At 69.7% G+C, this 56,519-nt stretch carries 49 protein-coding genes and 1 pseudogene (2 of these 50 running past the window's edge); 28 read left to right on the plus strand and 22 right to left on the minus strand.

The features are described from left to right. A protein-coding gene (locus tag AC1PK7_RS15195; RefSeq protein WP_481098677.1) for an SAM-dependent methyltransferase crosses the window boundary here: on the plus strand, nt 1-1,038 show its 3' portion. Its footprint begins 39 nt before the window's first position; 1,038 of the gene's 1,077 nt are visible here — the last part of the coding sequence; its start codon lies off the left edge, out of view; the stop codon is at nt 1,036-1,038. An 88-nt stretch (nt 1,039-1,126) separates the two neighbouring features. On the opposite strand, the pseudogene AC1PK7_RS15200 reads toward AC1PK7_RS15195, so the two are convergent. The 3 genes and pseudogenes from AC1PK7_RS15200 to AC1PK7_RS15210 form a co-directional block, all read right to left on the minus strand. After that, a pseudogene (locus AC1PK7_RS15200) lies at nt 1,127-1,800 on the minus strand (transposase). A 384-nt stretch (nt 1,801-2,184) separates the two neighbouring features. After that, complete coding sequence (locus tag AC1PK7_RS15205) at nt 2,185-2,529, minus strand: RidA family protein (RefSeq protein WP_010342343.1); 345 nt, start codon at nt 2,527-2,529, stop codon at nt 2,185-2,187. Next, nucleotides 2,526-3,218 carry a DUF998 domain-containing protein gene (locus AC1PK7_RS15210; protein WP_481100904.1) on the minus strand — a complete coding sequence of 231 codons (693 nt, stop codon included), beginning with the start codon at nt 3,216-3,218 and terminating at the stop codon, nt 2,526-2,528. Before AC1PK7_RS15210 ends, AC1PK7_RS15205 begins: the two co-directional genes overlap by 4 nt. A gap of 479 nt (nt 3,219-3,697) precedes the next feature. Between AC1PK7_RS15210 and mprF the strand changes: the two genes are divergently transcribed. Next, nucleotides 3,698-6,262, plus strand: a complete 2,565-nt coding sequence (gene mprF, locus AC1PK7_RS15215) for a bifunctional lysylphosphatidylglycerol flippase/synthetase MprF (protein WP_481098678.1) — start codon at nt 3,698-3,700, stop codon at nt 6,260-6,262. A 339-nt stretch (nt 6,263-6,601) separates the two neighbouring features. Here mprF and AC1PK7_RS15220 read toward each other — a convergent pair whose 3' ends face one another. The 5 genes from AC1PK7_RS15220 to AC1PK7_RS15240 form a co-directional block, all read right to left on the minus strand. After that, on the minus strand, nt 6,602-8,023 hold the full coding sequence (locus AC1PK7_RS15220; protein ID WP_481100905.1) for a virulence factor family protein: 1,422 nt from the start codon (nt 8,021-8,023) through the stop codon (nt 6,602-6,604). A 125-nt stretch (nt 8,024-8,148) separates the two neighbouring features. Further along, entirely contained in the window at nt 8,149-8,334 is a 186-nt protein-coding gene (locus AC1PK7_RS15225; RefSeq protein ID WP_010342339.1) for an oxidoreductase-like domain-containing protein, read from the minus strand. Nucleotides 8,335-8,410: 76 nt separating this feature from the next. Next, nucleotides 8,411-9,010 (minus strand): HD domain-containing protein, encoded by a 600-nt coding sequence (locus AC1PK7_RS15230; RefSeq protein ID WP_481098679.1) that lies wholly within the window; start codon nt 9,008-9,010, stop codon nt 8,411-8,413. Beyond that, a complete protein-coding gene (gene thpR, locus AC1PK7_RS15235) occupies nt 9,007-9,651 on the minus strand; it encodes an RNA 2',3'-cyclic phosphodiesterase (RefSeq protein WP_481098680.1) in 645 nt (214 codons plus the stop codon). The genes AC1PK7_RS15230 and thpR overlap by 4 nt, the downstream gene beginning before the upstream one ends. A gap of 116 nt (nt 9,652-9,767) precedes the next feature. Beyond that, complete coding sequence (locus AC1PK7_RS15240) at nt 9,768-10,223, minus strand: PA2169 family four-helix-bundle protein (protein WP_041500455.1); 456 nt, start codon at nt 10,221-10,223, stop codon at nt 9,768-9,770. A 573-nt stretch (nt 10,224-10,796) separates the two neighbouring features. On the opposite strand from AC1PK7_RS15240, the gene AC1PK7_RS15245 reads away from it, so the two are divergent. Then, entirely contained in the window at nt 10,797-11,813 is a 1,017-nt protein-coding gene (locus AC1PK7_RS15245; protein ID WP_481098681.1) for a tetratricopeptide repeat protein, read from the plus strand. Between the two features lie 6 nt (nt 11,814-11,819). On the opposite strand, the gene AC1PK7_RS15250 is transcribed toward AC1PK7_RS15245, so the two are convergent. Continuing rightward, entirely contained in the window at nt 11,820-13,022 is a 1,203-nt protein-coding gene (locus AC1PK7_RS15250) for an MFS transporter (RefSeq protein ID WP_481098682.1), read from the minus strand. A gap of 258 nt (nt 13,023-13,280) precedes the next feature. Here AC1PK7_RS15250 and AC1PK7_RS15255 point away from each other — a divergent pair, with 258 nt between their 5' ends. Continuing rightward, the gene (locus tag AC1PK7_RS15255; protein WP_481098683.1) at nt 13,281-14,369 is read left to right on the plus strand and encodes an alkene reductase; all 1,089 of its coding nucleotides are present in this window, start codon (nt 13,281-13,283) and stop codon (nt 14,367-14,369) included. Between the two features lie 41 nt (nt 14,370-14,410). On the opposite strand, the gene AC1PK7_RS15260 is transcribed toward AC1PK7_RS15255, so the two are convergent. Together AC1PK7_RS15260 and AC1PK7_RS15265 are read right to left on the minus strand one after the other, a co-directional pair. Continuing rightward, nucleotides 14,411-16,939, minus strand: a complete 2,529-nt coding sequence (locus AC1PK7_RS15260) for an alpha/beta hydrolase family protein (RefSeq protein ID WP_481098684.1) — start codon at nt 16,937-16,939, stop codon at nt 14,411-14,413. A gap of 336 nt (nt 16,940-17,275) precedes the next feature. After that, nucleotides 17,276-17,617 (minus strand): zinc ribbon domain-containing protein YjdM, encoded by a 342-nt coding sequence (locus AC1PK7_RS15265; protein ID WP_017908239.1) that lies wholly within the window; start codon nt 17,615-17,617, stop codon nt 17,276-17,278. A gap of 81 nt (nt 17,618-17,698) precedes the next feature. On the opposite strand from AC1PK7_RS15265, the gene AC1PK7_RS15270 reads away from it, so the two are divergent. The 8 genes from AC1PK7_RS15270 (at nt 17,699) to AC1PK7_RS15305 (ending at nt 23,485) form a co-directional block, all read left to right on the plus strand. Continuing rightward, complete coding sequence (locus AC1PK7_RS15270) at nt 17,699-18,655, plus strand: cation diffusion facilitator family transporter (protein ID WP_150411097.1); 957 nt, start codon at nt 17,699-17,701, stop codon at nt 18,653-18,655. 125 nt (nt 18,656-18,780) lie between these two features. Continuing rightward, nucleotides 18,781-19,251: an FKBP-type peptidyl-prolyl cis-trans isomerase gene (locus AC1PK7_RS15275; protein ID WP_371180820.1), complete on the plus strand. Its 471-nt coding sequence runs from the start codon at nt 18,781-18,783 to the stop codon at nt 19,249-19,251. A gap of 122 nt (nt 19,252-19,373) precedes the next feature. After that, nucleotides 19,374-20,732, plus strand: coding sequence for an Hsp70 family protein (locus AC1PK7_RS15280; protein ID WP_481098685.1), 1,359 nt, complete (start codon nt 19,374-19,376; stop codon nt 20,730-20,732). Between the two features lie 316 nt (nt 20,733-21,048). Next, nucleotides 21,049-21,375, plus strand: a complete 327-nt coding sequence (locus tag AC1PK7_RS15285) for a YkgJ family cysteine cluster protein (protein ID WP_420007522.1) — start codon at nt 21,049-21,051, stop codon at nt 21,373-21,375. 16 nt (nt 21,376-21,391) lie between these two features. Then, nucleotides 21,392-21,592 carry a hypothetical protein gene (locus tag AC1PK7_RS15290; RefSeq protein ID WP_481098686.1) on the plus strand — a complete coding sequence of 67 codons (201 nt, stop codon included), beginning with the start codon at nt 21,392-21,394 and terminating at the stop codon, nt 21,590-21,592. An 84-nt stretch (nt 21,593-21,676) separates the two neighbouring features. Further along, complete coding sequence (locus tag AC1PK7_RS15295) at nt 21,677-22,471, plus strand: EAL domain-containing protein (protein WP_481098687.1); 795 nt, start codon at nt 21,677-21,679, stop codon at nt 22,469-22,471. Nucleotides 22,472-22,559: 88 nt separating this feature from the next. Further along, nucleotides 22,560-23,138 (plus strand): mechanosensitive ion channel family protein, encoded by a 579-nt coding sequence (locus tag AC1PK7_RS15300; protein ID WP_010342321.1) that lies wholly within the window; start codon nt 22,560-22,562, stop codon nt 23,136-23,138. A 101-nt stretch (nt 23,139-23,239) separates the two neighbouring features. Further along, nucleotides 23,240-23,485, plus strand: coding sequence for a DUF2789 domain-containing protein (locus AC1PK7_RS15305; protein WP_481098688.1), 246 nt, complete (start codon nt 23,240-23,242; stop codon nt 23,483-23,485). Nucleotides 23,486-23,507: 22 nt separating this feature from the next. Here the strand turns inward: AC1PK7_RS15305 and AC1PK7_RS15310 are convergent, their stop codons facing one another. Next, complete coding sequence (locus AC1PK7_RS15310; protein WP_010342319.1) at nt 23,508-23,774, minus strand: DksA/TraR family C4-type zinc finger protein; 267 nt, start codon at nt 23,772-23,774, stop codon at nt 23,508-23,510. Between the two features lie 107 nt (nt 23,775-23,881). Further along, nucleotides 23,882-24,415: a DUF2058 domain-containing protein gene (locus AC1PK7_RS15315; RefSeq protein ID WP_481098689.1), complete on the minus strand. Its 534-nt coding sequence runs from the start codon at nt 24,413-24,415 to the stop codon at nt 23,882-23,884. Between the two features lie 116 nt (nt 24,416-24,531). On the opposite strand from AC1PK7_RS15315, the gene AC1PK7_RS15320 reads away from it, so the two are divergent. Both AC1PK7_RS15320 and AC1PK7_RS15325 read left to right on the plus strand, forming a co-directional pair. After that, complete coding sequence (locus AC1PK7_RS15320) at nt 24,532-25,029, plus strand: YgjP-like metallopeptidase domain-containing protein (protein ID WP_481098690.1); 498 nt, start codon at nt 24,532-24,534, stop codon at nt 25,027-25,029. Between the two features lie 68 nt (nt 25,030-25,097). Next, nucleotides 25,098-25,808: an rRNA pseudouridine synthase gene (locus AC1PK7_RS15325; RefSeq protein WP_481098691.1), complete on the plus strand. Its 711-nt coding sequence runs from the start codon at nt 25,098-25,100 to the stop codon at nt 25,806-25,808. A 98-nt stretch (nt 25,809-25,906) separates the two neighbouring features. Here AC1PK7_RS15325 and AC1PK7_RS15330 read toward each other — a convergent pair whose 3' ends face one another. After that, nucleotides 25,907-26,713, minus strand: coding sequence for an SGNH/GDSL hydrolase family protein (locus tag AC1PK7_RS15330; protein WP_481098692.1), 807 nt, complete (start codon nt 26,711-26,713; stop codon nt 25,907-25,909). Between the two features lie 506 nt (nt 26,714-27,219). Here AC1PK7_RS15330 and AC1PK7_RS15335 point away from each other — a divergent pair. Beyond that, nucleotides 27,220-28,818: an outer membrane protein assembly factor BamB family protein gene (locus AC1PK7_RS15335; protein WP_481100906.1), complete on the plus strand. Its 1,599-nt coding sequence runs from the start codon at nt 27,220-27,222 to the stop codon at nt 28,816-28,818. Between the two features lie 154 nt (nt 28,819-28,972). Here the strand turns inward: AC1PK7_RS15335 and AC1PK7_RS15340 are convergent, their stop codons facing one another. Further along, nucleotides 28,973-31,885, minus strand: a complete 2,913-nt coding sequence (locus tag AC1PK7_RS15340) for a TonB-dependent receptor domain-containing protein (protein WP_481098693.1) — start codon at nt 31,883-31,885, stop codon at nt 28,973-28,975. Nucleotides 31,886-32,616: 731 nt separating this feature from the next. Here AC1PK7_RS15340 and AC1PK7_RS15345 point away from each other — a divergent pair. Both AC1PK7_RS15345 and AC1PK7_RS15350 read left to right on the plus strand, forming a co-directional pair. Continuing rightward, on the plus strand, nt 32,617-34,017 hold the full coding sequence (locus AC1PK7_RS15345) for a trypsin-like serine peptidase (protein WP_481098694.1): 1,401 nt from the start codon (nt 32,617-32,619) through the stop codon (nt 34,015-34,017). A gap of 133 nt (nt 34,018-34,150) precedes the next feature. Next, a complete protein-coding gene (locus tag AC1PK7_RS15350; RefSeq protein WP_481098695.1) occupies nt 34,151-34,318 on the plus strand; it encodes a hypothetical protein in 168 nt (55 codons plus the stop codon). 100 nt (nt 34,319-34,418) lie between these two features. Here the strand turns inward: AC1PK7_RS15350 and AC1PK7_RS15355 are convergent, their stop codons facing one another. Next, nucleotides 34,419-34,592 (minus strand): DUF1328 family protein, encoded by a 174-nt coding sequence (locus AC1PK7_RS15355; protein WP_010342309.1) that lies wholly within the window; start codon nt 34,590-34,592, stop codon nt 34,419-34,421. A gap of 321 nt (nt 34,593-34,913) precedes the next feature. Between AC1PK7_RS15355 and AC1PK7_RS15360 the strand changes: the two genes are divergently transcribed. Continuing rightward, the gene (locus AC1PK7_RS15360) at nt 34,914-35,402 is read left to right on the plus strand and encodes a pyridoxamine 5'-phosphate oxidase family protein (protein WP_010342308.1); all 489 of its coding nucleotides are present in this window, start codon (nt 34,914-34,916) and stop codon (nt 35,400-35,402) included. Between the two features lie 54 nt (nt 35,403-35,456). Here AC1PK7_RS15360 and AC1PK7_RS15365 read toward each other — a convergent pair whose 3' ends face one another. The 4 genes from AC1PK7_RS15365 to AC1PK7_RS15380 form a co-directional block, all read right to left on the minus strand. Further along, nucleotides 35,457-36,530 (minus strand): zinc metalloprotease, encoded by a 1,074-nt coding sequence (locus AC1PK7_RS15365; protein ID WP_481098696.1) that lies wholly within the window; start codon nt 36,528-36,530, stop codon nt 35,457-35,459. Nucleotides 36,531-36,758: 228 nt separating this feature from the next. Further along, nucleotides 36,759-37,817 (minus strand): HDOD domain-containing protein, encoded by a 1,059-nt coding sequence (locus AC1PK7_RS15370; protein ID WP_481098697.1) that lies wholly within the window; start codon nt 37,815-37,817, stop codon nt 36,759-36,761. 317 nt (nt 37,818-38,134) lie between these two features. Further along, nucleotides 38,135-38,617 (minus strand): nuclear transport factor 2 family protein, encoded by a 483-nt coding sequence (locus tag AC1PK7_RS15375; RefSeq protein ID WP_481098698.1) that lies wholly within the window; start codon nt 38,615-38,617, stop codon nt 38,135-38,137. A 170-nt stretch (nt 38,618-38,787) separates the two neighbouring features. Beyond that, nucleotides 38,788-42,351 (minus strand): methylmalonyl-CoA mutase family protein, encoded by a 3,564-nt coding sequence (locus AC1PK7_RS15380; protein ID WP_481098699.1) that lies wholly within the window; start codon nt 42,349-42,351, stop codon nt 38,788-38,790. Between the two features lie 218 nt (nt 42,352-42,569). On the opposite strand from AC1PK7_RS15380, the gene AC1PK7_RS15385 reads away from it, so the two are divergent. Continuing rightward, nucleotides 42,570-42,887, plus strand: a complete 318-nt coding sequence (locus AC1PK7_RS15385) for a YXWGXW repeat-containing protein (protein WP_041500459.1) — start codon at nt 42,570-42,572, stop codon at nt 42,885-42,887. Between the two features lie 465 nt (nt 42,888-43,352). Further along, a complete protein-coding gene (locus tag AC1PK7_RS15390; RefSeq protein WP_010342303.1) occupies nt 43,353-44,453 on the plus strand; it encodes a Glu/Leu/Phe/Val dehydrogenase dimerization domain-containing protein in 1,101 nt (366 codons plus the stop codon). Nucleotides 44,454-44,577: 124 nt separating this feature from the next. Here the strand turns inward: AC1PK7_RS15390 and AC1PK7_RS15395 are convergent, their stop codons facing one another. Continuing rightward, entirely contained in the window at nt 44,578-47,400 is a 2,823-nt protein-coding gene (locus AC1PK7_RS15395) for a S8 family serine peptidase (protein ID WP_481098700.1), read from the minus strand. Between the two features lie 201 nt (nt 47,401-47,601). On the opposite strand from AC1PK7_RS15395, the gene AC1PK7_RS15400 reads away from it, so the two are divergent. The 6 genes from AC1PK7_RS15400 to AC1PK7_RS15425 all read left to right on the plus strand — a co-directional run bounded on the left by AC1PK7_RS15400 (nt 47,602) and on the right by AC1PK7_RS15425 (nt 53,048). After that, on the plus strand, nt 47,602-48,777 hold the full coding sequence (locus AC1PK7_RS15400; RefSeq protein WP_010342299.1) for a thiolase family protein: 1,176 nt from the start codon (nt 47,602-47,604) through the stop codon (nt 48,775-48,777). A gap of 122 nt (nt 48,778-48,899) precedes the next feature. Continuing rightward, the gene (locus tag AC1PK7_RS15405; RefSeq protein WP_010342298.1) at nt 48,900-49,241 is read left to right on the plus strand and encodes a hypothetical protein; all 342 of its coding nucleotides are present in this window, start codon (nt 48,900-48,902) and stop codon (nt 49,239-49,241) included. A 603-nt stretch (nt 49,242-49,844) separates the two neighbouring features. Continuing rightward, complete coding sequence (locus AC1PK7_RS15410) at nt 49,845-50,198, plus strand: hypothetical protein (RefSeq protein ID WP_481098701.1); 354 nt, start codon at nt 49,845-49,847, stop codon at nt 50,196-50,198. A gap of 131 nt (nt 50,199-50,329) precedes the next feature. Then, complete coding sequence (locus tag AC1PK7_RS15415; RefSeq protein WP_481098702.1) at nt 50,330-52,039, plus strand: sensor domain-containing diguanylate cyclase; 1,710 nt, start codon at nt 50,330-50,332, stop codon at nt 52,037-52,039. Between the two features lie 104 nt (nt 52,040-52,143). Further along, complete coding sequence (locus tag AC1PK7_RS15420) at nt 52,144-52,689, plus strand: bactofilin family protein (RefSeq protein ID WP_481098703.1); 546 nt, start codon at nt 52,144-52,146, stop codon at nt 52,687-52,689. After that, the gene (locus AC1PK7_RS15425; RefSeq protein ID WP_481098704.1) at nt 52,686-53,048 is read left to right on the plus strand and encodes a hypothetical protein; all 363 of its coding nucleotides are present in this window, start codon (nt 52,686-52,688) and stop codon (nt 53,046-53,048) included. The genes AC1PK7_RS15420 and AC1PK7_RS15425 overlap by 4 nt, the downstream gene beginning before the upstream one ends. Nucleotides 53,049-53,732: 684 nt before the next feature. On the opposite strand, the gene AC1PK7_RS15430 is transcribed toward AC1PK7_RS15425, so the two are convergent. Continuing rightward, the gene (locus AC1PK7_RS15430; RefSeq protein WP_481100907.1) at nt 53,733-55,388 is read right to left on the minus strand and encodes an acyl-CoA dehydrogenase family protein; all 1,656 of its coding nucleotides are present in this window, start codon (nt 55,386-55,388) and stop codon (nt 53,733-53,735) included. 94 nt (nt 55,389-55,482) lie between these two features. On the opposite strand from AC1PK7_RS15430, the gene AC1PK7_RS15435 reads away from it, so the two are divergent. Then, complete coding sequence (locus AC1PK7_RS15435; protein ID WP_481098705.1) at nt 55,483-56,487, plus strand: ligase-associated DNA damage response exonuclease; 1,005 nt, start codon at nt 55,483-55,485, stop codon at nt 56,485-56,487. Then, nucleotides 56,484-56,519, plus strand: partial view of an ATP-dependent DNA ligase gene (locus AC1PK7_RS15440; protein ID WP_481098706.1) — the start only. It continues 1,557 nt past the right edge of the window; the window shows 36 of its 1,593 coding nt (coding positions 1-36); it begins with the start codon at nt 56,484-56,486; its stop codon lies off the right edge, out of view. The genes AC1PK7_RS15435 and AC1PK7_RS15440 overlap by 4 nt, the downstream gene beginning before the upstream one ends.

Below are 56,519 nucleotides of genomic sequence, written 5' to 3' on the forward strand. Positions count from 1 at the left end.
CCGGCCGAACCGCTGGCCACGCGCCTGGCCGAATCCGGCCTGCTGCCCGACGCCATGCTGCGCGCGGCGATGCGCCGGCTGTGCGCGCAGCGCCTGCGCGAGGAGCGCGCCGGCGGCGCCGACGCGGCCTGGGAACGCCAGCGCCTGCTGATCGAATCGCTGCGCGAGAGCGCCATCGCCATCGAGACCGACGCGGCCAATCGCCAGCACTACGAAGTGCCGCCGCGTTTCTTCGAGCTGTGCCTGGGCAAGCGCCTGAAATACAGCAGCTGCTACTGGGATGCGACCACGCCCGACCTCGATGCGGCCGAGGAACACATGCTGCAGCTGTACGGCGAACGCGCGCAGTTGCGCGATGGCCAGCGCATCCTCGAACTGGGCTGCGGCTGGGGCTCGCTGACCTTGTGGATGGCCGAGCAGTTCCCCGGCGCGCGCATCACCGCCGTGTCCAACTCGCGGCCGCAGCGCGAGCACATCGAAGCGCAGTGCCGCGCGCGCGGGCTGGGCAACGTCAAGGTAATCACCCACGACGCCAACACCCTGACCCTGCCGACCGAGAGCTACGACCGCGTGGTCTCGATCGAGATGTTCGAGCACATGCGCAACTACCGCGAACTGCTCAAGCGCGTCAGCCATTGGCTGGTGCCGGGCGGGCGGCTGTTCGTGCACATCTTCTGCCATCGCGACCTGGCCTACCCGTTCGAGGTGCAGGGCGAGGACAACTGGATGGGCCGGCACTTCTTCACCGGCGGGCTGATGCCGGCGGCCGACACCCTGCTGCAGTTCCAGGACGACCTGGCGATCGAACGCCGCTGGCTGCTGTCCGGCCAGCACTACGAGAAGACCGCCAACGCCTGGCTGCACAACCAGGACCGCCACCGCGACACGCTGATGCCGGTGCTGCAGGCCACCTACGGCGCCGACGCCAAGATCTGGTGGCAACGCTGGCGCATGTTCTGGATGGCCTGCGCGGAACTGTTCGGCTACGAACAGGGCCAGCAGTGGGGCGTGGCGCATTACCGGTTTGTCAGGCGCTGAAGTGCCGGGATTGGGGAGTCGGGATTGGGGATTGGCAAAGGCGGCGCGCTGCCGCCTGATCGTCTACGCGTAGATACCGTCTTACCCCCTAGCAGGCAAGGCCCCTTTTCGGATCGAACGCCGTGCCCGATTTGAGAACCCCGTAGGCCAGGTGCAGGAGCTTGCGCATGGCGGCGCACACGATCTGCTTGCCGGCTTTGCCGCGTTCGCTCAGCCGCTGTTTCAGCGTGCGGATGATCGGGTTGTGGGTCATGGCCACCAGGGCCGGCATGAACAGGCCGGCGCGCAGGCGGGGCGAGCCGGTGCGCGAGATGCAGACGTGGCCTTTGCGCTCGCCCGACTCCTGCAGGCACGGATTCAGGCCCGCGAAGGCGGTCACCGCCGAGGCATCGGCGAAGCGCCTCACATCGCCAAGCTCGGCCAGCATCAAGGCCGCGCTGGTGTCGGCAATCCCCTGGATGCTCACCAGCAGCTCGCGCTGCCCACGCAAGGTCGGATCCTGGTCGATATGGTCATCGATGGCACGCACACCCGATAGCCGCGTGCGTGGAGGAACTCGGCCAGCGCCTGGTGGTAGGTGCCGGTGGCCTCCATGGCGATCCAGCTATCGGGCTGCGCATGCGTCTGCAGCCATGCCTGCAGGGCCTGGAAGCCCTTGGCATCGTTGGACAACTTGGCCTTGGTACGGTGCTTGCCATTGGTCAGATCGATGGCCACATCGAAACTGCGTTTGGCGACGTCGATGCCGATGACGGGAGACATACGCGATTCCTCCATCGTGTCAGGGTCATGATCGGCGCTGGGCCCGGTCCTGCCTTGTCGATGCGAGTTCACGCCCGGGGGCGGACTCTGGATACCGTTCGGACACACAAAGGCCAGCATGTGGAGGGCGGAGCCGATCTACGATGCAAGCTCGAAGCTTTAGGAGCGACTGGACCTCCTACACCTCCTCCGATGATCAGTCGGAAGACATGACGCCTGTTTAGGGGCGACATGTCCAGATACAAGGAGCGGCTTCAGCCGCGAGGGGCGTTACCGCTAATGCCTGTCGCGGCTGAAGCCGCTCCTACGCGGATCAGGGGATACGCACGCGACGTCATGGCGGGCAAGACGAATCCCCAATCCCCAATCACGAATCCCGGCCGCTCAAGCGGCGGCCGTAATGACGATCTCGATCTTCCAGGCCGGGTCGGCCAGCTTGGCCTGCACGGTGGCGCGGGCCGGGGTGTTGCCGGGGCTGACCCATTCTTCCCAGACCTTGTTCATCTCGGCGAACTCGGCCAGGTCGGTCATGTAGATCTCCGCGCGCAGGATCCGGCTCTTGTCGGTGGCGGCAAGCGCCAGCAGCCGGTCGATCGCGGCAAGCACTTCGCGGGTCTGGCCGGCGATGTCGGCGCTGGTGTCCTCGGCGATCTGGCCGGCCAGGTAGGCCACGCCGTTGTGCACGGTCATTTCCGACATGCGCGGGCCGGTATCGAAACGCTGGATCATGATGCGCTGTCCTGTAGTGGGAAGACCGCGCCATTGTCGCGCGATTGCGCCGCGGCTGCAGGCGCCGGCCGCCACACGCGGTACGCCACCGGCAACAGCCAGGCCAGGATCAGCACGATCGCCAGCTTCTGGGTCAGGCCGCGCGGCGGCGCGCGCCACAGCACATGCAGCCACAAGGCCGCGAACGCCAGCACCGCCAGCAGCAGCAACGGCCCGGCGCGGCCCTTCCATGCCGCCTGCCCGCGCAGCCATGCGCTTTGCAGCAGCATCGCGGTAGTCGCGCACAGGAACGCGGTCTGCGCGGAGAGCCCGTGCACCAGCGGCGCCAGCAGCGGTGCGCGCTGCGGCAGATAGCTGTCGCCGATCGCCACCCCGCACAACCCCAGCGCCGCGCCACCGAACAGCAGCACCGGGGCGCCGCTGCGCGCGCGTGGCGGCGACTGCGCATACAGGCCGGCCGCCAAAGCCATCACAGCCGCTGCCAGCAGGACGTAGACAGTGCGCAGTAGCAGGCCGCCGGGTCCATGCAGGTATTGGCTGAGCGTGGCCTGCTGCCACTGCAGATCGGCGCGCAGGACCTGCAGCGCCACCGCCACACCGAGGAACAGCAGCGCCAGCAGCAGCGCGACGGCACCGGCCAGGCGCGTCCAGCGCGGCGGCGCGGAGAGGGGAAACGCGGACAGCGGCATCGGCATCGACAGGCTCCGGAACCGACAGGGACCGTCGCCACACGCGTCGGCCGCACCCCGCCGCGGTCCCCGACGCCGTGGCGACGTACGATTCCACTATCATGCGCGTCGCCGGCGCGGCCGGTATAGCCTAGGGCGTGCGATGTGCGGTGGAAGAACGGCAGTGATGAGGGAGGATGCAGTGCGCACGCGACGCGGTGCCGCCGCGGATGGCACCACGCCGTCCGTGCGGGATCGTCTGGCGCCGCTGATCGCCGCCCTGCCTGGATGTGGTGCGCGGCGCGTCGGGGCAACCGGCCTCGCCACAGCGCCCTACCTACCGCGTCCTGGCCTCCGCTTCGCAGCCCCTCCATGTTCGTGACACGCTTTCATTCAACCGGTATCGCGATGGCCCGTCTCCGTTTCGCCCGCAGTTCCGCTCCGGCCCCGTCGTGCACCGTGCGCCACGCGCCGTGGCGCCTTGCCGCCGCCCGCCCGCAATGACCGACGCCACCCCCTCCGCTCCCGCGTCCACGCCCGGCTGGCGCCGTGCGCTGCCGGTGCTGGCCAGCCTGGCGATCCTGGCCCTGGCGCTGCATGCGCTGGCCACGGAGTTCAGCACCCATGGCTACAGTGCGATCCGTCACGCCTTCAACCAGCTGAGCCTCACGCAGATCGTGCTGACGCTGCTGCTGGGCCTGAGCAGCTACGCCTGCCTGATCGGCTTCGATGCCGTCGGCCTGCGCCGCAGCGGACGCAAGCTGCACCCGATGCGGATCAGCATCACCGCGTTCCTGGCGCATGCGGTGGGCCAGACCCTGGGCTTCGCCGCGCTGACCGGCGGCGCGGTGCGCCTGCGCGGCTACGGCCGGGTCGGGCTGAGTCTGGCCGAGATCGGCCAGGTGGTGCTGATGAGCACGCTCGGCTTCGTGTTCGGCGCCTGGCTGCTGCTGGCGCTGGCCCTGACCCTGGAACCGGCCGCCGCGGCGCTGGCGCTGCCGGTTGGCGCGACCGCGGTGCGCGCGATCGGCATCGCGTTGCTGGTCGGCTTCGCCACCATGCTGCTGCTGGCCGGTCGCGACGGCCGCACCCTGCGCTGGCGCAGTCACGAACTGTGGCTGCCGGACCGGCGCACCACCCTGGGTGTGACCGCGCTGAGCGTGGTCGAGCTGGGCCTGGCCAGCGCCGCGTTCTACGTGCTGCTGCCCAACGAATCGGGGATCGAATACATCGGCTTCGTCGGCCTGTACCTGGTCGCGGTGGTGGCGGGCCTGGTCTCGACCGTGCCGGCCGGCCTGGGCGTGTTCGAGTGGAGCCTGCTCAAGCTGCTGCCCGGCGTGGCGCCGGCGGCGGTGCTGGCGGCGGCGCTGATCTACCGCATCACCTACTACGTGGTGCCGCTGCTGCTGTCGGTGCTGATGGCGTCGCTGTCCGGCCTGCGCCGGCCGCTGGCCGCCAGTGCCGGCGGGGTGCGCGTGGCCTGGCGCACGCTGCGCCCGTGGCTGCCGCAGATCATCGCCCTGGCGGTATTCGCGGTCGGCGCGGCGCTGGTCATCGACGGCACCCTGCCCACGCCCAAGCGCCGCCAGGACATGGCGCCGCTGTCGATCATGGAGACCTCGCACCTGCTGGCCAGCCTTGGCGGCGTGGTGCTGCTGCTGATCGGCCAGGGCCTGCAGCGGCGCAGCCATGCCGCCTGGGTGCTGGCGATCGGCATCTGCGTGCTGCTGCCGCTGCCGGCCTGGCTGCGCGGCGGCCACGTCTCGGTGGCGCTGTCCTCGCTGGTGGTGGCGGTCGGCCTGTGGGGCGCGCGCCGCGAGTTCTACCGCGAGGGCGCGCTGCTCGACGAGGCCTGGTCGTGGCCGTGGCTGCGCAACCTCGGCCTGGTGCTGATCGCCACGATCTGGCTGCTGTTCTTCGTCTACAGCCACGTCGAATACCAGAACGAGCTGTGGTGGGAGTTCGCCACCTCGGCCAACGCGCCGCGTGCACTGCGCGCGGTGCTGCTGGTCAGCGTGGCGGTGGTGGTGTTCGGGCTGGCGCGGCTGCTGCACAGCACCCGCTCGCCGTTGCCGCCGGCCGATGGTGCGCAACTGGACGCGCTGGCGCCGGTGCTGGCCGAGGCCACCGATACCCAGGCCTGCCTGGTGCTGACCGGCGACAAGGCGTTGCTGCAGGCCGAGGACGGCCCCGGCTTCGTGATGATGCAGCGCTACGGCGGCTCGCTGGTGGCAATGGGCGACCCGGTCGGCACCCCGGAAGTGGCCCGCGCGCTGATCTGGCGCTTCCGCGAGGAAGCCGACCGCATGGGCCTGCGCCCGGTGTTCTACCAGGTCGGCGAGCAGCACTGGCAGACCTATCTGGACCTGGGTCTGACCCTGGTGAAGCTTGGCGAGGAAGCGATGGTGTCGCTGGAGGGCTTCCACCTGGAGGGCCGCGACCGCGCCGACCTGCGCCAGGCCTGGAACCGTGGCAAGCGCAGCGGGCTGAGCTTCCGCATCGTGGAAGCCGACGCGGTGGATGCGCTGATGCCAGTGCTGGCCGAGGTCTCGCAGCAATGGCTGGAAGACAAGGCCGGCGCCGAGAAGGGCTTCTCGCTGGGCAGCTTCGATCCCGCCTACCTGCGCCGCTTCCCGATCGCGGTGGTGGAGTTCGAAGGCAAGGTCGTGGCCTTCGCCAACCTGTGGCAGGCGCCGGCCGGCCACGAGTTGTCGGTGGACCTGATGCGGCACATCGCCGACGCGCCGAAGGGCACGATGGATTTCCTGTTCATCGAGCTGTTCCTGTGGGGCCGCGACCAAGGCTACAAGCGCTTCTCGCTGGGCATGGCGCCGCTGTCGGGCCTGGCCCAGCACCGCCTGGCCGGGCGCTGGAACCGCTTCGGCAACCTGATCGTGCGCCACGGCGAACGCTTCTACGGCTTCACCGGCCTGCGCCGCTTCAAGTCCAAGTTCGCCCCCGCCTGGCGCACCCGCTACCTCGCCGCCCCCGGCGGCATGCACCTGCCGGCCGCCCTGCTGGACGTGACCCGACTGATCTCGCTGGATCCGCGTAAGCCGGAGTGAGGCCGGGATTGGGGGGTTGGGATTGGGGATTGGCCCCGGCTACCCCGTTTGCCGGAGCATTGCGAGGCTTCGCGCCGTACCCTCATCCGCCCCTTCGGGGCACCTTCTCCCAAAGGGAGAAGGAACAGCAAAGCCCCTCTCCCCCCGGGAGAGGGGTTGGGGTGAGGGTACGGCGGCCATGAAGCGCCCGGCGGCGACCAACCACGCTCACCGCCTTGCAGGACCAACGTTTCAGCGGTCCGGTCGCGGCTGAAGCCGCTCCTACGGCGAAGCGAGCAGGCAAGCCCGCACGCGCTGCCCGACCACCAATTCCCAATCCCGACTCCCCAATCCCCGCCCCTACTGAATCCGCTGCAGGATCTGCTTGGCCAGCGTGGCGTAGTCGCCCTGGAAGTGATGGTCGCCCGGCAGCTTGACCAGTTGCGCCCCGCCCTTGGGCAGGTCAGGGCACAACGCGTCGTCGTCGTCCTGCCCGTAGATGCACAGGGTCTGCGCCGGCGGCATCTTCGCCACTTCCGGGGCGATCGGCAGGCCGTCGTCGCCGGAACTGATCCAGTTGGACACGTGGAACTCGTAGTCGGCGGTCTTGCCCACCGACAGCAAGGCGGTGAGCTGCACCTGGTCGCGCATCGCCTCCGGCAACTGGTTGTAGGCCGCCGGCAGCACGTCGGCGCCCTGCGAGAAGCCGATCAGCACCACCCGCCCGCGCTGCCACAGGTGGCTGTAGTGGCGGTAGATGCGGTCCAGGTCGGTGGCGAAGCCCTGCGGCGTGCGCTCGCTCCAGAAGTAGCGCAGCGAATCCACGCCCACCACCGGGATGCCGGCCTTGGCCAGGGCGCCGGCCACCTGCTGGTCGAGCCCGGCCCAGCCGCCGTCGCCGGAGACGAAGATCGCGAACACGTTGCCGTTGTCGGCATCGGACGCCGCCGCGGCGGCCGGCACTTCGACCACCGGCAGCCCGGCCAGGTCGGCCGGAGTCGGCGGCAGACTGACGCCTGGCCGGTCGCCCAGCGAACGCACCGCCGCGCGCAGCCCCGGCAGCGCGTCGCCGCTGGCGCTGCGGCGGAACTGCCGCGCCTGCGCCACCTTCTGCAGGAACGCATCGCTCTGCTGGGTGCAGCGGTCGCGCCGGCTCTTGGCGTCCAGCGCCGCCAGCCACGGCACCGGCAGCGCCGTCGGCTGCAGCGCACGCGCCGGCGCGGTGATGCCAGCGCCGCAGATCTGGTCGTCGAGCACCTGCACCGGGCAGAAATCCTCGGTCAGCAGGCCCGCCAGCAGATGCTTGGGCGCCTGCGCGGCGACCGCGTAGGCCAGCGCGGCGCCGTCGCCGTCGCCGACCAGTAGCGGCAGGTGGTAGGTCGGCACATGGAAATAGGCCTGCACGTAGCGCGAGAAGTTCTCCACGTCGCCGGCAGAGAAGCCGCAGGTGCCGTCGATCTTGGCCAGCACCGCCTGCAGGTGCGCGCTGTCGATCACCGCCACCATCGCGCCGTCGTCACGCAGCGCCTCGATCTGACGCATGCGCTCGGCATCGGCGTGCTTGCCGCCGGCGAACCACAGCACCACGCGCTTCGCATTGCCCTTGGGCAACAGCACCGGCACCTGCTCGAAGCGCCCATGGCTGAGCTTTTCCGGCGATGTCGCCGGCGCATCGGCACTCGGCGCGGAGGCGGTCGCAGCGCCCGGCGCCGCACCGGCGATGCCGGCCACAAGCAGTCCACCCAGTGCACATCCCCACACCCAACCGCCACGCTTCTGCATCATCCAGCCATCCTGAAAAGGCGCGTTAAAGATAATCCCGAACGGCGGCGGCGCGAAGCGCGGCGCGCGCTTCGGTTCATGCCAGGTACGCCAGACCCGGGCCATCGCCTGCACCGGCAGCCCTGTCAGCCATCCGCGTCGGCGCCAGGGTGGCGCAGTTGCCAGGCCGCCAGCGCCTGCCGGTAGCGCTCCAGTTCCTCGTGGTAGAGGTCGTAGACGCACAGCGGACAGCCGCTGTCGCAGCAGTCGCTGGGGGCTGGCGGCAGCGGCGCCTGCGGGCGGGGATCGGCGTTGGCGGCAGGGTCGGACATGGGGCTTGATGGTGGCGGCCGGACGACCGGCGCGGCAGTGTAGAAGAAGGCGGCCGCGCCCGCGGCCACCACTCCGTCAGCCGATGGCCTCGCGCAGGTTGGCGCGCGCGGCCGCGTCGTAAAGCGCGTGGAAGCGCTCGCTGAGGAAGATGCGCGGCTGCGCCAGCACGGTGCGCAGGAAGGCGCGGCGCTTGCGCCGGTACAGCCAGCCCGGCACCGCCCCGCGGTACTCCTCGGCGATGGCGCGGTCGTAGGCGGCGAAGGCCTCCGGCGTGGCGCCGAGGATGGCCATGTCGCAGTCCAGGAACAGCGCCGCGTCCGCATCCACCGAATCAGCGGTCAGTTGCCCGTGACGCGCGGTGAGTTCGATCAGCGCGGCGACCCGCGCCGCGTCCACGCCGGCATCCGGCAGCCACTGCGCGATCGCCGCCTCGGCCATGCGCGCCGACTGCGCTTCGTTGTCGCCGCGGCCGGCGCGGTACACTGCATCGTGATAGAGCACCGCCAGGTAAACCTCGCGCGGCTGCTTCCAGCCGGTGTCGGCGGCGACCTCGGCAAAGTGCGCCAGCACCGCCTCGACGTGGCCGAAATGGTGATAGGCGCGCGGCGGTTCGGCGTAGGCCGCCAGCAACTGCGCCCACTGCGCATCGGGCAGGGTCAGCGGCGCCGCATTCATGCGCCCCCCTGCCCGGGACCGGCCCGTAAAGGCCAACTCGCTTCGTGCAGGTAACGGCCCTGGCCCTGCACGCTGCGGATCAGGCTCAGCGACGCGGCGTGCCACGGCAGCGCCGATACGCGCTGCGGCGCCAACGGCTGATCGACATAGGCCAGGGTCATGTGCGGCAGATAGGCGCCGTCGACGCGTGCGGCGACACCGTGCCGGGCCAATTGCTGCTGCAGCGCCCGGCGCAAGACCTGCAGCGGCTGGGGCTCGGCATCGCCGCGCAGCACCAATGGTCGGCTGCGCGCGCGGCTGTCGAAAGTCACCGCCTGGTCGAATGCAAGTTCAAATGGCGAGGCCGCAAGCGCCTGCCCGGCGGCGCAGGCCTGCTGCAGCAAGCGGGGCGGAATCCCGGCGTATTCGCCCAGATAGTGCAAGGTCACATGCAGCCGCTCGGGCGGCAATGCGCGGCCGTGCAATCCATGGTCGTGGCAGAGCTGCTGACAGAGGCGATGCACCGCCTGGGCGGTCTGCATGTCCGGCAATAACGCAAAGAACAGGCTTTCGCGCGCAGCGGGCGCGTCGAAGCCGAGCGAGAACTGGGCGCCGTCGGGCGCAGTATCGGGATACATGGACAGGAGCGGCAAACGCCGCAAGCGGATCGGGCAGCGGTCGAGCGCGCATGGTAGCAAGCGCGCCTGATCGCTGCAGATCCGGCACACCGCCCAGACAGCGCCGCGATGGCGGCGCGCCGGGCGGCGGCGGACGGCGATCAGGCCGCGTTCTTCATCGCGTGCTTGCGGGTGCGCATCACGTCGTGGCAGGCGCGCACTTCCGGCAGCAGGCGGGTGGCGGCATCGCGCGCGGCGACCGGGGTATCGGCGTCGGCGATGGTCTCGTTGAAGGCCTTCAGCAGGCGGTCCTCGGACTCTTCCAGTTCGGCGACATAGCCGTACTTGGTGTCGCCCAGCGCGGCGCGGACCTTGCCGTACATCTGCTGCATGCTGCCGACCATGGTGCCGTGCTCTTCCGGCTTGCCGCCGACCGACTGCACCACCGCGCTCAGGCTGCTCACGATGTCCGACTTGACGCCGGCGATGCGCAGGAACAGCGCGGACAACTCGGCGTCGCCCACCTTCTTGGCCGCTTCTTCGTAGAAGTCCTTGCCGTCGCGGGAAATGGCGATGAGGTCGTTGAGGCTGTGCGTGGTCTTGCTCTGGATGCTCATGGAAAACTCCTGTGGCGAAGCCGGCGATATCGCGCAACGGGCACGCGGGGTGGACCTGGATATCGCACGGCGCGGTCGAGAGAATTGCCGCGTTGCGTGGTGGTGGCGATGCTGGGCAGAACCGCATAAAGCGCACGTGAGCCGTTCGCCCTTGTTCGTCACGCGCCATTGCCGGTGGTGAACATGCGTTCATTGGGAACTGCACGCAGTCAGGCATGTGGTGAAATTTTCACCATCCTGTCTGCGCGCGTTGCGGCGCTTCGCCGAACGCGACTTATCCACATGATTGCCCCCTGATCGTCCACAGTGGCTGTGGATGACTGCCACCGAGCGTGCCGGTCCAGGACCGCCCGTCGGCGCAGCCACGACGGCCTCCCGGCAGCGCGGTCAAAGGCCTATAGTGCCGACGAGCCCTCGCCACTGCAGGGCGCCGCGAGGTGCGTCATGTTCGCCTGGACTGCGTTCGCCCTGCTCGCTACCGCTGCGGCCGCCCCATCGCCGCCGATGCCACCGTCGTACGCGGCAGAAGTGGCACAGGCTGCCACGCAAGTCCCAGCGCCAACCGCCGCACCGATGCCGACGCCGGAGCAGATCCTGCAACTGCCGCCGGCACTGCACGCGCTGCTGCAGCACCGCATCGACCGCGGCGCCGACGCCGAGCACCGCCTGCAGCAACTGGTGGCATTGGCCTTCGACGCCAACGGCCTGAACCTGCAATACGACCCCAAGGCCACCCACAGCGTCGCCGAGAGCTACGCGACCCGTCGCGTCAATTGCCTGTCCTTCACCCTGCTGTTCGTGGCGATGGCGCGCGACATCGGACTGCAGGCGCAGGTCCAGGAGGTGCGTCGCGTGCTGAGCTGGTACGAGGACGGCAATGCGCTGTACAACGTCGGCCACGTCAACGCCGGCGTGCGCGTGGACAGCGGCCGCGGCAGCATCGACCTGGACCGCAGCGTGCTGATGGACCGGCGCGGGCCGCAGCCGATTTCCGACCGCCGCGCCCTCGCCCACTACTACAACAACCGCGGCGCCGAGCTGATGGTCGACGGCGATCTCGACGGCGCCCGCGCGCATCTGGCGATGGCCCTGCAGATGGACCCACGCTTCGCCGGGGCCTGGAACAACCAGGGCGTGCTGGCGATGCGCGATGGCGACAGCGCCGCCGCCGCACGCGACTACGCCAAGGCGCTGGAGATCGATCCGGAACACCTGCCGGCGCTGTCCAATGCCGTGGGTCTGGCCCGACGCCTGGGCGACAGCACCCGCGAGGCGGCGCTGCAGCGGCAGATGGAACAGGTGCGCCAACGCGACCCATTCCAGCAATATCTGCTCGGCAACGAGGCGGAGCGACGCCAGGACTACGCCGCGGCGATCGCCTACTACCGGCATGCCCTGCACCTGTACGACGGCGCCCACCTGCTGTACTTCGCCCTGGCACGCGCCTACCTGCACAGCGGCGACACCCGCCGCGCCACCGCGGCGCTGCGCGAGGCCATGGCCCACGCCGATCCGGCCACGCAACCGCGCTACCAGGGCAAGCTGGACGCGCTGCGCAGGCTGTCTTCCACGGCGCGACCGCTGCGCTAGCGCACCCTAGCCAGCCGCGGGCGCGCAGGCCGCACGCCGTGCCGCGTGGCGCGCCCACAGGTAGATCAGCAGGCCTCCGACGGCCATCGCCGCGCCCACATAGCCGGTGGAGGTCCAGCCCAGGCCGGCGCCGATCGCGATGCCGCCCAGCCACGGCCCCAGCGCGTTGGCCAGGTTGAACGCGGCATGGTTGGAGGCCGCGGCCAAGGTCTGCGCGTCGCTGGCCACATCCATCAGGCGGGTCTGCAGCACCGGCGCCAAGGCGCCCATGCTGCCGACCGCCACCACCGCCGGCAGCACCGCCCACGGCGAGGTCGCCGCCAGCGGGAACGCCAACAACACTGCCAGCGACCACAGCAGCACCAGCGGCACCGCGCGGAACTGCATGCGGTCGAACAGCCAGCCGCCGGCCAGATTGCCGAGCAGCCCGCCCAGCCCGAACGCGCCCATCGCCACCGGGATCCAGTGTTCGGACACGCCGGTGACCTCCATCAGGGTCGGCGCCAGATAGCTGAAGACGCAGAACATGCCGGCGAAGCCGATCGAGCCGATGCCCAGCGCCAGCCACACCTGCGTGCGGTTGAAGGCGCGCAACTCGCGCAACGGCGAAGGCCGCGTCTCCTGCGGGTCGGCCGGCAGCAGGCGCCACACCAGCAGCACCGTCAACACCGCGATCGCCGCGACCAGGGCATACGCGTAGCGCCATTGCGCCACCTGGCCAAGCCAGGTCGCCAGCGGATTGCCGACCAGCACCGCCAGGTTCAGGCCCAGCAACACCCGGCTGACCGCGGCACCGCGCTGGTCGGGCGGGCCGATCGAGGCGGCCACCAGGGTCGCCACGCCGAAATAGGCGCCGTGCGGCAGTCCGGCGACGAATCGCGCCACCAGCATGCTGTGATAGTCCGGCGCCACCGCGCTGGCCAGATTGCCGAACGCATAGAAGCCCATCAGCGCCAGCAGCAGATCGCGCCGCGGCCAGCGCGCGCCCAGGATCGCCAGCAGCGGCGCGCCGACCACCACGCCCAGCGCATAGGCGCTGATCAGGTGCCCGACCTGCGGCGCATCGATGGCCAGGCCACGGCCGATGTACGGCATCAGGCCCATGGTGGAGAACTCGCTGGTGCCGATCGCGAAACCGCCCATCGCCAGCGCGAACAGGATCAGCACGTAGCCGCGCCGCGACAGCGGCGCCGTGGCGGATGAGGTCATGCGCACGTCCCGAAGGAAAGGGCCGCCCATTATTGTGCATTGCAGCAACTCCTGCAGCCCCAGGTGCGCAACGCCGCGTTGCGTGGCACTCGCCGCCGGGCCAGTCGACCAGGTGCGGAAAGGTGCTGCCGAGGCAACGCACTGTCTCATCACACCGCCGGGAAACCAGCGCGCGCACCCCCATGTCCTGTACGCACATCGCCTTGCAGCGCACCGCTGTAGGGTCGCCCGCCCCACTCCACAACGAGAGTCCCATCGATGACCGATACTCCTTCCCCGCTGTTCACGCCGCTGCGCCTGGGCGCGATCGCACTGACCAACCGCATCGTGATGGCGCCGCTGACCCGCAACCGCGCCGAAGGCGAAGGCCGCATCCCCTCGCCGCTGGCCGCCGAGTACTACGGCCAGCGCGCCAGCGCCGGCCTGCTCATCGCCGAGGCGACCCAGATCAGCCCGATGGGCCAGGGCTACAAGGACACCCCGGGCATCTACAGCGACGCGCAGGTCGCGGCCTGGAAGACGGTCACCGACGAGGTGCACCGCCGCGGCGGCAAGATCGTGCTGCAGCTGTGGCACGTCGGCCGCATCTCGCACGTCAGCCTGCTGCCGGACGGCGCCGCGCCGGTTGCGCCCAGCGCGCTGCGTGCCGACGCCAAGACCTTCACCGCCGAAGGCTTCACCGACGTCTCCGCGCCGCGCGCGCTGCGCCTGGACGAGATCCCCGGGCTGATCGAGGACTTCCGCCGCGCCGCCCGCAACGCCATCGCCGCCGGCTTCGACGGCGTGGAAGTGCATGCCGCCAACGGCTACCTGATCGACCAGTTCCTGCGCGACGGCAGCAACCATCGCGACGACGCCTACGGCGGCAGCATCGAGAACCGCACGCGCCTGCTGTTCGAAGTGGTGGAGGCGGTGGCGCAGGAAATCGGCGCCGACCGTACCGGCGTGCGCCTGTCGCCGGTGACCCCGGCCAACGATGCGCGCGACAGCAACCCGCAGCCGCTGTTCGAGCGCGCGGTGGAACGCCTGGATCCGCTGGGTCTGGCCTTCGTGCACGTGATCGAAGGCGCCACCGGCGGCCCGCGCGACAACATCGCCTTCGACTATGCGGCGCTGCGCGCCAAGTTCCATGGCCCGTGGCTGGTCAACAACGGCTACGACAAGGCGCTGGCCGAAGACGCCGTGGCCTCCGGCCGCGCCGACGCGGTGGCGTTCGGCCGTCCGTTCATCGCCAACCCGGACCTGGTGGAACGGCTGCGCCGCAACGCCCCGTTGAACGAGGTGGATGCCGACACGCTGTACGGCGGCGGCGCCAAGGGCTACACCGACTACCCGACGCTGGACTGATCGCGTCCTGCGGCGGCACCGCAACGGTGCCGCCGCAGCGGTCAGGGCGCGGCCGTGGGCGGCGTGGCGGCCGCCGTCGGCGCCGGCGCGGCTTGCGGCCCGGACAGATGCGTCTGCAGGAAGCCGGCCACGCCGCTCCACAATGCGACGCGGTGCTCGACGTCGCCGAAACCGTGGCCCTCGTCCTTGAAACTCAATCCCACCGGCGCGTTGCCGGCCATGTCCAGCATGCGCAGCATGCGCCGGGTGTGCTCGTAGTCCACCCGCCGGTCCTCCAGCCCGTGCGCCAGCATTACCGGCACCTTGATCGCGTCGTAGTGGTACAGCGGCGAAGTGTCGATCATCTGTGCCAGCTCCGTCTTGGGATCGCCGAGGCGCTTCTCCAGGTTCGCGCGTCCCTCGGCGCTGCGCGCGCCGTCGCTGGCGGTATAGAACAGGATGCGATCGGCCACGCCGGCGATGGACACGGCGCAGCGGAAGCGTTGCGGCCAGCGGATCGTCATCACCAGCGCCGAATAGCCGCCGTAGCTGGCGCCGACCACGCACATGCGCTGCGGATCCAGCGGATAGCGCGCCTGCGCCTGCACGATCGCCGCATCGATATCGTCCTCGATCAACGTGCCGAAGCTGCCGCGTCCGGCCTCGCGAAACGCGCGACCGTAGCCGTCCGAGCCGCGGAAGTTGACCCGCAGCACCGCGTAGCCCATCGAGGCCAGGAACTGGGTCTCCGGATCGAAGCCCAGCGCATCGGCGACGCCGATCGGCCCGCCGTGCGGAAACACCACCAGCGGCTTGGGTCCGGCACCAGGCGGCAGGGTCAGGAAGGCTTCCAGCGGCAGTCCGTCGCGCCCCTTGAATCGCAACACCTCGCTGGGGGCGAAGGTCATGCCGTGCAGCCATGGCATGGTCTCGCCGATCGTGCGCGCCACGCGCTTGTCCAGGTCGAGATGGTAGAGCTGGGGCGACTGGTCGCTGGCGTCGGCCCACAGCACGATCTGCTTGCCGTCGGCATTGCGCGCGGCGATCTGCAGGTTGCGCCCGGGCAAGGCCGCGCTGAGCGCGCGGCCCACACGATCGTCGGCGCTTTCGAAGTAGTGGCTGACCAGGCGACCGCTCTCGTAATAGGTGACGCCGATCGGCGTGCGCTGCGGGCCCTGGATCAGGTCGACCACGTCGACCCCGCTGCGGCTGAACAGCGTGCGCACGATCTTGCGCGTGGCCACGTCGTAGGCGACCAGGTCCCGCTGCGCGCGCCCGTCGTCGGTCACCGCGTAGATCTCGTCCGCGGCGTAGGACAGGCCAACCGGCTCAAAATCGCGCAGGTGGTCGAGCGTCATCACGTCGCGATAGGGCGCTCCTTCGCTGTCGCGGTAGCGCAGCACGTAGCCTTCGTCGCGGCGCACGATGGCCAGGCGCAGCCGCCCTTCCCCATCGGTCAGCCAGCCGACATCGCGCTCCAGGCCGACGTTGACCCGGTCGCGCAGGCGCGGCCGCCAGCGGTCGATCGCCGCCTGGCTGGAGACGTCCAGGACCTGCACCGCATTGTCGCCGTTGCTCAGCGTGGTGGCGTACAGCACCTGGTTGGGGCGTTGCGGCAGCGCGTCGACCAGGAACCCGCCATCGGGCAAGCTCAGCGGGCTCCATTTGCGCTTGCCGTCGGCCGCCGTATCGGCGCGGATGCCGCGCACCACGTCGCGTCCGTTCTTCACCGGCACGGTGAACAACAGCGCGTCGTTGCCGGCCCACAGCATCTGCCGGATCGGATCGACGCTGGTGGCGAGCACCCGCTGCTGATCGCTGGACAGGTCCAGCAGTTCGATGCGCCACTCGTCCTTGCGCTCGCGCACCTGCAACGCCAGCAGGTCGCCGCGCGGATTCAGGCTCAGGCCGGTGATGCGGCTATCGCGGAACAGCGTGGCCGGCGCGATCGGCAAGGCGCCGGCCGCCGGCGGTGCGCGCAGCGTCACCTGCGCCGCGGGACGTGCGTCGGGGTGCTGCGCCAGCGCCTTGCGGTAGAACTCCGGAAACGGGTCCGGGTAGTGCCCGGCGTAACGCAGTGCGTAGCGCGCCCACAGTGCCGGATGGGTCTGCTGCAACCAGTCCATCGCCGCCAAGGCGCGATTGACCATGCCCATGTCGCCGCTGAAGAACGAGGACGGCCGGAACAGCAGGTCGCCCGGATAGGTGATCTGCCCCGGCTCGAGCCGGAAGCGGAACTCGTCGCTGTCGCGCAGGTTGTAGCCGAACTGCGAGGTCAACAGCACCCGGCGCCAGGCGTAGTCGCCGGCCGGCGCGATGTACAGCCGGTAGCTGATGCCCGGCTTGAGACCGGACATGCTGCCGCCACCAAAGACCTTGCCGTCCTTGTTCAACTCCACGCCGCTCAATGCGACGTCGGTGTCCACCGCCACCACCACCAGGCCTTCGCCCGGCGCCAGCTCCGGCGTCTGTCCCGGCTTGACTTCCTGCATTCGCGCCCAGGCCGGCAGCGCCAGCAGGCAGAGCCCCCAGGCCAGGATCAAGGTGCGCGCCAGACGGCCGGCAGCCGTCGCCCCTGTGTTCGTTCGCATGTGCATCCCCTGTTCCGTGTCTGCGCCGGCCCGGCCGGCGACGCCCCCCGGCGCCGTTGCACATGATAGCCGCCGCACCGCGCACGCTGGGCGCCGGTGCGACGACGGCCACGTCGCGTGTGGTTGCTTCTCCCCTTCGCGGGCAGGACGCACGATGCACGGCTGGCGCCCGGACGGCGGCCTCCATCGGCCAACGGAAGCATCGCATGCACGAGCGGCTTCAGCCGCGAAGGGCGGCCCTGATGATGTCAGTCGCGGCTGAAGCCGCTCCTACGAGGCATCTGCCTCCCTACAGGCGCCCGAACGCTGCCAGCGTGCGGCACCGCCGCGCCAGGCTCAGGCCTTGCGCAGGAAGCAGGTCTTCAGCACCAGGCCCTTGATCTTGTCCGAGTTGCCTTCGATGTGTTCGGCATCGTCCTCGACCAGGCGGATGCCGCGGATCACCGTACCCTGCTTGAGCGGGATCGACGAGCCCTTGACCTTCAGGTCCTTGATCACGACAACGGTGTCGCCGGCCTGCAGCACGTTGCCGTTGCTGTCGCGCACCACCGTCGCCGCGTCGTTGGCGGCGTCGGCCGCGACCGGCCACTCGTGGCCGCAGTCCGCGCACACCCAGTTGGCGCCGTCGACATAGGTGTTTTCCAGGGTGCATTGCGGGCAAGCGGGTGCGGCGGGCATGGGAGTCCTTGATACGGCGACGACGGCGAGCCGCCTATTGTAGCCGCCCGCCCCGTGCCGCCGAGCGGCCGCAGGAATGCCATGTCCGCCTCGTCCGGGTCCCGTCTCGCGATCTACGCCGCGCTCGCCGGCAATCTCGCCATCGCCATCGCCAAGTTCGTCGCCGCCGGGCTCTCGGGCAGCTCGGCGATGCTCAGCGAAGGCGTGCATTCGCTGGTGGACACGGTCAACGAGCTGTTGCTGCTGTACGGCCTGCGCCGCGCCGCGCGCCCGGCCGATGCCACCCATCCGTTCGGGCATGGGCGCGAGCTGTACTTCTGGAGCTTCATCGTCGCCCTGCTGGTGTTCGCGCTCGGCGCAGGGGTGTCGCTGTACGAGGGCATCGCCCACATCCGCGATCCGCAGCCGGCCAGCGACCACACCCTCAACTACATCGTGCTGGGGCTGTCGCTGCTGTTCGAGGGCGGCTCGTGGTGGGTCTCGCTGCGCGAGTTCCGCGCGCGCAAGGGCCGCCTGAGCTACGTGCAGGCGTTCCGCGAGAGCAAGGATCCGAGCCTGTTCACCGTGCTGGTGGAGGACAGCGCAGCGCTGATCGGCCTGCTGATCGCGCTGGCCGGACTGCTCGCCGCGCAGTGGCTGGACATGCCGGAACTGGACGGCGTCGCGTCCGTCGGCATCGCCGCGGTGCTGGCCTGCTCGGCGTTCGTGCTGGCGCGCGAGACCAAGGGCCTGCTGATCGGCGAGCCGGCGGCGCGCCCGCTCGGCGACGCGCTGCGGCGCATCGCCGCGGCCGATCCGGACGTGCGCGCGGTCAACGGCGTGCTCAGCGTGCAGATGGGGCCGGACCAAGTGGTGGCCGCGCTCAGCGCCGAGTTCGAGGACCAGCGCAGCACCGCGCAGATCGAGGCGTGCATCGAGCGCATCGAGGCCGCCGCGCGCGCCGAGCACCCGGAACTGCAGGCGCTGTTCGTCAAGCCGCAGACCCCGGAGACCTGGCTGGCCCGGCGCAGCGCGCTGCGCCAGCCGCCGCCGGCCTGAATGGGCGCATGCCGGCGCGACTTGCGGCCCTGCGCCGCTTTTCGTTAGGGTAGCCGGGTAGCACCCCTCTCATCGCGCTGTGACCGTGCCGGCGTATCCCCCTTACTCACTGAACGAGGTTTCCCATGGAGATCGCCAACGGGCTTGTCGCCACCATCCACTACACCCTCACCGACGATGCCGGTGAAGTGATCGACCAGTCCTCGCCGGACAATCCGCTGAGCTACCTGCACGGCGCCGGCAACATCGTGCCGGGCCTGGAGAAGGCGCTGACCGGCAAGCGCACCGGCGAGTCGGTCAAGGCCGACGTGATCCCGGCCGAAGGCTACGGCCCGCGCCACGAGCAATTGGTGCAGCAGGTGCCGCGTGCTTCGTTCCCGGATGCCGCGTCGCTGGCGCCGGGCATGCAGTTCCAGGCGCAGACCGACCAGGGCCCGCTGCTGGTCACGGTCACCGAGGTCGGCGAGCAACTGGTGACCATCGACGGCAACCACCCGCTGGCCGGGCAGGTGCTGCACTTCGCGGTGGAAGTGGCCGGCGTGCGCGAGGCCACCGAACAGGAAAAGAACCAGGGCCACGCCGGCGCCGCGCTGTAAGCGGCCCGCTTTCCTGTTCCCAACGAGGCCCGCTGATGCGGGCCTCGTGCGTTCTGCGGCCGCGCTTGCGTCGCGCCGCGGCTTGCCCCACAGTGCGCGGCCCTCCCGCCCCCGGCACCGTCATGCGCCTCGGTATCGACTTCGGCACCAGCAATTCCGCCGCCGCCGCGGTGATCGACGGCCGCGTGGTGCCGATCGACTTCGGCGCGCAGCAGCAGTTCCGCACCACGGTGTACTTCCCCGAAGTGATGCGCGACCCGGCCGAGTTCGACCTGACGCCGGCGCTGGAACGGCAGGTGGACGAGCTGATCGAGTCAGGCCGCCGCGATGCGCTCGCGGCCGGGCGCGAACGCAGCCCCGACGCGTTGCGCCGCGATGCGATCCGGGTGGTGCGCCGACAATGGATGGAAACGCAGATGCGCGAGCCGCGCAGTTCGGCGGCACTGCTGCAGAACGCGGTGTACGGCGACGACGCGCTGGACGCGTATTTCGTCGAGGGCGAAGGCAACCTGGTGCAGAGCCCCAAGTCGATGCTGGGCTACAACCTGCACCCGCGCGCACGCCAGACCATCACCGGCATCGCCGCGCACATTCTCGAACACATCCGCCTGACCGCCTCGCAGCAACTGGGCGTGCAGGTGCGCCGCGCCCTGCTCGGGCGCCCGGTGCAGTTCCGCAGCTCGATCGGCGAGGCCGGCAATGCGCAGGCGCTGGAGATCCTGCATGGCGCGGCGATCACTGCCGGCTTCGACGACGTCGCCTTCCTGGAGGAACCGGCCGCCGCGGCGATGCACTACCACGCGGTCAGCCGCGAGCGCCACGCCGCGGTCGTGGTCGACATCGGCGGCGGCACCACCGACATCGCCTACGCCAGTGTCGGCGGCGACGCCGCGCCGCAGGTGCACCGCGCCTGGGGCATCCCGCGCGGCGGCACCGACATCGACCTGGCGCTGAGCCTGGCCGGATTCATGCCGCAATTCGGCCGCGGCCTCACCCGCGTGCCCTCGCACCACTACGTCGAGGCGGCGATGGTGCAGGACACCACCCGCCAGCGCGATTTCCGCCAGCACCGCTACGACGGCGTGCCCGCCCCTTACGATACGCGCCTGCAGGCGCTGCAGGAGCCCGGCAACACCGCGCGCCTGTACCGCGCTGTGGAGCGCAGCAAGATCCGCCTCAGCGACGCCGAGCGGCACGCCGAGACGCTGGACTACATCGAAGCCGGGCTGCAGGTGCAGGTGCAGGCCGAGGAACTGGTGCAGGCCGCACGCAGCTACCTGGAGGCCCTGCAGGAACTGCTGGCGCAGGTGCGCCAGGACATCGGCGGCGATCCGGCCGCGGTGTTCCTCACCGGCGGCATGTCGCGCGCCGGCTACCTGCAGCGCCTGGTCGCCGCGGCCTTCCCGCAGGCGCGCCTGGTCCACGGCGATCCTTCGTTCGGCGTGGTGCAGGGCCTGGCGCTGGCCGCCGCACAGGACTGACGCAGCACGGGCCTGGCGGCACGCCCCCCGGCCGGCCACGTCCGGCCGGCACGGCCTGGGGCCGACGTTGTTCATACTGCGGCGGCGCGACTGGCGTAGCATGGCTGCACGCTTCAGCGTCACGTCGCTACGCGCGTCTCGTCCGGCCGTTCCTGTCGCCCGACTCGCTTCCTTCTCGCGCCACCCTCCGTCCTGCTGCAGGCCGGATCCTTCGGAGCGCCATGTCTCCCGCCCCTGCCACGCTCCAGGCCCAGCGCCTGGTGTCGCCGCTCCAGTCACCTCGCCGGCCAGCACGCCCGGATCGCGGCGGCTGCGCATGAGCGAGCCGATGCGGGAAGCGGCCGACCCGGCCATTACCTGCGACCGCTGCGACGCGATCTGCTGCCGCCTGACCGTGCTGGTGATGCCGGACGACCAGGTCCCCGAGCATCTCACCGAGTACACCCGCGAGGGCCTGCACGTGATGGCGCGCGACGAGGACGGCTGGTGCGTGGCGGTGGACGGCGCACGCATGTGCTGCTCGATCTATGCGCAGCGCCCGGCGATCTGCCGCAAGTTCGCGATGGCCGGCCCGTACTGCCGCGAGATCCGCCGCACCCACCACGAGCAACTGACCCGTGGCATTCCCCTGACGATGTACTGACTGCAGGAGTTCCAGCATGGCACGACCGACCAGCACCACCGCTTCGCCCAGCGCCAGGAACGCACGTGGCGCCAGCGCTGGCGACAAGGCGCAAAAGGGCCTCAGCCGCGAGCGCATCGAGGCCGACCTGGCCGCGTTCCACCAGGCCGGTGGCCGCGTCGAGGTGCTCGGCACCACCCGCGTGCTGAAGAAGGTCGACGTCGCCGACGCCGGCTAGCGCCACCCGCGCCGGCCCGAAGGCACGGCGCCGCCTTCACACCGAAAGCGCATACTGCGATCTCTTCCACGGTCTCGGCTCGGCATGCTCCTGCGCTCTCTGTCCGCCGAACTCGGCCAGCCCGCCTGCGGCAACTGCCGCGATGGCGAGCCGCTGGATTTCGCCGTGCGCATGGCGTTCCAGCCGATCGTCGATGCCGCCACCCGCTCGATCTACGCCTACGAAGCGCTGGTGCGCGGCGAGGACGGCAGCGGCGCGGCGGCGGTGCTGGCGCGGGTCCGCCCCGAGCAGATGTACCGCTTCGATCAGACCTGCCGGGTGCAGGCCATCGCCACCGCCGCGCAGTTGGGCCTGCGCACGCGCCTGTCGATCAACTTCATCCCCAACGCGGTGTACGAGCCGGCGACCTGCATCCGCCTGACCCTGAAGGCGGCCGAGCACTTCGGCGTGCCGACCGGCGATCTGATCTTCGAGATGAGCGAGTCCGAACGCGTCGCCGACCTGCCCAAGGTTGTGCGCATCCTGCGCGACTATGCGCAGCGCGGCTTCCTCACCGCCATCGACGACTTCGGCGCCGGCCACTCCGGCCTGAACCTGCTCGCCGATTTCCAGCCGCACCTGATCAAGCTGGACATGGCGCTGATCCGTGGCATCGACGCCAGCGCCGCACGCCGCCACATCGTCGGCGGCATTGTCGCGATCGCCGCGCCGCTGGGCTGCCGCATCCTCGCCGAGGGTGTGGAGACGCCCGCCGAGTACCACGCATTGCGCGCGCTGGGCATCGACCTCTACCAGGGCTATCTGTTCGCCAAGCCGGCGCTGGAGGCGCTGCCCGAGGTCACCGAGGCGCAGTGGGACGCGCTGGAGCGCGCCGACTAAACGGGCCGCCGCAAGCGCAAGCAGCACGACTTGCCCGCGACGGCCTCGCTTGCGACCATCGCGCCTCCCCTACGTGTTCCGAAGTGCAATGCCCTCGCTCCATACCCTGCTGCCGCCGTGGACACACCGCTGGCTCGACGTGATCGTGCCGGGCGCGCAGATCGTACTGATCGTGCTTGCGGCCTGGTTGCTGCGCACCGTGTTGCGGCGGCTGATCCGGCGCCTGGGCGAGCACCACGCGCTGCCGCCGGAACTGGTGCTGATGGCGCGCCGCGGCAGCGGCTTCGTGATCTACGCGGCGGCGCTGCTGCTGATCCTGGACCGCTTCGGCGTGTCCGGCACCGTGCTGTGGACCGCCTTCACCGGCTTCGCCGCGGTCGCGGCGGTGGCGTTCTTCGCGGCGTGGAGCGTGCTGTCCAACATCTTCTGCACGCTGCTGATCTTCACCACGCGCCCGTTCCGCCTGCACGACCACATCGAGCTGCTGGAGAACGGCGAGAAGCCCGGCCTGAAAGGCCAGGTGATCGACATCAACCTGATCTACACGACGCTGCGCGAGGAACGCGACGGCGACGGCGAGAGCGTGCTGCAGATCCCCAACAGCCTGTTCTTCCAGCGCAGCACGCGCCGCTGGCGCGGCCATCCGGTGCCGCCGGGACTGGGTTGAGCGGCGCCACGCCGACGCTGACGCCATCCACATGACGCAGCCGGTATGGTCGATGCCAGCCGCCTAGCGCGGCGACCTCCCCTTTCCCGACCAGGTACTGCATGGAACCCGTCATTCATCCGTTCGCCGACCTCTTCGCTCAGCTCGGCCTGCCCAACAGCGAGCCGGAGATCCGCCAGTTCATCGCCCAGCATGCGCCGCTGCCCGATGGCATGCGCCTGGAAGAGGCGCCGTTCTGGACGCCCGCGCAGGCGCAACTGCTGCGCGAGGAGCGCCTGGAGGACGCCGATTGGGCGATCGTGGTCGATCAGCTCAACATCGCACTGCACGCGCAGCCCAAGCCTTGACCCGACCGCGCCGGCTGGAGCATCAACGCAGCTGGCTGTCCTTGCTGCCGCGGCGGTTGTAGCCGCTGTGCTCGTGCTGTGCGCGGTCCTGCGCGTCCTGGCAGGCCACGCACAGGCGCACGCCGGGCACCGCCTTGCGCCGCGCCTCGGGAATCGGCGCATCGCAGTCCTCGCAGTGGCTCAATCCCGGACCCTGCGGGAGTTGGCTGCGCGCCCGCTTGATCGCATCCTCGACGGTCGCATCGATCTGGTCCTGCACCGCGCCGTCGCCTGCCCACCCAGTGGCCATGGTCGTCTCCGCACTGTTGCCTTGCCTGGATGATGAGGCCGGCACCGGCGAATGCAATGCACGCCGGCTTCACCTAGCCGAGACGTTCATGCGGCGCCGCGCCGCGGTCACCAGATCAGGTCGTCCGGCACCTTGAACTGGCTGTAGTAGGGATCGTCCTCGCCGCTGGCCGGCGTCGCCGCCAGCGCATCGAACACGATGGTCGCCGGATCGCGGGCGACGATCTTCTCCACCACCGCGCGCGGCACCGGCACGTAGCCGGCATCCAGCCGCGCGATCGCCACGCTGCCGGCGATCAGTTGCGTGCGCAGCGCCGCATCCACGCGCAGCCGCTGGATCTTGCCGGCATCGGTGAAGTGGTAGTCGATCTCGCCGTCGGCCTTGAGCTTGTGGTTTTCGACCAGTTGCCGCGCCTGCGCGCGCTGCTCCTGCACACGCGCCTGCGCGTTGCGCTCGGCGGACAGGGCGCGGTCGCGCTCCACGCGCTCCTGTCGCAGCCGCTCGCTCTCCAGTTGCTCGGCGCTGGGCGGCGGCGGGGTCTTGCCCTGGCGCGCCTTGGCCTGCTCGCGCGCGACCTGCGCCACCTGGCTCTTCTTCACCAGGCCGGCCTTGAGCAGTTGCTCCTGCAGGGGATTGCGCATCGGAAGCGTCCACGGACTCGGATTCGGGAGCCGCATGATACCCGCAGCGCCGGCAGCCGCCCGCGAAGGCACTGGTGCCGGATGCCCTGACGCACATGGCACGCTAAGGTGGCGGCATGGAGACCCTGCGCTATCTCGTCGGCTACCCGCCCCATGTCCTGGACCAGGTACGCGAGCTGATCGCGCGCCAGCGCCTGGGCGACTGGCTGCGCAGACGCTACCCCGAAGCCAACACGGTCCGCACCGATCGCCAGTTGTACGACTACACGCAGGCGCTCAAGGACCGTTGCATGCGCAGCGCCGAGCCGCTGCACAAGGTGATCTACGACAACCGCCTGCAGGCGGTGAAGCATGCGCTGGGCACCCACACCACCGTGTCGCGGGTGCAAGGCGGCAAGCTCAAGGCCAGCCGCGAGATCCGCATCGCCGGCGTGTTCCGCGATGCGCCGGCGGCGTTCCTGCCGATGATCGTCGCCCACGAACTGGCGCACCTGAAGGAAAGCGCGCACAACAAGGCCTTCTACCAGCTGTGCGCGCACATGACGCCGGACTACCACCAGTTGGAATTCGACCTGCGCCTGTACCTGACCCAGTTGGAACTGGGCGAGCACTGAGACGCCGCTGCGTGGCAGCGCCCCCGCGACGCCCGTACACTGCGTCCCCGACCGATCGCGTACTGCCGATGTCCAGCCCCGTCCGTCTCGACAAGCATCTCGCTGCCCTGCTGCCGTGTTCGCGCGGCGAGGCGCAGCAGTACATCGAGGGCGGCTGGGTCAGCGTGGACGGCAAGGTGGTCGAGGAACCGCAGACGCCGATCACCACCCAGCAGGTGACGCTGGCGGCGGACGCGCAACTCGGCCCGGCGCAGCCGGTCACGCTGCTGCTGCACAAGCCGGCCGGCATGCGCGCCGAAGACGCGCTCGCGCTGGCGACGCCCGGCCACCGCAGCGCGCTGGATGCCAGCGACATGCGTGTGCTCAAGCGCCATTTCCTGCGCCTGAGTCTGCCGCTGCCATTGGAGACCGACGCCAGCGGATTGCTGGTGCTGAGCCAGGACCGCCGCGTGCTGCGGCGGCTGAGCGAGGACGCGGCCACGCTGGAGCAGGAGTTCGTGGTGGAGGTCAGCGGCACCTTGCAGCCCTATGGCCTGCACCGGCTCGCGCACGGCCTGCGCCATGGCCAGCGCACGCTGCCGCCGTGCAAGGTCAGCTGGCAGAGCGAACAGCGCCTGCGCTTTGCGATCAAGCACGTGCAGCCGGGCCAGTTGCACGACATGTGCGCGCAGGTCGGACTGCAGGTGACGGGGCTGCGTCGCCTGCGCATCGGCCGGATTTCGCTGGGCAAGCTGGCGCCGGGCGAGTGGCGCTATTTGCCGGAGGGCGAGCGGTTCTGAGGGAGTGCGGGTGCGGCCTCGCCGATCGTTGTTGCCGGCGACCGTACCCTCACCCCAACCCCTCTCCCGGGGGGAGAGGGGCTAGGAGCGCACGTGGCTCAGGGCTTTGCCAGCGCGCGCTGGATGGCCTGCTCGGCCAGCGGCGCCATCACCGCATAGCCGGCGTTGTTGGGGTGCACGCCGTCGATGGCCACGGTCTTGTCCATGCCGCCGTCGCGGTTGCTCAGCTTGCTGTAGTAGTCCAGGTACACCGCGCCCTGCTGCTGCGCGTACTGCTGCATCCAGGCATTGAGCGCACGCACCTTCTGTGCCGGCTGCAGGCCCGGCCGCCACGGATAGTCGGTGACCGGCAGCACCGAGGCCAGCACCACCTTGATGTGGTGGGCCTGGGCCAGTTCGGTCATCGAGCGCAAGTTGTCTTCGATCATCTCCAGCGTGGACAGCCCGGTGTTGCCGGCTAGGTCGTTGGTGCCGGCCAGGATCACCACCACCGCCGGCTTCAGGTCGATCACGTCCTGGCGGAAGCGCACCAGCATCTGCGCGGTGGTCTGCCCGGAAATGCCACGATTGACGTAGGCGGACTTGCCGGGGAAGAACGTGGTGCCTTCGCGGCGGCCCCAGGCGTCGGTGATGGAATCGCCGTAGAACACCACACGCGGCGCGTCCGCTGCCGGCGCCGGCAGCGCCGCATTGTCGGCGCGATAGCGCTGCAGTTGCGCCCAGTCCAGCAGTCGCTGCTGCATCGCCTTCACTTCGTCGGGCTTGAGCGTGTCCGGCGCACGCGTGTACAGCGCATCGACCTTGCCCTCCAGCGCCGCGGTGGACGTGGGCGTTGCCGCCTGCACGGCGCCGGCGGCAGTGGCGCACAGCGCGATGGCGAGGGACAACAGCGAAGGGCATTTCATCGAGGCATTCCTTGTGCAGACAACGGTGATCGCACAGTGTAACCAACCCTCCGTATTGCCCATGCGGCGCTGCCGCAGCGCCGCTGCGACTGCGCCGTATCGCATGCGATTCAGCCCGTGCTCACGCTGCGGCTATCGCCGACAGCATCGATGGCGCATATCGCCGCAGCTCATCGCCAGGTGCGTCGTGGCGCACGGTCGATGCGCTGCAACACAGGGCTGCGACCGCCATCGCACCGTGCACCGACATGCGTCACGCGCGCGCCGCGCCGATGACAACGCGATGCCGTCACCATCGTTTTTCGCTATCGGCGCAACCTTTTGCGAACGCCCTAACTTTTTCGTAAGTACATGACACACAAGGATTTCCGCTTCTAGGATGGCCGCGGACGTGACGGGGGGATCCTCACTCCCAAGCCCGAAGGACATCCATGAAAACGCGTGATGCACACCAGAACCACTCCCGCCTGCGGCTGGCGTTGATTCCCGGCTTGATGTTCAGCGCAATGGCGATGGCGCAGTCCGCAGGCACCGCAGCGGCGACGACCGACACCAGCGCCGCCAGCGCACAATGGCGCAGCACGTTCTCCGGCGGCACGCCGTTCGCCACGCACAGCCTCTGGGACAGCGCCGGCGGCGGCTTCCTCAACACCCGCTTCGCGCCCGGCGAATGGCAGATCACCCCGTTCAACGCCGCGCGTCTGAAGACCGCGTGGACCTTCACCACGCAAGGCGACGTCTCGGCCACGCCGACCGTGCAGGGCACGGCGCTGTACGTGCCGGACTGGGGCGGCCAGCTGTATCGCATCGACACCGACCTCGGCAAGGCGGTGTGGCAGGTGAAGCTGGCCGACTACACCGGCATCGCCGGTTCGCTGTCGCGCAACAGCCCGGCGATCGCGCGCGACAGCGTGCTGGTCGGCGACCAGGCCAGCGGCACGGTGCTGGCGATCGACAAGGCCACCGGCAAGCTGCTGTGGAAGACCCTGGTCGAGTCCAACCCGCAGGCGCGCATCACCGCCTCGCCGGTGATCTACGGCGACCGCGTCTACGTCGGCGTGTCCTCCGGCGACTGGGGCGGACTGAGCGCCGGCTACAAGTATTCCTTCCGCGGCAGCGTCGCCGCGCTGGATCTGAAGACCGGCAAGCTGCTGTGGAGCTTCCGCACCACGCCGGAGGGCTACACGGGTGCGTCGGTGTGGGGCACGCTGGCGATCGATCCGCTGCGCCAGCGCGTCTACGCCACCACCGGCAACAACTACTCGGTGCCGACCGAGGTCGCCAGCTGCGTCAAGAACGCCAACGGCGACAAGACCGCGCAACTGGCCTGCATGGCGCCGGACAACTACGTCGACTCGGTGCTGGCGCTGGACATGCGCAGCGGCAAGCCGGTGTGGACGCGCCGCCTGCAGGGCGCCGACGCCTGGTCGCTGTCGTGCCTGGTCGCGCCGACCAATGGCCTGTGCCAGGACCCGCAGGGACCGGACTACGACTTCAGCGGCGGCGGCGCCAACCTGTTCACGGCGATCCGCAACGGCAAACCGCAGGCGCTGGTCGGTGCCGGCCAGAAGAGCGGCGTGTACTGGGCCTTCGACGCCGACAGCGGGCAGACCGTGTGGTCGACCCAGGTCGGCCCGGGCGGCACCGCTGGCGGCATCGAATGGGGCTCGTCGGTGGATCCGTTCTCCGGTCGCGTGTACGTGGCCATCAACAACAACGAGCACACGCCGTACACGCTGGCGCCGGGCAACACCGAGACCTGGAACGCCGGCTCCTGGGCCGCGCTGGATGCGGCCAGCGGCAAGATCCTCTGGCAGGTCAAGGTGCCGGGCACCGACCCGGTGCAGACCGCGTTCGGCGCCGGCGGCCGCGGCCCGCTGGCGTCGTCGCCGGGCCTGGTCTATGCCGGCTCGATGTCCGGCGCAATGACCGTGCTCGATGCCAAGACCGGCGCCACCCTGTGGAGCTTCGACGCCGGCGGCTCGGTGTCCAGCGCACCGGCGATCGTCGACGGTGCGGTGTACTGGGGCGCCGGCTATAGCCGCTTCAACTTCGGCACCGGGGTCAACAAGCTGTACAAGTTCGTGCCGTCGAACCGGCGCTGAGCGCAGCCCGCGCTCGCCGTAACGCGTCCATCGCCTCTCCTGCGCAAGCGGGAGGGGCGATGTTGAATTGGATTGGAACGCACCGCCTCGCGCGGGCATAAAAAAGCCGGCGGGCTTCGCTTCCACGAAGCCCGCCGGCCTGTCGGCGTGTTGCTCAGTTGAACGTGTAGTCCAGCGTCAGGAACATTTCCCGGCCGTTGTACTCGCTCGCGGTCTGCCCGGTGGTGACGAACTCGAAGCCGCCGGCGTAGTACGGAATCGCACCGACCTTGTCGAAGATGTTCGACACGGCGAGCTTTGCATGCAGATCCGGCGTGATCTGCAGGCCGACCGAGCCGTTCCAGGTGATCCACGCCGGCGCATGGCCCCGGTAGGTGGTGTCCTGCACGGTGACCTGGTTGCCGTCCTGGGTGACCTGGCACACGCCGGTGGAGATCGTCTCGCCGCCATTGGACACGGTGACCATGCTGGGCTGGATGCCGTTGGGCAGCACGTCGCAGCCGGCGTAGTTCGGCGCGCGCATCCGCCCGTTGCGCACGCCGGAGATCGACACGTTCCAACGACCCTTGGTCCAGTCGGCGATCCAGGTCATGCGGCTGGCCACGTTCTGGTAGCGGGTGTTCTGCAACGGATCCGACGCCAGCACGCGCTGCTTGTACGACAGGTTGTTGGTGTAGTTGATGCCGGCGCGGAAGTCGCCGTAGCCGTCGGTGTGGAACTTGTAGTCCAGCGTCGCGTCGACGCCGGCCACGTACAGCGAGGCTTCGTTGATCGGGCCCGACTGCACCGACACGATCTGGCCGTTGGCGTCGCGCGTCACCATCTGGGTGACCATCCGGCAGTACTCCGATCCGGCCACGTGCGCCGTGTACGGCGACAGGCCCGAGGTGCCGTTCGGCTTCAGGCCGGTCAGGCAGCCGGCCTCGTCGGCCAGCACGGTGTCCTGGCCCAGGTACTGGATGGCGTTGTCCACGCCCATGTTCCAGTAGTCGGCCGACACCGAAAGCCCCTGCACGCCCGGCACCTGCCAGACGAAGCCGTAGGTCCAGGAATGCCCGGTCTGCGGCAGCAGCAGGCGGCTGCCGTTGGTGTAGAGCGTGTAGTACTGCGAGGTCGGGCGCTGCACGCTGTTGCACCAGGTGTTGTTGTTCTGCCCGGCCTTGATCGCGTTCACGCACTGCAGCGGGTCGGCATAGAAGCCCACCGGCGAGGTCGAACCGGTCAGGTAGATGGCCTGCATGTCCGGCGCCTTGAAGTTGGTGCCGTAGCTGCCGCGCAGCAACAGCCCGTCGTACGGACGCCACTCCAGGCCCGAGCCCCAGGTACGGGCGATGTCGGCACGGCTGGCGTCGTTGTACTTGTCCAGGCGACCGGACAGCGTCCAGGTCACCGTGTCCAGCACCGGCAAGCGGAACTCCGTGCCCAGCGAGAAGCGCTGCCGGGTGCCGGCACCGGTGAGATAGGCGCCGAACGGGTTCTGGAAGGTGGACGGATCGGCCGCGCGCGGGTCGGGCGACAGCTTGAAGCCGTTGTGCGCCGCTTCGAACACCGCGGCCCAGCCCACCGACCGATCGGCCCAGGGCAGCTTGAACAGGTCGCCGTTGACGCGCAGTTGCGCCTGGTCGAGCCAGGACGAAGCGGTGTTCACGCCGGTCACCGCGAACTGGTCGTACTGCTGCGGGGTGATCGGGTTCCAGAACTGCTGCCAGTTGAACGCGTAGATCGGCAGGCCGTCGGCGGTAGTGCCCTGCTGCTGGCCGAGGAAGAAGTTGTTGGTGGCCTGCGCGTTGTAGCCGGTAAACTCCTCGCGGACGATGTACTTCTGGGTGTTGAGGTTGAGGTCCCAGTTGAAGCGGCCGTCGAACACGGTGCCGCGCAGGCCGGCCTGCAGGTTCCAGTTGCGCTCGCGGTCGTAGGTGTTGGCGCTGACGCCGATCTCTTTCTGGGTCAGCTGGCGGATCACCTGGTTGACCGTCTGCCCGGTGGTCTGGTCGTAGAACGGACCGGCACTGAACACGTTGAGCTGCGTGTTGGAGATGCCCACGGTCTGGTACAGCGCGGCCGAGCCGTAGAACTGCAGGCCGTTCTGGAAATCGTACTCGCCCGCCAGATAGCCGCTGTTGCTGATGCTGCCCGGGGTCAGCACCCAGTTCTGGAACAGCGCCGGCTGCGCGCAGTAGAAGCCGTTGTCGGTGACGCCGGTGACCTGGGTGCCGTTGGTGGTCACCGAGTGCGACTGGGTCAGGCGCGAGTTGCTGAACTTGTCGCAGGTGCCGGCGGGCGGCGTGATGTAGCGGCCGTTGGCGTCGGTGGCCGACAGGGCGATCGCACCGGCCGCGTCGTACTGGTAGCCGAACATGCGCGAGGCCGGCCCCCAGGCACCGTAGCCCGCGTCGGCCACCGAATCCTGGTAGGGCCGGTCCATGCCCCACAGCGCGCTGCGGTTGGAGTGCTCCAGGTTGTAGGTCACGTGCCAGTTGTCGCCCGCGCGGCCGCCGACGTAGTTGATGTCGCCGTAGTCGCGGCCACCGCGCGTCGCACCGCCCAGGGTGACCTGCAACTGGTTGCCCTGGTAGTCCTTCTTCAGGATCACGTTCACCACGCCGGCGACCGCATCCGAGCCATAGATCGACGACGCGCCGGAGGCCAGCACTTCGATGTGATCGATCATCCCGGTGGGGATGTTGTTGAAGTTCTGGAAGTTGCTCTGCTTGTTGAGCGGCTGCGGGTAGTCGACCACGCGATGGCCGTCGATCATCAGCAGGCTGAACCCGGGGCCGAGACCGCGCAGGTTCACCGAGCGCGCATTGACCGAGCTGGAGCCCCAGGAGGCCGGGTCGGACACCTGCTGGCCCACCTGCGGCAGCGAGTCGAGGAATTCCCACAGCGTGGTGTAGCCCTGCTTCTTGATCTCTTCGCCGGTGATGGTGACCACCGGCGCAGGGCCTTCGACCTCCACGCGCGGGATCAGCGATCCGGTGACCGTCACCGCCTTGAGTTCGACCGGCTTGTCGGCCTTGCCGGCACCACTGGGCGTGGCCGCGTCATCGGGCGCGGATTGCGCCATGACAGAGGGCGCCCACAGGGCGAGCGCAACGGAACTGGCGATGAGTCCACGCCGGAAAGCGATTCTGTTCACTGGTCTCCCCCCACAGGAGCGATCGATGTTCGAGATGTGCCGAGCCCGCCCTAGCCCCCTGGCCTCGCGCGGGCCGTCCGCGAAGCGGTGCATACACGAACAAAAGGTTCATATATGTGACGCCAGCGTTATAGGCCGAATTTGAATCGATGCAAGCTGCGTTGCAGCACAACGCGCCCCGATTTAAGTAATTGAATCTACTGAAATTTGTCGGAAAGCTTACAGAAAGGTTGCAACCGCGCCGAGACTGCGGCCTGGCGCGCCCGAAGGGTCTCTTACTGCGGTGATGGGCGCGCGCAAGGGGGGACACGCCAGGCGACGCCGACGGCGCAGCATCGCCTGGCGAACGCCTGTCGCGTCGATCAGATGGCCGTGTCGCGCCGCCACCGCTGTCGCCGCGTCACCACGCAAATAGCGCCGCCTCGCGTCCACTGCGCGGCACGATGAAACGCACCGACGTGCCAGCAGCGCGAAGCGCTTCTTTCGCGCCATCACACGCAATGTGAGCAGCTGTCTACGAAACCGGCCTTCCGAGCGTGACGCCTGGCACGCAATCGTGGGGGCGTCGCCCGTAGCCTCGGCAGGCACCCTGAACTCGGGTGCAATGGCATCCGGTCCCCTGCCGGATGGTCTCGTCCCTCTTCGCAAAAGGAAGATCGATGAATCGCAAGCATGCGTTGTACCTGGCGTTGCTGGCTGGCATCGCCAGTCTGTCCCCCGTCGCCATGGCTGCCACTCCCCCAGCAGCCGAAATGGATTCCGCCCCGGTCGAAGCCCGCCCGGATGCCGCCGCGCTCGGTGGCGCCGAGCTGCGCAGCCTCACCCCGGGCAGCGCACACGCGCCGCGCCTGATCGAACTGGCCGCGCCCGACAGCAGCAAGGCGGCGGCGATGAAGCAGGCACGCGGGCAACAGGTCAAGAACGGCCAGCCGCTGCAGATCGGCTTTTCCCGCGACGTCGCCAAGCCCGACATCAACCTGCGCCGCCTGTCCTGGCAGACCCTGCCCAATGGCGCGCAGGTCACCAGCTTCGAGATCGTCTCGACCAATGCGCAGGCGCTGCGCGCCGCGCTGCAACTCAGCGGCAGCGGCGCCCAGCCCGGCGATCCGCGCAAGGCGACGCTGCGCTTCGCCGGCGAGGATGGCCGCGTGTTCCAGCAGAGCGGCGCCGATTTCGCCGACAGCCAGCCCGGCTGGTCGGCGGTGATCGCCGGCGCACGCATGGTGGTGGAGATCGAGCTGCCGGCCGGCCAGTACCCGCAGGGCTTCGCGCTGAAGATCCCGCAGCTCTCGCACCTGGACATCAGCCCGGTGGCCAGCGACACGATGATGCGGCCGATGATCGGCGAGAGCGATTCGTGCGAGCGCGACATCGTCTGCCGCGCCAATCCGACCTCCGGCTTCACCTCGGCGGCCAAGTCGGTGGCGCGCATGACCTTCACCAGCGGCGGCAGCACCTACCTGTGCACCGGCACCCTGCTCAACAACAGCAATTCGCCGAAGAAAGCGATGTTCTGGAGCGCGGCGCACTGCATCAGCACCCAGACCGTGGCCAATACGCTGCAGACCTACTGGTTCTACGACGCCACCACGTGCGGCGGCTCCACGGTCAATTCCAACTACACCACGCTCGGCGGCGGCGCCTACCTGCGCTATACCAACACCACCCGCGACACCACGCTGCTCGAGCTCAAGAGCGCTCCGCCGAGCGGCGCGTTCTACGCGGGCTGGAGCAGTTCGGCGATCGGTTCCACCGGCACCGCGATCGAGGGCATCCACCACCCGGCCGGCGACGTCAAGAAGTACTCGCTGGGCAAGGTCACCGCGCTGTCCAGCTCCATCGACGGCAAGTCGCCGCTGTATCGCGTGCAGTGGAGCACCGGCGTCACCGAAGGCGGCTCGTCCGGCTCCGGCCTGTTCACCGTCAACAGCAGCGGCGCCTACCAATTGCGCGGCGGCCTGTATGGCGGCACCTCGTACTGCAGCGCACCGAGCGATCCCGACTACTACTCGCGCTTCGCCGACGTGTATTCGTCGATCCAGCAGTACCTGAGCCCGTAAGCCAAGGTCCGGGAGGGCCGTACTCCCGCACCTGCGCCTAGGACAGGCCGTCTCACACGGGCGGCCTGTCCGTTTCGCACGCGGTGGCACACACCGGCTACACTCGACGCATTCCCCTACCGGCAGATGCGCATTGGCCAAGCCCAATTACTCTTTCGAAAAGCGTCAGCGCGAGCTGGCCAAGAAGAAACAGCAGGAAGAAAAGGAAGCGCGCAAGCGCGAGGTGCGTGCCGCAGCCGCCAAGCCTGCCGCGGACGGCGACGCCGCACCGAACGACGCCGACACCGCCAGCGACGCCTAGACCATCGCGGCACGGCAGGCGCCTGCCGCCCAGCGCGACCTTCCATCATTGACCTGTCGCGCGACGCACCTGCATCGTCGCGACATGACCAGCCTCGCGCTCAGTCGACCTTTTTGGCCAGCATCGTGCCCAGCACGAACAGCACCAGGGCGATGACGATGCCGGCCCAGAACAGGAACTTGGCGACGCCCATCGCTGCGCCTGCCACGCCGCTGAAGCCGAGCGCGCCGGCGATGAGTCCGATGATGGCGATGATGATGGCCCACTTGATCATGATGCGGTCTTCCCGAAACGAGGACATGCGCACGCCGTCGCGGCGTGCACTGGCGCCGGCAAACGGCCGGCGCTGATGCGGGAGACTAGCCAGCGCGGGATGCGCACGCGGTGAAACACGGATGCACGCGCCGTGCACGCATCGCCACCACGCATGCTGCAGCACGACCCGCATGTTGGCGATGCAGTGCTGCAGCAACAGGCACGGAACCTGCGCGTGCACGCACCGCCTCTGCACATCGCGTCCACCCTCCCGTCACGGACCGCGCGCGTGCCGCCCGGCACAGTGCAGGCGGGCACTGTCGCCCGCTCGGAGATCCGCATGGCCAGCCCGCAGGAACTGGAAGAGAAATTCTGGAAGGCATTGAAGTCCGACCGCACCGTGATGCTGGGCCTGGACGGCGTCGAGGACGGCCACGCCCGCCCGATGACCGCGCAGTTCGAAGGCGATCGCGGCGGCCCGATCTGGTTCTTCACCTCCAAGGACAACGCGCTGGTGCAGAAGCTGACGCAGAGCCAGCGGGTGATCGCGGCATTCAGCGCCAAGAACCACGATCTGTTCGCCAGCATCAGCGGCACCCTCAGCGTCGACAACGACCAGGCGGTGATCGAGCGCCTGTGGAACGGCTTCATCGACGCCTGGTACGAACAGGGCAAGGACGATCCCAAGCTGGCGCTGCTGCGCCTGGATCCGGACCACGCGCAGATCTGGCTCAACGGTTCGAGCCTGATGGCCGGCATCAAGGTGCTGTTCGGCATCGACCCCAAGCGCGACTACCAGGACAAGGTGGCCGACGTGCCGCTGCGCTGAGCGGCACGCAACGCGATGCACGCCAGCCGGCCGTGCGCCGGCTGGCAGATACCATCAGGGAACCGACGCGACCGGCAGACGCTGGCGGATGGCCTCACGCAGCCCGCGTTCGCACTGCCGCGTCGCCGCATCCACGTCGTTCTCGGCCAAGGCTTCGGCACGCGCCAATGCAGCCAGTGCGGCACGCTGGTCGCCACGCCGCGCCGCCATCAGCGCCTGGCAGCGCGGCCGCAAGGCCGGCACCGCCCAGTCGAGGTCGGCCGTCAGCGCCGCATCCAGGGGATCGGCAGCGTCCTCACCGGCCATGGCCCGCGAGAACGCGAGTTCGCAGCGCAGCAGCGCGATCATGGTGTGCCAGGATTCGGCGACCGGCGCAGGCAGCGTCGCGACCTGCGCCTCGAAGTCCGGCTGCAGGGCAGCGGCTTGCGCCCACTCGCCACGGTTCTGCATGGCTTTCAGCGTGAACCAGACATAGAAAAACCAGCCATCGCCGTCCGCGAGCAGGGCCAGGCGGTGTGCCGGCAACTTGTCCGCGGTGACGCCGCGCAGCGAGAGGCCATTGAGTTCGGCCAGCACCTCGGACAGGGCATCCGGATCGCGCCGCCGCGCATATTCGAGCAACTTCAGACCGTCGCTGCCGCCGAGTGCGCTCTGCAACGGCACCAGGTTGCCCAACCCGACTGCCAGATTGAACGCGGCTGCGCCGGTGCAGAACGCGCCGCTGGTGCTGCCCAGTCCCAGGTGCCATGCCAACAATCCGCACCCGGCCGCCGCCAGCAGGTTCGCCAGCGGACCGCCGGCAATCAGCAGCAGATATTGCCGGCGCACCGTCGCGTAGGGATTGGGCACCGCGATCACGCTGCCCGCGTTGTCGCCCGGACGCTGGCGCTGCCAGCGGATCCGCCAGCCGCGACGGCGCGCGAGCAACTGCAGTGGCCCCACGTGCACCCGGTACACGGTCATGCCGATCGCCCGCCCCGCCAGCACATGCCCGCCTTCGTGGATGGCGACCGTGGCCAATACCGCCAGCGGGAACAGCAGCATCGCCAGGAACGGCTCCAGCGAGGACGTGACCAGGTGCGCCAGGGCGAAGCAGCCGGCCAGCATCGCCAGCGCCCCCACGCTCATCAGGACGCCGCGGACGCCACGGAACAGGAGATCGAGCCAAGGCGGCGCCGCCCAGGGCATGGAGGGTTGTGCGCCGGCACTCATCCGCACCTGCCCTCGCGCTGCGCGCCCAGCACCGCACCGCGCAGCAGCCCGTTGCGATCGCGCCCTGCGTCGTAACGCGTCTCGCGTCGTCTACCGAGCCCTTGCACGTTTCGCCTGTGCCGTCCGATCGTGCGCCTGTCGCCACTAGCGGCGATAGCGCACCGCCAGTTGGGCGGCCGCGGCGGCGCGATGCCGGCGCAGGGCCAGCCCGAGCGGGCTCATGGTGGCGACATCGGCGTCGCCCGACTGCTCCTCCAGGGCGCGCTGCACCCGTGGCGACAGCCCCCAGTCCGCGGAAATGGCCTTGGCGCAGTGCGCCGACCACGCCTCCAGCATCTCGGTCATCGCCGCCGGCGTGGGGGCTGCCTCGGCGTGGCGTGCATGGACATCGCGCAGCACCTGCACCACCGAAACCGCGCCCAGTCCGCACAACAGCGCCAGCAATTGCGCGGCGTTCGCATCCTCGCGGTCGGGCACCTGGGAAGCGGCATGCGCCGACAGCAGGGTGTGTTCCCACAGCACCGCCGCACAGCGGCCGAAGACGCTGCCGTCGTCGACGATCACCGGCTGCAGCAGCGCCGCCAGCACGATCTGGCGCAGGCCCTCGGTACCGAGCAGGGCCACCGCCCGCTCCAGGTTCTCGATCGGCTCGGGATGGCGGCGGTAGATGACGCTGTTGGCGATGCGCAGCAGATTACCGGCCAGCGCCGGATCCTGGCCGAGGATCGTGGCGATGGCATGGGCGCCGGCGGCCGGATCGTTGATCGCGCGGGTGAGCTGCGGCAGCAGATGCGGGCGCCGCGGCGTATAGCGCGGATGCGCGTCGATGCGCGCCAGCACCGCGGCGGCATCGGCCATGACCGCCGGCGCGACCGCGGCCGATGCAGTGACCGGCCGCCCGGCGAACGCCAGTTCGCACAGCCGCGCCAGGATCGCGGCGTCCGGCACCGGCTCCAGGTCGAGCAGCGCCGGATCGGCGAACGGGTCGACGCCCGGCTCCACGGCGTCGACAGACGCGGCTGGCGCAGTGCGTGCGGACGCGGCCTGCGTGTCGGGCAGGTCGGCATCGTCGGCGCCGACGCGCGCCTGCCGCGCCTCGGCCGCATCGCCTTCGCCACGGCGCAGCCACCACCAGAGCCCGGCTCCCAGCACCAGCACACCCGCACTGATGGCAATCCACATGATCGGCACGATCGTCGTCATCCGCAAAACATCGCCAGGTCCCCGCGCCCGGCCACCGGTGCGCGCCCATGCGGCGCGCCATGTCATTCAAGCACGCCGCGCGGGTTTCTGCGCAACGTCGGCGTCACGCGGCCGCCGACCTCCGTCAGGCGGTCATGGACAACGCGCGATCGCACCAGCCGATGGCAAGCAAGCGGCGTGCCGCAACGTCCGCCAGCGCCCCGTCCAGTTGCTGCGCCGATCTCGACAGCGCACCGCGCAGCGTGCGCGGTCGATCCGGGCCCAAGCCCAGGGACGCACGCCGACTCGCCTCTCGGCGGCGACGGGACGGCGCGCGCTCAGGGCGGCGCCGGCGCGGACACCGTGCGATGGCCGTAGCTGAGCACCCGCGTCAGCTTCCAGCCGTCCGGGTCCTGGCGCCACACCATCACGAACCTGGCGATGCCCTCGCAGCGGCCGCTGGCCAGTTCGCAGAAGCGGTGTTCGCCTTCCTCGATCGCCCCGAAGTCCTTGACCGGGTAGACCCGCAACGTGCCGGGCAGCAGTTCGCGGCGGACCTTGCCGCAGATCCATTTGCGCGTGTTGTCGACGACGCTCGCGCGGTCCCGGGTGACACCGCCGGTGTCGTGGTAGAACTCCACGTCCGGCACGAACATGGACTCGAACACGGCCAGGTCGCAGCGGTTGTAGGCATCGAACAGGCGCTGATCCAGCGCCGCGACGGTGTCGAACAGCGGCCCCGCCGCGCCGTCATCGGCCGGTTCCGCTGCGCCGGCCACCGCCGTGCATGCGATCAGCCACAACGCTCCCCAGGCTTTCATCGGCAACCTCCCCGTGTGTCGATACGCCACTATGGGCCTGTCGCGACAGCGGCCGCAAGACGGCCGCATGCGGGCACGCGACCGCCTGCGCGACGCACGCCTGCCGCAGCGAGGCGCGCGACAGGCATGCTCGCCGCCGACGGCGTCGGCGGCACCTGCACCCGTGGGCGCTACATGTTGCGCCGATACTCGCCGCCCACCTCGTACAGCGCATGGCTGATCTGGCCCAGGCTATGGGTCTTGACCGCCTCCATCAGCGCCGCGAACACGTTGCGGCGCTCGCGCGCGGTGCGCTGCAGGGCGCCCAGGCCGGCGCCGTCGGCGGCCAGCGCCAGCGCGTTGCGGCGCTGCTGCCAGTCGCGCACGTTGCCGATCTGCTGGTCCTTTTCCTGCTCGGTGGAGCGGATCAGCTCGATCTCGGTCGCGGTCTCGCCGGCATGCTCCTTGGGCAGGAAAGTGTTGACCCCGACCAGCGGCAGGCTGCCGTCGTGCTTCTTGTGTTCGTAGTACAGGCTCTCTTCCTGGATCTTGCCGCGCTGGTACATGGTGTCCATCGCGCCGAGCACGCCGCCGCGCTCGCTGATCGCCTCGAACTCCTTGTACACCGCCTCCTCGACCAGGTCGGTGAGCTGCTCGACGATGAAGCTGCCCTGCCAGGGGTTCTCGCAGAAGTTCAGCCCCAGCTCCTTGTTGATGATCATCTGGATCGCCACCGCGCGGCGCACGCTTTCCTCGGTCGGCGTGGTGATCGCCTCGTCGTAGGCGTTGGTGTGCAGGCTGTTGCAGTTGTCGAACAGCGCGTACAGCGCCTGCAGCGTGGTGCGGATGTCGTTGAACTGGATCTCCTGCGCGTGCAGCGAACGGCCGGAGGTCTGGATGTGGTACTTCATCATCTGGCTGCGCTCGTTGCCGCCGTAGCGCTCGCGCATCGCCCGCGCCCAGATCCGCCGCGCCACCCGGCCGATCACCGTGTACTCCGGATCCATGCCGTTGCTGAAGAAGAAGCTCAGGTTCGGCGCGAAATCGTCGATGTGCATGCCGCGCGCCAGGTAGTACTCGACGATGGTGAACCCGTTGCTGAGGGTGAAGGCGAGCTGGCTGATCGGGTTCGCCCCGGCCTCGGCGATGTGATAGCCGGAGATCGAGACCGAGTAGAAGTTGCGCACCTTGTGCTCGACGAAATACTGCTGGATGTCGCCCATCATGCGCAGCGCGAACTCGGTGCTGAAGATGCAGGTGTTCTGCGCCTGGTCCTCCTTGAGGATGTCGGCCTGCACCGTGCCGCGCACGCTGGACAGGGTCTGCGCCTTGATCTGCGCATAGGTCTGCGCATCCAGCAACTGGTCGCCGCTGACCCCGAGCAGGGCCAGGCCGAGACCGTCGTTGCCCGGCGGCAGCTCGCCGTGATAACGCGGGCGTTCGCGGCCCTCGAACAGCCGCGCCAGGGTCTGCTCGGCCTGCGCCCAGCGCTGCGTGTCGGCCTTCAGATACTTCTCCACCTGCTGGTCGATGGCGGTGTTCATGAACATCGCCAGGATCATCGGCGCCGGGCCGTTGATGGTCATCGACACGCTGGTGGTCGGCGCGCACAGGTCGAAGCCGGAGTACAGCTTCTTCATGTCGTCCAGGGTCGGGATGTTGACCCCGGAGTTGCCGATCTTGCCGTAGATGTCCGGACGCGGCGCCGGGTCCTCGCCGTACAGGGTGACGCTGTCGAAGGCGGTGGACAGGCGCGCGGCCGGCTGGCCGACGCTCAGGTAATGAAAGCGCCGGTTGGTGCGCTCGGGCGTGCCCTCGCCGGCGAACATGCGGATCGGGTCCTCGCCGGTGCGCCGGTACGGATACACGCCGCCGGTGTACGGATAGCTGCCGGGCAGGTTCTCCTTGCCGAGGAAGGTCAGCAGTTCGCCCCAGCTCTTGTAGCGCGGCGCGGCGATCTTCGGAATGGACTGGTGGCTGAGCGACTCCCGGTAGTTCTCCACCCGGATCGACTTGCCGCGCACCGCGTATTCGGTGACTGGATCGGTGATCGACTTCAGCCGCTGCGGCCATTCGCGCAGCAGCTTCAGCGATTCGCTGGACAGCGACTGCAAGGCATCGTTGTAACGCTGGCGCAGCAACAGCAGGGTCGCGTCCACGGCGTCCGCGGAAGCATCGCCGGACGTGCGCGACGCCGGCAGCAGGTCCTGCGCCGCATACAGCTCCAATTGCGCCGGCAGCTGCGGATCCTGCAGTTCGTGCAATGCCTGCCAAAAGGCCTGCGCGCGGTCGGCGGCCTCGGCCTGGCGCAGCACACCGGCATTGAGCGCCCGGCCCTGCTCGGCGATCTCGGCCAGGTAGCGCACGCGTGCGCCGGGGATCAGCACGGTGGCGCGCGGCTCCTTCAGCGTGGTGTCGAGCTGCGGGCGGAAATCGCAGTGCGCCGGCGGGCCAGCGGCGGCATCGACCTGCGCCGTCAGCTTGTCGCGCAGCAGGCGGCACAGATTGACGAACATCCAGCTCACGCCGGGGTCGTTGAACTGGCTGGCGATGGTCGGATACACCGGCACCGCCTCGTCCTCCAGCTGGAACGCCGCGCGGTTGCGCCGCCACTGCTTGCGCACGTCGCGCAGCGCGTCCTCGGCGCCGCGCCGGTCGTACTTGTTCAGCACCACCAGCTCGGCGAAGTCGAGCATGTCGATCTTCTCCAGCTGGCTCGGCGCACCGTAGTCGCTGGTCATCACGTACACCGGGAAATCGACCAGATCGACGATCTCCGAATCGCTCTGGCCGATACCGGCGGTCTCCACGATCACCAGGTCGTAGCCGATGCCCTTGAGCAGCGCGATGCAGTCCTTCAGCACGCGATTGGTGGCGGCGTGCTGGCGCCGCGTGGCCATCGAGCGCATGTACACGCGCGGGCTGCGCAGCGCGTTCATGCGGATGCGGTCGCCGAGCAGCGCACCGCCGGTGCGGCGCCGGCTGGGGTCGACCGACACCACCGCGATGCGCATCTGCGGGAAGCTGGCCAGGAAGCGGTTGAGCAGTTCGTCGGTGACCGAGGACTTGCCGGCACCGCCGGTGCCGGTCAGGCCCAGCACCGGTGCGGCGCGCCGGCTGCGCGACTCGGCCGCGGACGCCGTGCCGGACTGCCACTGCTTGCGCAACAGCGCCAGTTCCGCCTCCGAGAACGCCCCGTCCTCGATCGCCGACAGCATCCGGCCGATCCCGATCTCGTCGTCGATGTCCGGCAGGGAGGAGCCGGCCGGCGACGCGCCACGCGCCTCCGCCGCGGTCTCGCGCCCGTGCCCGGCGCGCGCCACCACGTCCTCGATCATCTCCACCAGGCCCATCTTCATGCCGTCGTTGGGGTGGTAGATGCGCTCCACGCCGTAGGCCTGCAGTTCGGCGATCTCCTCCGGGGTGATGGTGCCGCCACCGCCACCGAACACCCGCACATGAGAGGCGCCGCGCTCGCGCAGCATGTCCACCATGTACTTGAAGTACTCCACGTGGCCGCCCTGATAGGACGACAGCGCGATCGCGTCGGCATCCTCCTGCAGCGCCGCGCGCACCACGTCCTCGACGCTGCGGTTGTGGCCGAGATGGATCACCTCGGCGCCCTGCGCCTGGATCAGGCGGCGCATGATGTTGATCGCCGCATCGTGGCCGTCGAACAGACTGGCGGCGGTGACGAAACGCAGGGGACTGGCGTCGGTCTGCGGCAACGGAACGCGGGACGCGGGAAGGCTCATCGTGCGGACATCGAAAAGAGAATGCCGCGATTCTAGGCGTGCAGCGCGACACGGGCAGGTTGCGCTGCAGCATCCGCACGCGGGCGGCAAACCGCGTGCGCGACGTCGCACATGGCTATCCGCTGCATGAATACGCCCTCGGCCGCGCGTCAACACCCGTGCCGGTGGCGGCGTTTCCTCCCGCGTCGGCGCCCCGCCGATGCCTTCGGAGACATCGCATGTTCGCTCGTCCCTTGTTGCTGGCCACCCTGCTCGGCGGCGCGCTCGCCGGTGGCATGGCCGCCGCGCCCGCGCAGGCGCGCGAAGTGGTGGAACTGTCGGTCCGCACCGCGCCACCGCCGCCGATCGTGGAACGGGTGGTGGTGCGGCCCGGCTACGTGTGGATGCCCGGCTACTGGCGGTGGAACGGCCACCGCCACGTCTGGGTCGCCGGCCGCTACGTGGTGGAACGGCCCGGCTACGTCTACGTCGGCCCGCGCTGGGAGCACTACGGCCCCGCCTATCGCTTCCACGCCGGCTATTGGGCACGTCACTAGTCCCAGTTCCCCCAAACGAGGCCCGCGATCGCCGTGATGGCGGCGATCGCGGGCAACGCCGCCGCCGCGTGCAGGGCCGCGGCAAGGCCTCAACAATCGCTGCCGCCCATGGCGCCAACGTGCGCCCCTCCTACGGCACCAGCGCCGGTCACCGCGACCGCAGGACCGGCCCGGGCCACATCGCGCCGCCCGCCCCTGTGCGCCCGGCACCAAAACCGCCCTCTCCCGCCACGCACACTCCCCCGGCGAACACGGGTATACCGCCTGTGGCGTCGCACAGCGCCGCGAGATGCCTGCACCGGCCGGCCACCACGCCATCGCACCGGGCCGGCGGCAATTGCTTTAAAATGCCGCCATCGCGACGCTCAGGGCCTGTTCCGGAACCGTCGCGTTTTTGTTTTGCGCCACCCCCAGGCACGGTCCTGGACCATGGTGCCCGACACCTGCAACGCCAGCGGAGCCCCCATGCTTTTCGAAACGCTAGCCAACACCGGCCACGAACAGGTCGTCTTCTGCCATAACCGCGACGTGGGACTGCAGGCGATCATCGCCATCCACAACACCGTGCTCGGCCCGGCGCTGGGCGGCGTGCGCATGCGCCCCTACGCCAACACCGAGTCCGCCCTGCAGGACGCGCTGCGGCTCAGCCGCACCATGACCTACAAGAACGCGCTGGCCGGGCTCAACATCGGCGGCGGCAAGGCGGTGATCATCGGCGACCCGAAAAGCGACAAGTCCGAAGCGCTGTTCCGCGCCTTCGGCCGCTACGTCGATTCGCTGGGCGGCCGCTACATCACCGCCGAGGACGTCGGCACCGACGTCAACGACATGGAGCAGATCTACCTGGAGACCGAGTACGTCACCGGCGTGCACCAGGTGCATGGCGGCTCCGGCGACCCGGCCCCGTTCACCGCCTACGGTGCGCTGCAGGCGCTGATGGCCTCGCTGCAACGCAAGTTCGGCCACGAGGAGATCGGCAAGACCAGCATCGCCGTGCAGGGCCTGGGCCACATCGGCATGGAGCTGGTGAAGCTGCTGAAGGAACGCGGCGCCAAGCTGTACGTGACCGACCTGGATCCGGCGCTGGTCGCACGCGCGGTGGCCGAGTACGGCGCCGAGGCGGTGGACCCGGACGACATCTACGACGTCGCCGCCGACGTGCTGGCCCCGTGCGCGCTGGAGAGCGCGCTCGACGAGGCCAAGCTGCCGCGGCTCAAGGTCAAGATCGTCTGCGGTACCGCCAACAACCAGTTGGCCAATCCCGCGGTCGGCGAGGAACTGCACCGCCGCGGCATCCTCTACGCGCCGGACTACGCGGTCAACGCCGGCGGCGTGATGAACGTGTCGCTGGAGATCGACGGCTACAACCGCGAACGCGCGATGCGGCTGATCCGCAGCATGTACCACAACCTCGGCAAGATCTTCGACCTGTCCGAGCGCGAGAACATTCCGCCGCAACAGGCCGCCGACCGCATCGCCGAGGCGCGCATGCAGGCGATCGGCAAGCTCAAGCTGCCGCTGGGCCGCACCGCACCGCGCTCGATGGGCCATCTGCGCGGCGAGTGACGCCACGCACCGCCTGCACCGCAGACGGAAGAGCCGCAGATCGCAGGGCTGGGACGTCCCGGCCCTGCTTGACTGATCGACGACCCCGAACCGGCGCAGCATGCGCCGGCGCGGGGACCGTGGTTCAGAAGCCCAGACGATAGTTCACCGACACCGCGCGGTCGTCGCCGCGCGGACCGAAGCGCTGGTCGTAGCCCAAGCCCAGCAGCGCCCCGTTCCAACGCGTTTGCAGGCTGGCGCCGACCAGGCCGCCGGAGCGTGCCGGCTGCAGGTCCACCAGCGGCGCCCAGGCGTTCACGCCGACGAAGCTGGCCTGCCGGTCCAGGCCCTGCGTGGCCAGCGTCTGCTGCCACTCGGCATAGCCCTGCAGCGACCAGCCGCGCCCGCCGAATCCGCCCCGCAGGCCCGCCAATGCCTGGCTGCGCGAAGAACTGGCGGCACCGGCCATCAGCCCGAAGCCATCGCCGCCCTGTTCGCGGAAACCATCGCTGTCGATGCGGCTGTAGTCGGCGCCGGCATACGGCGTCAGCCACGCCGGGCCGCGCCCGAACCGATAGCCGACCTCGACGCTGGAAGACAGGAAGCGACCGGCATAGCGGCTGGACGCGTCGGCGACGGTGTCGCCGAGCAGCAGGCTGCGGTCGAGCTGGCGCTGGTACTGGCCGCTGCCCAGTTGCGCCAGCGCGTAGGCGTCGCCGGCCACCGCGCCAAGGTACGCCTGGCCCTGCACCTGGCGGTTGCGGCTGCGGTCCAGGCCGCCGGCGTCGTTGGCGCGGCTTTCGCCGAAGGCGAAGCCGGCCACCGCGTGTTCGCCTAGGCGCAGGTCCTGGCCCATCAGCCAGCCATCGAGCTGGAACTGGCTGCCGGCGAAGCTGCCCTGCCCGGTCTCGCCCAGGCGTTGGCTCCAGGCGCCGACCGCGCGCGGCTGGTCGACCAGCGTGTCGAAGCGGCTGGACAGCGCGCGCCGCTGCAGGTCCATGGTGTCGAAGGTCATCGCGGTGGCCGCGGCATGCGCTTCGCCGGACAGGCTGCGCAATGTCGCCGACGCCGCCGCCACGCTCGGCGACTGCTGCACCGCGCCGGCCGCCTTGAGCAGGGCGCCGTCGACCGTGGCCGGGGCCTGGCTCAGCTGCGTGTTGAGCTGCGCGAACGCCGCATCCACGCGCGTCGCCGACGCCAGGGTGGCCGCGGTGATGTTGCCGAAGCTGGCCGCGGCGGCGGTGACGCTCAGCGACTGCACGGTGATCGAGGCGCTGGTGGCGTCGTAGGACAGCGACGAGGTCAGGAACACGTTCGACGGCGTGGTCACCGAGGCGAAGGTGCCGGTGAGCCCGCCGTTGGCCTGCAGCACCGTGTATGCGGTGTTGTTGACCACGTAGTCGCGCTTGCCCAGCACGTACAGCGAACCGCCCTGCAGGACGGCGCTGCCGCCGACCGAGAGCTTGTCGCCGACCAGCAGGGCCAGGCGGCCGTTGCTGCTCTGCACGTAGTTGCCGCTCAGGCTCAGGGTGGCCGCGCCGACCTGGAAGGTGCCGGCATTGGCGACGCTGCCGCCGAGCGCGCCGGTGCCGATGAAGGTCGCGCCGTTGCTGATCGCCACGTTGGAACTGCCGAGGCTGGCCGCGCTGAGCGTGCCGCCCTGCACCTGGGTGTCGCCGCTGTAGGTGTTCTGGGTGCCGCTCAGGGTCAGCGTGCCGCTGCCCTGCTTGATCAGGCCGCCGCTGCCGGCGATGTCGTTGCCCCAGGTCGAGCTGCCGGTGAACGCCACCGTGACATCGCCCCAGTCGAAGCGGCCCGGTCCCTGCACCGCCTTGCCGACGTTGAGCAGGCCGTAGCCGAAGGTCGCATCCACGCCCGGCGTGCCCAGGTCGGTGGCGGTGCCGAGCAGGGTCTGCCGGACCAGGTCGTTGTTGAAATACGGGAAGGCCTGCCAGACCAGCGCCGCCGCACCGGACACCAGCGGCGCCGCGTACGAGGTGCCGCTGCCGTAGTAGTAGTCGGGGTTGCTGGTGGAGGTGGTCGCCTTGGGATCGACGAACACCTCGGTGCCGGGCGCGACCAGGCAGTAGCGCATCGCCGCGCCGCAGGCGTTGGAATACGAGGCCAGCTGTGTGCCGGTGGTGGAATCGGTGGCCGCCACCACCAGCCAGCCGCGCTCCAGGTCCGCCGCCGGCAGCGTGCCGTTGGGGCCGGCCTTGCTCGGCAGCGCGGCGATGTCCGAGGGCGTGGCCTTGGATTCGTTGCCGGCGGCGAACACCACCAGGCCGCCGTTGCCGAGCACGAACGGACGGTACTCGTCGGCGATGGCGTTGGTCGAGTTCAGGTCGGTCCAGTAGATGCCGCCCCAGGAGTTGTTCATCACCTTGACCCCGGCATTGATCAGGTCCTGGTGCACCTGGGTCAGGCCCAGTCCGCCGCTGACCTGGTTGCCGTTGCCGCTGCCGTCGTCCTTGGGCGGCGTGTCGGAAATGATGCGCGCGGACACGATCTGCGCGCCCGGCGCGATGCCGCCCGGCCACTGCCCGACCGACTTGCCCGCCGCCAGTTGCGCCACGGTGGTGCCGTGGCCGTCGACGTCGTCGACCTTGGTGTTGTTCTGGCTCGGATCGACGTAGATCAGGTTCGACACCACCCGTCCGGCCAGCGCCGGATGGTTGCGGTTGACGCCGGTATCGACCACGCCGATGCGGTAACCGCTGCCGTCGTAGCCGGCGTTGTGCGCGGCCAGCGTATTGGTCAGGGTCAGGTGCGCGTCGAACGCCGGCTGGGGCGGCGGCGGCGAGGTCGGGGGAGGCGACGTCGGCGGCGGCGGTGGGGGCGGCGGCGGCGAGGTCGGAGGTGGCGACGTCGGCGGACTGCCATGGATCAGATTGCCGCCACCGCCACCGCCGCCACCGCACGAGGTCAGCGCAACCGCCACCGCGGCCGCCAGCAGCGACCGTGTCATCAATGCCCGCATGTCGTTCCCCTCTCCCTTGATCTGCCGCACCGTCCGGTGCCATTCCCATTCATCGGCCGTCGACGGCGATGACCCACGCCAATCTACACCGAAACATCGCCCACGGGACGGCCGCCCCGGGTCCCTGCGATTTGGCAAGACCCCGCGCCGCGGCAGATAATCGGAACACTACTTTCGTAAGGGTTTGCCATGACCGAGATCGTCATCGCCGCGGCCAAGCGCACCGCCATCGGCGCGTTCCTGGGCCAGTTCAACGGCGTGCCCACGCCGACGCTGGGCGCCGCGGCCATCCGCGCCGCGCTGGAGCAGTCCGGCATCCCCGCAGCCGACGTTTCCGAAGTCATCATGGGCTGCGTGCTGCCGGCCAACCTCGGCCAGGCGCCGGCGCGCCAGGCCGCGCGCGCGGCCGGCGTGCCCGACGCCACCGGCGCCACCACCATCAACAAGGTCTGCGGCTCGGGCATGAAGGCGGTGATGCTGGGCCACGACCTGATCAAGGCCGGCTCGGCCAGCATCGTCGTCGCCGGCGGCATGGAATCGATGAGCAACGCGCCGCACCTGCTGCCCAACTCGCGCACCGGCAACCGCTACGGCAACTTCCAGGCGGTTGACCACATGGCCTGGGACGGCCTGACCAATCCCGACGATGGCCAGGCGATGGGCGTGTTCGGCGAGGCCACCGCGGAGAAGTTCGGCTTCAGCCGCCAGGACCAGGACGCGTTCGCGATCGAATCGGTGACGCGCGCGCAGGCCGCGCAGCGCGATGGCGCCTTCGCCGACGAGATCGTTGCGGTCGCCGTCGCCACCCGCAAGGGCGAAGTGCAGGTCGACAGCGACGAGCAGCCGGGCAAGTCCGACGTGACCAAGATCCCGGCGCTGAAGCCGGCGTTCAAGAAGGACGGGACGGTCACCGCGGCCAGTTCCTCGAGCATCTCCGACGGTGCCGCGGCACTGGTGCTGCTGGGCGCCGACGAGGCCGCCCGCCGTGGCGTCGCGCCGCTGGCGCGGATCGTCGGCCACGCGACCTTCTCGCAGGCGCCGGAGTGGTTCACCACCGCACCGGTGGGCGCGATCCGCAAGCTGCTCGACCAGGTCGGCTGGAGCCTGGACCAAGTCGACCTGTTCGAAATCAACGAAGCCTTCGCCGTGGTGGCGATGGTGCCGATCAAGGAACTGGGCCTGGACCACGCCAAGGTCAACGTGCACGGCGGCGCCTGCGCGCTCGGCCATCCGATCGGCGCCTCCGGCGCGCGCCTGCTGGTGACATTGCTAAATGCGTTGCGCAGCCGTGGCGGCCGCCGCGGAATCGCGACGCTGTGCATCGGTGGCGGTGAAGCGACAGCGGTCGCCATCGAATTGATTTGATTGGGATTAACCCCTGAAACACAAAAATGAATGCGCGTGCGCTTGACAGCCGACTTTGGCTTGTCATCATGTTGAGGGCGCGCATTCGCGCGTTGCCTAACTAAACGACGAGGATAGACACAATGAGCATCAACAAGCTGCTGATCGCAATGGCCCTGGGTCTGGCCCTGGCCGCGTGCTCGAAGCAGGAGCAGGCCCAGGACGCCGCGCAGTCGGCTAACGAAGCCGCCACCGACGCCCAGGCTGCTGCCGACCAGTCGGCTGCCGCCGGCGCCCAGACCGCCGACGCCGCTCAGGCCGCTGCCGACACCGCCGCGACCGCCGCCAACACCGCTGCCGACGCTTCGGCCGCTGCCGCCGCTGCCCCGACCGATGCCGCTGCCGACAAGGCTGCCGACACCGCCAAGGCTGCGGAAGACACCGCCGACAAGGCGAAGGACGCTGCTCAGGAAGCCAAGAAGTAATCACTTCTTGCTTTTTGCAGTCCTGAAAGAGCCGCTGGTCCGCCAGCGGCTTTTTCTTTGCCTGGCGTTTGCCGAGGAGCGCGGCGACGGCGCCACCAGCGTGCCGGCACAGCGTGTCACGAGGGGTGGCGAGTGCAGCGACGCACGCATGTTCGCCTCGCGCGAATGCCGCACCGTCTTCCGCCGCTGACGTCGCCTCGCAAACGCACGTCCCGCAGGATTTTCGGTGCCATTGCGTCGCCATCGCGTTGTGCGCGTGCGCGCTGTACGCATGACCCGCACCACGCGTCGCACCGCCGGCTACGGCCACGCGACCTGCTGGACGGCAGCGGCGAGCGACGCGGTCGATAAGCACTGCCGCCATGCGCCGCGCAAGTGCGGGCATGTACGCGCGAACGCCGGGCATCTGCATTGCCCGCATCGTCGGCATACGATCACGACGGCGCGCATCGCCGTGTCTGGCTCCACACCCGCAGCACCTCCCCCCACCAGCGGCAGCGCCTTCCTGAACACTGCCCAGCGCCACGGCCCCGCCTTGACGCAGGCTGCATGCGCGCCCGCCTAGGCTGCGCCGCGTCACCCACCCGTGGACGGAGAAGCCGCATGAACAAGACCCCGATCGTGGCCCTGCTGGGCGCCCTCGCACTGGCCGGCTGCCAGGGTCCCGAATCGCAGCAGGCGCAACGCGACGCCAAGGTCGCCGCCGAGCAGACCGGCGAGGCCGCCAAGGAGGCCGCAGGCCAGGTCGCGCAGGCCGGGCGCGAAGTGGCCGCCGACGCACGCGACGTCGCGCACCGCGCCGCCAACTCCGATGCGGTGCAGGATGCCTCGGCCGCGGCCAAGGAAATGGCGGCCGATGCCAGCGAGGCCACCGCCCAGGCCGCGCAGAAGGTTGCCGACAAGGCCCGCGAGAACGCCAACGAAGATCCGCACAACGGCGACCGCGAACGTCGTTGAGTCGCACGCCGCTCCCGCTCGTGCGGGGGCGGCACCTGCTGCGCCACTGGTGCCGTGCGGCGCAGCCGTTGGCCAGGTCTTTTTTGTGACGCCGGTCCAAGGCGTTTGCGCCGTCACAGTAGACTTTTGCGATGCCGATCCTTCTTCGCGTGCGGGCCAGGACCCGCCTGGCCCTCCTGTTCTCCGCCGCGGTCTTCGTGCTGATCGGCTTCGGCGTCTTCTCAGGCGCGCAGCGCTCGATCTCCGATGCCGAACGCGTCGCACACACCCATGAAGTCCTGCGCAACATCGACGAGGTGCAAGCCACCTTGCTGATGACCGAGTCCTCGCTGCGTGGCTACGAACTGACCAACAACCAGGCCTTCCTGACCCTCTATTACGACAGTGCCGAGCGCGTGCCACGGCAACTGGCGCAACTGCGCAAGCTGGTCTCCGACAATCCCATCCAGGTCGCCAACGTGCGGACGCTGGAGCAACTGATGAACACGCGCCTGACGCAGATGCGGCAGATGCTGGCGGTATACCAGCGCGACGGTCTGGAAGCGTTGCAGCGGGCGATGGCGCCGAACGTGTATCAGAGCTCCAGCGCGATCCGCGATCAGGTGCAGCAGATGATCGACGTGGAGCAGCAATTGCTGCAGCGCCGCGACCTGTCCAACCAGCGCAGTTCGGACATGCTGCTGGCGCTGGCCCTGGCCGGCATTCCGTTCGGCCTGGGCAGCGTCGGCGTGGTCTACGCGCTGCTGCTGCGCGAACTGCGCAACCGCAGCAACGCCGAACAGGCCGCCTCGGTCGCCAACGAGAAGATGGAAGCCAGCATCACCGAGCTGGAGCGCACCAGTGCCGACCTCAACGCGCTCAGCCGCTACACTGGCCTGCTGCAGAGCTGCGTGGAGCCGGCCGAGGCACTGACGGTGACCGCCCGCCTGCTCGCCGCGCTGATGCCCGACACCGGCGGCAGCGTCTACCTGCTGCGCGCCTCGCGCGACCGCGCCGAGGAGATCGTCAGTTGGGGCCAGCCGCCGGTCGGCAGCGAGCCGGCCGTGGCGCCGCAGGACTGCTGGGCCTTGCGCCGCGACAAGAGCCATTTCGTGCATGCGCAGGGCCACGACTCGGCCTGCGCGCATCTGCGCGAGGATCCCTACGCCGCCGGTGCCAGCACCGCCTGCATTCCGCTTTCCGCGCAGGGCACGCAATTGGGCTTCGTGTTCCTGGCCGGGCGCGGCACCGGTCCGCTGCCGCGCATCGCCATCGCCGAGGCCGCCGCCGAGCAGTTGTCGCTGGCGTTGAGCAACCTGCGCCTGCGCGAGTCGCTGCGCCTGCAGTCGATCCGCGACCCGCTCACCGGCCTGTTCAACCGGCGCTACCTGGAAGAATCGCTCAACCACGAACTGGCCCGCTGCGGACGCCGGCAGATGCCGCTGTCGCTGCTGATGCTGGACGTGGACCACTTCAAGCAGTTCAACGACCTACACGGCCACGGCGGCGGCGACGCCCTGCTGGCCGCGGTCGGGCAGATGCTGTCGACGCGGCTGCGCGGCGAGGACATCGCCTGCCGCTACGGCGGCGAGGAGTTCACGGTGATCCTGCCGGAGACCGGGCCGGAACAGGCGCAGGCCATCGCCGAGCAGATCCGCAGCGCTGCCCAGCAATTGAGCGCGACCGTGGACGGCAAGGCGCTGCCGGCGGTGACCATGTCGATCGGTGTGGCCAGCTATGCGCGCGACGGCGTGGTCGCCACCACCCTGCTGCGCAAGGCCGATGCGGCGCTGTACCGGGCCAAGCGCTGCGGCCGCAACCAGGTACAGGCCTACGACCCGGCCCTGGACGGCATGGGCTGAACCGGCGGCGGTCACGGTCGGGCCGCCGTTTTGAAGAAAGCGTCACAAAACCGGCGCGATAGAGCGGCGATAGTCGCGCTTCCCCCGACTGGAGACGACAGCCCATGTCCATCTGGAAAGACCAGGGTCCCGCGCGCAAGGATGGCCTGCCGCCCGTTCCCGGTAACGGCGCGTTGCCGCCGGAGCCGCGCCTGCCGGGCGATGTCGCCCCGGGCGAACCGCTCGCCGCGGTCGCGGCCGCCGCCCCTGCCGCCCGCGCTCCTGCGCCGGCACCCGCCGCGAAGGAATCGCTGATCGCCGCCGACATCAGCATCGAGGGCAAGATCGAGGGCACCGGGCACATCCGCATTGCCGGCAAGTTCAAGGGCGACGTCAACGTGCAGGGCGACCTCACCATCGAGACCGGCGCCAAGCTCAGCGGCGGCGTGCGCGCCGACAAGGTGGTCATCGCCGGCGAGCTGGAGGGCAACATCGAATCCGCCTCGCGAGTGGAACTGCTCGCCTCCGGCGCACTGATCGGCGACGTCAAGGCCGGCTCGCTGACCGTGGCCGCCGGCTCGCGCATGCGCGGCCAGGCCGACTTCGGCTGGGACGACGACAAGCACGCGCGCAAGGGCGGCAAGCCCGCGGAGTCCGACGCCGGCGCATGAGCAGCCCGCGTCCCGGCAGTCCGGGGGCGACCCGGACCTGCCCGCACTGCAAGGCCACCATCCTGGAAAGCGCCAGCGTCTGCCCGGCGTGCAAGCACCATCTTCGCTTCGATTCGGCGGTGCTGCAGCAGTCGGCGCCGTCGGCGCTGGTGCCGCTGCGGGTGGAGGGCAGCATCCGCCACCCGGACGACGGCAGCGCGTGGGAATACACCGTGCTGGTCAGCATTCGCAACGGCCGCGGCGAGGAAATCAAGCGCCAACTGGTCGGCGTCGGCGCCATGCTCGACGGCGAGGAACGCAGCTTCACGCTCTCGGTGGAGGCGACGCCGGTGCGGAGTGGGAAGCGCGGGAGGCATTAGCGTCTTGGGCGATGGGATTGGGGATTGGGGATTGGGGATTCGTAAGAGCCTGGCCCCTCTCCCTCCGGGAGAGGGGTTGGGGTGAGGGTGCGTCTGCGCGACGCCGGTGATCGCTGCACTTGCTGCCTGGCTATGTTGGCGGCCGTACCCTCATCCGCCCCTTCGGGGCACCTTCTCCCGGCGGGAGAAGGAAGCGCCGGCTAGTTTTTCCACACGTCGAGGGCGCGCTGGCCCCCACCCGATAGCGCAAGGCATCGCAGACGCTGAGCCCCTCTCCCTCCGGGAGAGGGGTTGGGGTGAGGGTACGGCCACGCGACGCCGGTGACCACTGCATTTGCTGCCTGGCTACGAGAGCGGCCGCACCCTCATCCGCCCCTTCGGGGCACCTTCTCCCGATGGGAGAAGGAAGCGCCGGCCCGCTTCCTTTTTCAGCACATGAAGACGACATGGGCTGCAACGCCGCACACCGACGCCCAGACGTGCAGCCCCTCTCCCTCCGGGAGAGGGGTTGGGGGTGAGGGTACGGCCGCGCGACGCCGGTGACCACTGCATTTGCTGCCTGGCTACGAGAGCGGCCGCACCCTCATCCGCCCCTTCGGGGCACCTTCTCCCGATGGGAGAAGGAAGTGCCGGCCCACTCATTTCCCACTTGGCGACGGCGCGGTGGGTCGCCATGGCGCAAGCCTACGGCAACGCACGCACCAGCAATTCCTCGACCGGCACATCCGGCTCCAGCGTGCCGAACGCAAGGCCGTGCGCGCCGGCCAGGCGGCTGCGCACGAACGCGCCAGCAGCCGGGCTGCCGCTGCGCAGCAGGAGTGCGGCCTGCAAGGCCAGTGCGATGCGTTCGGCGAGGCGCCGTGCGCCATACTCGTCCACCTCGACGTGGCCGGCCAGCGGCGCGCGCAGTGCGTCCAGCGCCGCGTCGTACGCCGGGTCGCTGCCGGCCGCGGTCTGCAGCTCCGCCAGGACCGAGGCCGCGCTGGCCGGCTCGCGCGCCAACGCACGCAGCACGTCCAGGCACTGGATGTTGCCGCTGCCCTCCCAGATCGAATTCAGCGGCGCCTGCCGGTACAGCCGCGGCAGGATCGACTCCTCGACGTAGCCGGCGCCGCCCAGGCATTCCTGCGCCTCGTTGACGAAGGCCGGCGCGCGCCTGCACAGCCAATACTTGCCCAGCGCGGTGGCGATGCGCGCGAACGCCGCTTCCGACGCATCGGTGTCGGCCGCGTCCACCGCGCGCGCCACCCGCAGCGCGAACGCGGTGGCGGCTTCCGATTCCAGGGCCAGATCGGCGAGCACGTTGCGCATCAGCGGCTGCTCGACCAGGCGCTTGCCGAATGCGACGCGATGCCGCGCATGGTGCAGCGCCTGCGCCAGCGCCATGCGCATCTGCGCGGCGGCGGCGAGCATGCAGTCGAGCCGGGTCAGCATCACCATGCCGATGATCCGCGCCACGCCGCGCCCTTCCTCGCCGACCCGCTGCGCCCAGGCCCCGGCGAACTCCACTTCGCTGGACGCGTTGGACCAGTCGCCCAGCTTGTCCTTCAGCCGCATCAGCCGCAGCGCGTTGAGCTGCCCATCGGGCAGGCGCCGCGGCAGCAGGAAGCAGGTCAGGCCGCCCGGCGCCTGCGCCAGCACCAGGAACCCGTCGGACATCGGCGCGGAGAAGAACCACTTGTGCCCGACCAGGCTGTACGCGCCGGCGCCGTCCAGCGACGTGGCGACGGTGGCGTTGCGGCGCACGTCCGAGCCGCCCTGCTTCTCGGTCATGCCCATGCCCAGGGTGATGCCGGCCTTGTTGGCGATCGGCACGTCACGCGGGTCGTAGTGCGGCGCGGCGGCCTTGTCGGCCCATTCGCGCAAGGCCGGGTCCTGGCGCAGCACCGCCACCGCGGCGTGGGTCATGGTCAGCGGGCAACTGGTGCCGGCCTCGGCCTGATGGTGCAGGTAGCTCAGCGCCGCGCGCGCCACATGCGCGCCCGGCTGCGGGGCGTGCCAGGACAGTCCGGCCACGCCATGCCGCTTGGCCGCATCCAGCAGCTGGTGATAGGCCGGGTGGAACTCGACCGTGTCGATGCGGTGGCCGTAGCGGTCGTGCGTGCGCAGCCGCGGACGGTCGCGGTTGGCGTCGAAGCCGAGCCGATACAGCGCATCGCCGGCCAGCGCACCGTACTGCGCCAGCGCCGCAGCGAAGCCGTCCGCGCCCTCGCGCGCGCAGGCCTCACGCAGCACCGCGTCGTCCGCCCACAGATCGCGCGGTTCGAACGGTGGCGGCTGGTTGTCGACCGCATGCGTGGCAAAGGCCGGCAGGTCCGTGTGCATGCATCTCCCTCCCAGAAGCGCTGCACGCATTGTGGCTGATCCATCGCGCGGCTGCGAACGCGTGGCGGATTCTCATCTCCTGCACACCGGCTTGGACACAGTGGCGCCCATGCCGAATGCCGCTTCCCAGGACCTGGTGGTGCTGCGCCCGGAAGGGCTGTACTGCCCCGCCGGCGACTTCCATATCGATCCCTGGCGGCCGGTGCCGCGCGCGGTCATCACCCACGGCCACGGCGACCACGCGCGCTCGGGCATGGGCGAATACCACTGCGCCGCCGCCGGCCTGCCGATCCTGCGCTGGCGGCTGGGCGAGCAGGCCTATCGCGCCTACGACTACGGCACCCGCTTCACGCTCGGCCGCGCGCAGGTGTCGCTGCATCCGGCCGGGCATGTGCTCGGCTCGGCGCAGGTACGCATCGAAGTGGATGGCGAGGTCTGGGTCGCTTCGGGCGACTACAAGCGCCAGCCCGATCCGACCTGCGCGCCGTTCGAGGTGGTGCGCTGCGACACCTTCATCACCGAGGCCACCTTCGCCCTGCCGGTGTACCGCTGGCCGGACACCAGCGCGGTGGCGCGCGAGATCGTGGCCTGGCGCCGCGAGTGCGGCGCGCGCGGCGAAGCCGCGGTGCTGTTCTGCTATGCGCTGGGCAAGGCGCAGCGCGTGCTCGCCGAACTGCAGCCCTGGGACGACCAGCCGGCGCTGCTGCACGGCGCGGTGGCGGCCGGCGTGACGGTGTACCGCGAGGCCGGCGTGGCGATGCTGGACACGCGCACCGTGTCCGAACTGGACAAGCGCGCCGACTACGCCGGGCAGCTGGTGCTGGCGCCGCCCTCGGCCGCCGGCAGTCCGTGGCTGCGCCGCTTCCGCCACGCGCAACTCGGCTTCGCCTCGGGCTGGATGCGGTTGCGCGGCAACCGCCGCCGGCGCAACTACGACCGCGGCTTCGTGGTTTCCGACCATGCCGACTGGCCCGACCTGCTGCGCACCATCGACGAGACCGGCGCGCGGCGCGTGATTGCGACCCACGGCAACACCGACGCGATCATCCGCGCGCTCAACGAACGCGGCGTCGCCGCCGAGGCGTTCCGCACCGACTACGGTGGCGAGGAATGAAACGCTTCGCCGCGCTGTACCGGCAACTGGAC

The sequence above is a fragment of the Xanthomonas sp. NCPPB 3174 genome (assembly GCF_056725205.1).

Bases quoted from the DNA above. Each gene is read 5' to 3' on its own strand.
- AC1PK7_RS15205 (WP_010342343.1), bottom strand. From the start codon at position 2,529: ATGATCCAGCGTTTCGATACCGGCCCGCGCATGTCGGAAATGACCGTG.
- AC1PK7_RS15210 (WP_481100904.1), bottom strand. From the start codon at position 3,218: ATGCCGCTGTCCGCGTTTCCCCTCTCCGCGCCGCCGCGCTGGACGCGC.
- mprF (WP_481098678.1), top strand. From the start codon at position 3,698: ATGACCGACGCCACCCCCTCCGCTCCCGCGTCCACGCCCGGCTGGCGC.
- AC1PK7_RS15220 (WP_481100905.1), bottom strand. From the start codon at position 8,023: ATGCAGAAGCGTGGCGGTTGGGTGTGGGGATGTGCACTGGGTGGACTG.
- AC1PK7_RS15225 (WP_010342339.1), bottom strand. From the start codon at position 8,334: ATGTCCGACCCTGCCGCCAACGCCGATCCCCGCCCGCAGGCGCCGCTG.
- AC1PK7_RS15230 (WP_481098679.1), bottom strand. From the start codon at position 9,010: ATGAATGCGGCGCCGCTGACCCTGCCCGATGCGCAGTGGGCGCAGTTG.
- AC1PK7_RS15240 (WP_041500455.1), bottom strand. From the start codon at position 10,223: ATGAGCATCCAGAGCAAGACCACGCACAGCCTCAACGACCTCATCGCC.
- AC1PK7_RS15245 (WP_481098681.1), top strand. From the start codon at position 10,797: ATGCCGACGCCGGAGCAGATCCTGCAACTGCCGCCGGCACTGCACGCG.
- AC1PK7_RS15250 (WP_481098682.1), bottom strand. From the start codon at position 13,022: ATGACCTCATCCGCCACGGCGCCGCTGTCGCGGCGCGGCTACGTGCTG.
- AC1PK7_RS15255 (WP_481098683.1), top strand. From the start codon at position 13,281: ATGACCGATACTCCTTCCCCGCTGTTCACGCCGCTGCGCCTGGGCGCG.
- AC1PK7_RS15260 (WP_481098684.1), bottom strand. From the start codon at position 16,939: ATGCGAACGAACACAGGGGCGACGGCTGCCGGCCGTCTGGCGCGCACC.
- AC1PK7_RS15265 (WP_017908239.1), bottom strand. From the start codon at position 17,617: ATGCCCGCCGCACCCGCTTGCCCGCAATGCACCCTGGAAAACACCTAT.
- AC1PK7_RS15270 (WP_150411097.1), top strand. From the start codon at position 17,699: ATGTCCGCCTCGTCCGGGTCCCGTCTCGCGATCTACGCCGCGCTCGCC.
- AC1PK7_RS15275 (WP_371180820.1), top strand. From the start codon at position 18,781: ATGGAGATCGCCAACGGGCTTGTCGCCACCATCCACTACACCCTCACC.
- AC1PK7_RS15280 (WP_481098685.1), top strand. From the start codon at position 19,374: ATGCGCCTCGGTATCGACTTCGGCACCAGCAATTCCGCCGCCGCCGCG.
- AC1PK7_RS15285 (WP_420007522.1), top strand. From the start codon at position 21,049: ATGAGCGAGCCGATGCGGGAAGCGGCCGACCCGGCCATTACCTGCGAC.
- AC1PK7_RS15290 (WP_481098686.1), top strand. From the start codon at position 21,392: ATGGCACGACCGACCAGCACCACCGCTTCGCCCAGCGCCAGGAACGCA.
- AC1PK7_RS15295 (WP_481098687.1), top strand. From the start codon at position 21,677: ATGCTCCTGCGCTCTCTGTCCGCCGAACTCGGCCAGCCCGCCTGCGGC.
- AC1PK7_RS15300 (WP_010342321.1), top strand. From the start codon at position 22,560: ATGCCCTCGCTCCATACCCTGCTGCCGCCGTGGACACACCGCTGGCTC.
- AC1PK7_RS15305 (WP_481098688.1), top strand. From the start codon at position 23,240: ATGGAACCCGTCATTCATCCGTTCGCCGACCTCTTCGCTCAGCTCGGC.
- AC1PK7_RS15310 (WP_010342319.1), bottom strand. From the start codon at position 23,774: ATGGCCACTGGGTGGGCAGGCGACGGCGCGGTGCAGGACCAGATCGAT.
- AC1PK7_RS15315 (WP_481098689.1), bottom strand. From the start codon at position 24,415: ATGCGCAATCCCCTGCAGGAGCAACTGCTCAAGGCCGGCCTGGTGAAG.
- AC1PK7_RS15320 (WP_481098690.1), top strand. From the start codon at position 24,532: ATGGAGACCCTGCGCTATCTCGTCGGCTACCCGCCCCATGTCCTGGAC.
- AC1PK7_RS15325 (WP_481098691.1), top strand. From the start codon at position 25,098: ATGTCCAGCCCCGTCCGTCTCGACAAGCATCTCGCTGCCCTGCTGCCG.
- AC1PK7_RS15330 (WP_481098692.1), bottom strand. From the start codon at position 26,713: ATGAAATGCCCTTCGCTGTTGTCCCTCGCCATCGCGCTGTGCGCCACT.
- AC1PK7_RS15335 (WP_481100906.1), top strand. From the start codon at position 27,220: ATGGCGATGGCGCAGTCCGCAGGCACCGCAGCGGCGACGACCGACACC.
- AC1PK7_RS15340 (WP_481098693.1), bottom strand. From the start codon at position 31,885: ATGGCGCAATCCGCGCCCGATGACGCGGCCACGCCCAGTGGTGCCGGC.
- AC1PK7_RS15345 (WP_481098694.1), top strand. From the start codon at position 32,617: ATGAATCGCAAGCATGCGTTGTACCTGGCGTTGCTGGCTGGCATCGCC.
- AC1PK7_RS15355 (WP_010342309.1), bottom strand. From the start codon at position 34,592: ATGATCAAGTGGGCCATCATCATCGCCATCATCGGACTCATCGCCGGC.
- AC1PK7_RS15360 (WP_010342308.1), top strand. From the start codon at position 34,914: ATGGCCAGCCCGCAGGAACTGGAAGAGAAATTCTGGAAGGCATTGAAG.
- AC1PK7_RS15365 (WP_481098696.1), bottom strand. From the start codon at position 36,530: ATGAGCGTGGGGGCGCTGGCGATGCTGGCCGGCTGCTTCGCCCTGGCG.
- AC1PK7_RS15370 (WP_481098697.1), bottom strand. From the start codon at position 37,817: ATGACGACGATCGTGCCGATCATGTGGATTGCCATCAGTGCGGGTGTG.
- AC1PK7_RS15375 (WP_481098698.1), bottom strand. From the start codon at position 38,617: ATGAAAGCCTGGGGAGCGTTGTGGCTGATCGCATGCACGGCGGTGGCC.
- AC1PK7_RS15380 (WP_481098699.1), bottom strand. From the start codon at position 42,351: ATGAGCCTTCCCGCGTCCCGCGTTCCGTTGCCGCAGACCGACGCCAGT.
- AC1PK7_RS15385 (WP_041500459.1), top strand. From the start codon at position 42,570: ATGTTCGCTCGTCCCTTGTTGCTGGCCACCCTGCTCGGCGGCGCGCTC.
- AC1PK7_RS15390 (WP_010342303.1), top strand. From the start codon at position 43,353: ATGCTTTTCGAAACGCTAGCCAACACCGGCCACGAACAGGTCGTCTTC.
- AC1PK7_RS15395 (WP_481098700.1), bottom strand. From the start codon at position 47,400: ATGACACGGTCGCTGCTGGCGGCCGCGGTGGCGGTTGCGCTGACCTCG.
- AC1PK7_RS15400 (WP_010342299.1), top strand. From the start codon at position 47,602: ATGACCGAGATCGTCATCGCCGCGGCCAAGCGCACCGCCATCGGCGCG.
- AC1PK7_RS15405 (WP_010342298.1), top strand. From the start codon at position 48,900: ATGAGCATCAACAAGCTGCTGATCGCAATGGCCCTGGGTCTGGCCCTG.
- AC1PK7_RS15410 (WP_481098701.1), top strand. From the start codon at position 49,845: ATGAACAAGACCCCGATCGTGGCCCTGCTGGGCGCCCTCGCACTGGCC.
- AC1PK7_RS15415 (WP_481098702.1), top strand. From the start codon at position 50,330: ATGCCGATCCTTCTTCGCGTGCGGGCCAGGACCCGCCTGGCCCTCCTG.
- AC1PK7_RS15420 (WP_481098703.1), top strand. From the start codon at position 52,144: ATGTCCATCTGGAAAGACCAGGGTCCCGCGCGCAAGGATGGCCTGCCG.
- AC1PK7_RS15425 (WP_481098704.1), top strand. From the start codon at position 52,686: ATGAGCAGCCCGCGTCCCGGCAGTCCGGGGGCGACCCGGACCTGCCCG.
- AC1PK7_RS15435 (WP_481098705.1), top strand. From the start codon at position 55,483: ATGCCGAATGCCGCTTCCCAGGACCTGGTGGTGCTGCGCCCGGAAGGG.